At 54.3% G+C, this 57,671-nt stretch carries 51 protein-coding genes, 1 pseudogene and 1 other annotated feature (2 of these 53 only partly in view); of the genes and pseudogenes, 49 read left to right on the top strand and 3 right to left on the bottom strand.

The features are described from left to right. From KI215_RS10120 to ftsZ, 23 genes are all read left to right on the top strand, one after another. Positions 1-356: the end of a hydroxymethylglutaryl-CoA lyase gene (locus tag KI215_RS10120; protein ID WP_212772622.1), read on the top strand. It extends 577 nt beyond the left edge of the window; only the last 356 of its 933 coding nucleotides appear in the window; the start codon falls outside the window, past its left edge; the stop codon is at positions 354-356. Beyond that, complete coding sequence (locus tag KI215_RS10115) at positions 356-1,132, top strand: enoyl-CoA hydratase (protein WP_212772621.1); 777 nt, start codon at positions 356-358, stop codon at positions 1,130-1,132. The genes KI215_RS10120 and KI215_RS10115 overlap by 1 nt, the downstream gene beginning before the upstream one ends. Positions 1,133-1,162: 30 nt before the next feature. Next, a complete protein-coding gene (locus tag KI215_RS10110; protein ID WP_212772620.1) occupies positions 1,163-2,698 on the top strand; it encodes an acyl-CoA carboxylase subunit beta in 1,536 nt (511 codons plus the stop codon). 332 nt (positions 2,699-3,030) lie between these two features. After that, positions 3,031-3,963: a ketopantoate reductase family protein gene (locus KI215_RS10105; protein ID WP_212772619.1), complete on the top strand. Its 933-nt coding sequence runs from the start codon at positions 3,031-3,033 to the stop codon at positions 3,961-3,963. A 232-nt stretch (positions 3,964-4,195) separates the two neighbouring features. After that, a complete protein-coding gene (locus tag KI215_RS10100; RefSeq protein ID WP_212772618.1) occupies positions 4,196-5,572 on the top strand; it encodes an MFS transporter in 1,377 nt (458 codons plus the stop codon). 83 nt (positions 5,573-5,655) lie between these two features. Then, entirely contained in the window at positions 5,656-7,290 is a 1,635-nt protein-coding gene (bshC, locus tag KI215_RS10095; protein ID WP_212772617.1) for a bacillithiol biosynthesis cysteine-adding enzyme BshC, read from the top strand. 494 nt (positions 7,291-7,784) lie between these two features. Continuing rightward, complete coding sequence (locus tag KI215_RS10090) at positions 7,785-9,044, top strand: adenosylhomocysteinase (protein ID WP_212772616.1); 1,260 nt, start codon at positions 7,785-7,787, stop codon at positions 9,042-9,044. Positions 9,045-9,185: 141 nt separating this feature from the next. After that, positions 9,186-9,623 (top strand): division/cell wall cluster transcriptional repressor MraZ, encoded by a 438-nt coding sequence (mraZ, locus tag KI215_RS10085; protein WP_212772615.1) that lies wholly within the window; start codon positions 9,186-9,188, stop codon positions 9,621-9,623. A gap of 19 nt (positions 9,624-9,642) precedes the next feature. After that, positions 9,643-10,575 (top strand): 16S rRNA (cytosine(1402)-N(4))-methyltransferase RsmH, encoded by a 933-nt coding sequence (gene rsmH, locus KI215_RS10080; RefSeq protein WP_212772614.1) that lies wholly within the window; start codon positions 9,643-9,645, stop codon positions 10,573-10,575. Between the two features lie 11 nt (positions 10,576-10,586). Beyond that, a complete protein-coding gene (gene ftsL, locus KI215_RS10075; RefSeq protein WP_212772613.1) occupies positions 10,587-11,000 on the top strand; it encodes a cell division protein FtsL in 414 nt (137 codons plus the stop codon). Beyond that, positions 10,997-12,760, top strand: a complete 1,764-nt coding sequence (locus KI215_RS10070; RefSeq protein WP_212772612.1) for a peptidoglycan D,D-transpeptidase FtsI family protein — start codon at positions 10,997-10,999, stop codon at positions 12,758-12,760. Before ftsL ends, KI215_RS10070 begins: the two co-directional genes overlap by 4 nt. Before the next feature lie 154 nt (positions 12,761-12,914). Further along, on the top strand, positions 12,915-14,843 hold the full coding sequence (locus tag KI215_RS10065) for a stage V sporulation protein D (RefSeq protein ID WP_212772611.1): 1,929 nt from the start codon (positions 12,915-12,917) through the stop codon (positions 14,841-14,843). 114 nt (positions 14,844-14,957) lie between these two features. After that, the gene (locus KI215_RS10060; RefSeq protein ID WP_212772610.1) at positions 14,958-16,430 is read left to right on the top strand and encodes a UDP-N-acetylmuramoyl-L-alanyl-D-glutamate--2,6-diaminopimelate ligase; all 1,473 of its coding nucleotides are present in this window, start codon (positions 14,958-14,960) and stop codon (positions 16,428-16,430) included. A gap of 17 nt (positions 16,431-16,447) precedes the next feature. Then, positions 16,448-17,842: a UDP-N-acetylmuramoyl-tripeptide--D-alanyl-D-alanine ligase gene (locus KI215_RS10055; protein WP_212772609.1), complete on the top strand. Its 1,395-nt coding sequence runs from the start codon at positions 16,448-16,450 to the stop codon at positions 17,840-17,842. A gap of 10 nt (positions 17,843-17,852) precedes the next feature. After that, on the top strand, positions 17,853-18,875 hold the full coding sequence (gene mraY, locus KI215_RS10050) for a phospho-N-acetylmuramoyl-pentapeptide-transferase (protein WP_212775157.1): 1,023 nt from the start codon (positions 17,853-17,855) through the stop codon (positions 18,873-18,875). Next, positions 18,872-20,242 (top strand): UDP-N-acetylmuramoyl-L-alanine--D-glutamate ligase, encoded by a 1,371-nt coding sequence (murD, locus tag KI215_RS10045; protein ID WP_212772608.1) that lies wholly within the window; start codon positions 18,872-18,874, stop codon positions 20,240-20,242. Before mraY ends, murD begins: the two co-directional genes overlap by 4 nt. 42 nt (positions 20,243-20,284) lie before the next feature. Then, positions 20,285-21,382: a stage V sporulation protein E gene (spoVE, locus tag KI215_RS10040; RefSeq protein ID WP_212772607.1), complete on the top strand. Its 1,098-nt coding sequence runs from the start codon at positions 20,285-20,287 to the stop codon at positions 21,380-21,382. A 27-nt stretch (positions 21,383-21,409) separates the two neighbouring features. Further along, complete coding sequence (gene murG / locus KI215_RS10035) at positions 21,410-22,525, top strand: undecaprenyldiphospho-muramoylpentapeptide beta-N-acetylglucosaminyltransferase (RefSeq protein ID WP_338048295.1); 1,116 nt, start codon at positions 21,410-21,412, stop codon at positions 22,523-22,525. Between the two features lie 108 nt (positions 22,526-22,633). Then, positions 22,634-23,542 carry a UDP-N-acetylmuramate dehydrogenase gene (gene murB, locus KI215_RS10030; RefSeq protein WP_212772605.1) on the top strand — a complete coding sequence of 303 codons (909 nt, stop codon included), beginning with the start codon at positions 22,634-22,636 and terminating at the stop codon, positions 23,540-23,542. Positions 23,543-23,556: 14 nt separating this feature from the next. Next, complete coding sequence (gene murA, locus KI215_RS10025) at positions 23,557-24,843, top strand: UDP-N-acetylglucosamine 1-carboxyvinyltransferase (RefSeq protein WP_212772604.1); 1,287 nt, start codon at positions 23,557-23,559, stop codon at positions 24,841-24,843. A gap of 166 nt (positions 24,844-25,009) precedes the next feature. Further along, complete coding sequence (locus KI215_RS10020; RefSeq protein ID WP_212772603.1) at positions 25,010-25,729, top strand: cell division protein FtsQ/DivIB; 720 nt, start codon at positions 25,010-25,012, stop codon at positions 25,727-25,729. 233 nt (positions 25,730-25,962) lie between these two features. Beyond that, positions 25,963-27,201, top strand: a complete 1,239-nt coding sequence (gene ftsA, locus KI215_RS10015) for a cell division protein FtsA (protein ID WP_212772602.1) — start codon at positions 25,963-25,965, stop codon at positions 27,199-27,201. A 46-nt stretch (positions 27,202-27,247) separates the two neighbouring features. Then, positions 27,248-28,342 carry a cell division protein FtsZ gene (ftsZ, locus tag KI215_RS10010; protein ID WP_212772601.1) on the top strand — a complete coding sequence of 365 codons (1,095 nt, stop codon included), beginning with the start codon at positions 27,248-27,250 and terminating at the stop codon, positions 28,340-28,342. Between the two features lie 125 nt (positions 28,343-28,467). Here ftsZ and KI215_RS16350 read toward each other — a convergent pair. After that, positions 28,468-28,599, bottom strand: a pseudogene (locus KI215_RS16350) (SDR family oxidoreductase); the annotation flags it as partial. A 304-nt stretch (positions 28,600-28,903) separates the two neighbouring features. Between KI215_RS16350 and spoIIGA the strand changes: the two are divergent. From spoIIGA to pyrE, 23 genes are all read left to right on the top strand, one after another. Beyond that, entirely contained in the window at positions 28,904-29,812 is a 909-nt protein-coding gene (spoIIGA, locus tag KI215_RS10000) for a sigma-E processing peptidase SpoIIGA (RefSeq protein WP_212772600.1), read from the top strand. Between the two features lie 64 nt (positions 29,813-29,876). Continuing rightward, positions 29,877-30,599: an RNA polymerase sporulation sigma factor SigE gene (gene sigE / locus KI215_RS09995; RefSeq protein WP_212775155.1), complete on the top strand. Its 723-nt coding sequence runs from the start codon at positions 29,877-29,879 to the stop codon at positions 30,597-30,599. A gap of 82 nt (positions 30,600-30,681) precedes the next feature. Then, positions 30,682-31,458: an RNA polymerase sporulation sigma factor SigG gene (sigG, locus tag KI215_RS09990; RefSeq protein ID WP_212772599.1), complete on the top strand. Its 777-nt coding sequence runs from the start codon at positions 30,682-30,684 to the stop codon at positions 31,456-31,458. Between the two features lie 166 nt (positions 31,459-31,624). Then, positions 31,625-31,936: a YlmC/YmxH family sporulation protein gene (locus tag KI215_RS09985; RefSeq protein WP_212772598.1), complete on the top strand. Its 312-nt coding sequence runs from the start codon at positions 31,625-31,627 to the stop codon at positions 31,934-31,936. 62 nt (positions 31,937-31,998) lie between these two features. Continuing rightward, positions 31,999-32,811 (top strand): peptidoglycan editing factor PgeF, encoded by an 813-nt coding sequence (gene pgeF / locus KI215_RS09980; protein WP_212772597.1) that lies wholly within the window; start codon positions 31,999-32,001, stop codon positions 32,809-32,811. Continuing rightward, complete coding sequence (locus KI215_RS09975; RefSeq protein WP_246512080.1) at positions 32,778-33,503, top strand: YggS family pyridoxal phosphate-dependent enzyme; 726 nt, start codon at positions 32,778-32,780, stop codon at positions 33,501-33,503. Before pgeF ends, KI215_RS09975 begins: the two co-directional genes overlap by 34 nt. A gap of 26 nt (positions 33,504-33,529) precedes the next feature. After that, complete coding sequence (locus tag KI215_RS09970; protein WP_212772596.1) at positions 33,530-33,943, top strand: cell division protein SepF; 414 nt, start codon at positions 33,530-33,532, stop codon at positions 33,941-33,943. A 13-nt stretch (positions 33,944-33,956) separates the two neighbouring features. Next, positions 33,957-34,223, top strand: coding sequence for a YggT family protein (locus KI215_RS09965; RefSeq protein ID WP_212775153.1), 267 nt, complete (start codon positions 33,957-33,959; stop codon positions 34,221-34,223). Next, positions 34,220-34,999: a YlmH family RNA-binding protein gene (locus KI215_RS09960; RefSeq protein WP_212772595.1), complete on the top strand. Its 780-nt coding sequence runs from the start codon at positions 34,220-34,222 to the stop codon at positions 34,997-34,999. The genes KI215_RS09965 and KI215_RS09960 overlap by 4 nt, the downstream gene beginning before the upstream one ends. Before the next feature lie 133 nt (positions 35,000-35,132). Continuing rightward, entirely contained in the window at positions 35,133-35,942 is an 810-nt protein-coding gene (locus KI215_RS09955) for a DivIVA domain-containing protein (RefSeq protein WP_212772594.1), read from the top strand. Positions 35,943-36,060: 118 nt separating this feature from the next. Next, positions 36,061-36,297: a binding site (T-box leader), on the top strand. 46 nt (positions 36,298-36,343) lie between these two features. Further along, positions 36,344-39,121: an isoleucine--tRNA ligase gene (ileS, locus tag KI215_RS09950; protein ID WP_212772593.1), complete on the top strand. Its 2,778-nt coding sequence runs from the start codon at positions 36,344-36,346 to the stop codon at positions 39,119-39,121. A gap of 405 nt (positions 39,122-39,526) precedes the next feature. Then, the gene (locus KI215_RS09945) at positions 39,527-39,850 is read left to right on the top strand and encodes a DUF5665 domain-containing protein (RefSeq protein ID WP_246512078.1); all 324 of its coding nucleotides are present in this window, start codon (positions 39,527-39,529) and stop codon (positions 39,848-39,850) included. 15 nt (positions 39,851-39,865) lie between these two features. Further along, the gene (locus tag KI215_RS09940) at positions 39,866-40,564 is read left to right on the top strand and encodes a TraR/DksA C4-type zinc finger protein (protein WP_212772591.1); all 699 of its coding nucleotides are present in this window, start codon (positions 39,866-39,868) and stop codon (positions 40,562-40,564) included. Between the two features lie 177 nt (positions 40,565-40,741). Beyond that, positions 40,742-41,230, top strand: a complete 489-nt coding sequence (gene lspA / locus KI215_RS09935; protein WP_246512077.1) for a signal peptidase II — start codon at positions 40,742-40,744, stop codon at positions 41,228-41,230. Further along, entirely contained in the window at positions 41,223-42,155 is a 933-nt protein-coding gene (locus KI215_RS09930; protein ID WP_212775152.1) for an RluA family pseudouridine synthase, read from the top strand. The genes lspA and KI215_RS09930 overlap by 8 nt, the downstream gene beginning before the upstream one ends. A gap of 171 nt (positions 42,156-42,326) precedes the next feature. Continuing rightward, a complete protein-coding gene (pyrR, locus tag KI215_RS09925) occupies positions 42,327-42,905 on the top strand; it encodes a bifunctional pyr operon transcriptional regulator/uracil phosphoribosyltransferase PyrR (RefSeq protein ID WP_420830112.1) in 579 nt (192 codons plus the stop codon). A gap of 150 nt (positions 42,906-43,055) precedes the next feature. Further along, positions 43,056-44,456: a uracil permease gene (gene uraA, locus KI215_RS09920; RefSeq protein ID WP_212772588.1), complete on the top strand. Its 1,401-nt coding sequence runs from the start codon at positions 43,056-43,058 to the stop codon at positions 44,454-44,456. Between the two features lie 150 nt (positions 44,457-44,606). Then, a complete protein-coding gene (locus tag KI215_RS09915; RefSeq protein WP_212772587.1) occupies positions 44,607-45,536 on the top strand; it encodes an aspartate carbamoyltransferase catalytic subunit in 930 nt (309 codons plus the stop codon). Then, entirely contained in the window at positions 45,533-46,843 is a 1,311-nt protein-coding gene (locus KI215_RS09910) for a dihydroorotase (RefSeq protein ID WP_212772586.1), read from the top strand. The genes KI215_RS09915 and KI215_RS09910 overlap by 4 nt, the downstream gene beginning before the upstream one ends. Positions 46,844-46,860: 17 nt before the next feature. Further along, positions 46,861-47,961, top strand: coding sequence for a carbamoyl phosphate synthase small subunit (locus KI215_RS09905; RefSeq protein WP_212772585.1), 1,101 nt, complete (start codon positions 46,861-46,863; stop codon positions 47,959-47,961). Next, on the top strand, positions 47,954-51,178 hold the full coding sequence (carB, locus tag KI215_RS09900) for a carbamoyl-phosphate synthase large subunit (RefSeq protein ID WP_212772584.1): 3,225 nt from the start codon (positions 47,954-47,956) through the stop codon (positions 51,176-51,178). The genes KI215_RS09905 and carB overlap by 8 nt, the downstream gene beginning before the upstream one ends. Before the next feature lie 156 nt (positions 51,179-51,334). Continuing rightward, positions 51,335-52,078, top strand: coding sequence for an orotidine-5'-phosphate decarboxylase (pyrF, locus tag KI215_RS09895; RefSeq protein ID WP_212772583.1), 744 nt, complete (start codon positions 51,335-51,337; stop codon positions 52,076-52,078). 1 nt (position 52,079) lies between these two features. After that, the gene (gene pyrE, locus KI215_RS09890) at positions 52,080-52,655 is read left to right on the top strand and encodes an orotate phosphoribosyltransferase (protein WP_212772582.1); all 576 of its coding nucleotides are present in this window, start codon (positions 52,080-52,082) and stop codon (positions 52,653-52,655) included. 196 nt (positions 52,656-52,851) lie between these two features. Here the strand turns inward: pyrE and KI215_RS09885 are convergent, their stop codons facing one another. Next, entirely contained in the window at positions 52,852-54,033 is a 1,182-nt protein-coding gene (locus tag KI215_RS09885; protein WP_212772581.1) for a ZIP family metal transporter, read from the bottom strand. A 14-nt stretch (positions 54,034-54,047) separates the two neighbouring features. Beyond that, positions 54,048-55,079: a multicopper oxidase domain-containing protein gene (locus tag KI215_RS09880; protein ID WP_212772580.1), complete on the bottom strand. Its 1,032-nt coding sequence runs from the start codon at positions 55,077-55,079 to the stop codon at positions 54,048-54,050. Positions 55,080-55,382: 303 nt separating this feature from the next. Here KI215_RS09880 and KI215_RS09875 point away from each other — a divergent pair, with 303 nt between their 5' ends. From KI215_RS09875 to fdhF, 3 genes are all read left to right on the top strand, one after another. Then, a complete protein-coding gene (locus KI215_RS09875) occupies positions 55,383-55,643 on the top strand; it encodes a hypothetical protein (RefSeq protein WP_212772579.1) in 261 nt (86 codons plus the stop codon). Between the two features lie 115 nt (positions 55,644-55,758). Then, entirely contained in the window at positions 55,759-56,538 is a 780-nt protein-coding gene (locus KI215_RS09870; RefSeq protein ID WP_275956697.1) for an SDR family oxidoreductase, read from the top strand. Between the two features lie 28 nt (positions 56,539-56,566). Beyond that, positions 56,567-57,671, top strand: partial view of a formate dehydrogenase subunit alpha gene (gene fdhF, locus KI215_RS09865; protein ID WP_212775151.1) — the 5' portion only. The gene runs 1,877 nt beyond the window's last position; only the first 1,105 of its 2,982 coding nucleotides appear in the window; it begins with the start codon at positions 56,567-56,569; its stop codon lies beyond the right edge, outside the window.

Below are 57,671 nucleotides of genomic sequence, written 5' to 3'. Positions count from 1 at the left end.
CGCTGGAAGTGCTGCTCCGTCACATTCCGGCGGAACGCTTGGCGGGTCATTTTCACGATACGAGAGGAACGGCACTGGTCAATGCGTACGTGTCGCTCGAAATGGGGATCCGCACCTTAGACGGTGCGTTCGGCGGTCTGGGCGGCTGCCCGTATGCACCGGGTGCGTCGGGCAATGTGGCGACTGAAGATTTGGTTTATTTTTTGGAACAAGAAGGGATTGAGACGGGCATCGACCTGGAAACACTCTGCCGGGTCAGCGTGGAAGTTCAAAAGGAAATTGGTCGACCGTTGTCTTCCAAGGTGCTGCAAAGCGTGATCGCAACGTGGTCGTCGGTAGGGAAGGGGGAATCGTGATGGGTCTGGTTGAATGGGAACGAAGAGAAGGCATCTCCGTATTGACGCTGAATCGACCCGAAGTGTACAACGCGCTGAACTATCCGACTTTGCAGGAGCTGAACCGTATTCTCCAGGAGTTGCATCATTCCAAAGCCACCAGAGTGGTGGTGATTACCGGAGCGGGTGAGAAGGCCTTCTGTTCCGGAGCGGATCTGAAGGAACGGCGCACGATGTCGGAAGATCAAGTTCGGCGTTACATCCATCTGATTCGTGAGACATTTACGATGGTGGAACGGCTGCCCAAGCCGGTGATCGCTGCAGTGAACGGAGTGGCGCTGGGCGGTGGAATGGAGTTGGCATTGGCGTGCGACCTGCGTGTGGCCGACGAGAGGGCTGTATTCGGCTTGACGGAGACCTCTCTCGGTATCATCCCGGGCGCTGGGGGCACACAGCGTCTTCCACGCATCGTGGGCAAGGCCAAAGCCAAGGAGTTAATCTTTACGGCCAACCGGATCTCGGCCGAGGAAGCCGATGCGATCGGACTCGTCAATCGTGTGGTTGAAAAAGGGAAAGTGTTGTCGGCAGCCTTGGAGATAGCCGAGAAAATCAACCAACAAGCGCCGCTGGCCTTGGCACAGGCGAAAATGGCGATTGATTACGGTTGCGAGATGGATTTAGCGTCCGGATTGGCCTTCGAAACCAAAGCGTACGAAGTGCTGATTCCAACCAAAGACCGGTTGGAGGGGTTACAGGCTTTCAAAGAAAAGAGAACACCCATCTATTTGGGAGAGTAATCTTTCACCATTGGGAGGAGGAACCATACGATGCAAACAACTAGAGTGGAAACACTGGCACAGCGTGCGGAGAAGATCAAACAGGGGGGCGCCCCCAAATATCACGAACGACTGGCTCAGCAAAACAAACTGTTTGTCCGCAAACGGCTGGAATTGCTGTTTGACGACGATTTTCAACTGGAAGACGGCTTGTTTGCCAATTGCCTGGACGAATCGCTTCCTGCCGACGGCGTGGTGACGGTCATCGGCAAGGTGAACGGTCAAAGGGTTTGCGTGATGGCCAATGATGCTACGGTGAAGGCGGGGTCATGGGGTGCCCGTACGGTGGAAAAAATCATCCGCATCCAGGAAACTGCCGAACGATTGCGCATCCCGATGATTTATCTGGTCGATTCCGCCGGCGCCCGGATCACCGATCAGATCGAGATGTTTCCGGGCAGAAGGGGAGCGGGTCGGATCTTTTACAACCAGGTGAAACTGTCAGGCAAGATTCCACAAGTCTGCGTTCTGTTTGGTCCATCTGCCGCAGGGGGAGCGTACATCCCGGCATTTTGCGACGTGGTGATCATGGTCGATCAAAATGCCAGCATGTATCTGGGCTCGCCACGGATGGCCGAAATGGTGATCGGAGAGAAAGTGACGCTGGAAGAAATGGGTGGGGCCCGTATGCACTGTACCGTCAGTGGTTGTGGAGATGTTTTGGCTGTTAACGAAGTGGAAGCCATCGCGGCGGCGCGTCGTTACCTGAGCTATTTTCCGGCCAATTATACGCAAAAGCCACCGACGGCCAATCCAAAAGCCCCTTCCGTAAAAGCACGGCCGGTTTCCGAGATCGTACCGGAAAACCAAAACACGCCGTTTGACATGATGGAGCTGATAGAAGCCATCGTGGACGAGAATTCGTTTTTCGAGATGAAAAAACTGTTCGCTCGGGAGTTGATCACCGGATTTGCCCGTATCAATGGCCGTGTCGTGGGCATCATCGCCAACCAATCAAAGGTCAAAGGCGGTGTGTTGTTCGTTGATTCGGCCGACAAAGCGGCGCGGTTCATTACATTGTGCGACGCATTTCACATCCCGCTCATCTTTTTGGCTGATGTCCCCGGTTTCATGATCGGTACACAGGTGGAACGTGCCGGTATCATCCGTCATGGAGCGAAAATGATCGCAGCGATGTCGGAAGCAACTGTGCCCAAAATTTCGATCATCGTGCGCAAAGCCTACGGTGCCGGTTTGTACGCGATGGCAGGTCCCGCTTTTGAGCCGGATTGCTGTCTGGCCCTTCCCACTGCACAGATCGCGGTGATGGGTCCGGAAGCTGCGGTCAATGCGGTGTACAGCAACAAGATCGCCGAATTGGAGGAGCCGGAGCGAACCCAATTCATCATGCAGAAACGGGAAGAGTACAAAAAAGACATTGATATCTACCGCTTGGCTTCCGAATTGATTGTCGACGGAATCATCGAACCTGACCGGTTGCGCGAGGAGCTGATTGACCGTTTGGAAGCTTACGCGGATAAAGTGATGACATTCAGCGACCGAAAGCACCCGGTTTATCCGGTATAATCCAGCCCTGCAAAGAAGCAAATCATGGCCACAGTCGCTCACTGGAAAACATGGCCCCTTAACGATGACACCAGACACACCCTGGAAGAGCGGGTCCGAATTTCCCGTCGAGTGCGAAGCGGGGGCGGGAAATCGGAGCCCGCGGATTTCGTTACATCGCCCGCAGTTCGGGCTATTTTTTTGTTGTCTCCATTACGACTGGAGAAATTAGACATTGAGTCGGATGGTCAAGCATGTTCGCTGATAGTAAAATGAAAAAATAATAATGGACGAGGATGCGGGGAAAAGGGAGAGACGGTTGTTGTTCCGTCTGATTGAAAGGAGGGGATCGCATGCGGATTGGCGTGTGGGGTGGCGGGTCGTTGGGACTTTTGTGGGCGGCGCGTTTGGCTGCGTTGTATCCGGAGACGGTGTTGGTGACGCGAACGCGGGAACAGGCCGATGCCGTCCGAAATAAAGGAATCCGCGTCATCGGACTGGACGGAAAAGTGGAGCGAATTCCGGTACAGGCGGTGGAATCGGACCAAGCGACCGCCTCGTTTGATGTCATCATGTTGATGGTGAAACAACGCGATTTCACCTCAGCATTTCATCAGGCGATATCCGCCTGCACGCCGGATGGGGTAATCGTCTGCTGGCAGAATGGAGTGGGACATGACGCCGTTGTAAAGGAAACCAATCATACTCAAGCAGTATATGGAGCGGTCACCACCGAAGGGGCTTGGCGAGAGAGTATGACAGCCGTCCGTCATACCGGCGCCGGGAAGACGTGGATGGGCCCGCTTCTTGAAAAGAGAGAGGATCATCCGTCTTCGTTGCAATCGCTCATTGTACAGGTGGATCGGCAGTGGTGTCCGGTTGCGTTAGTGGATGATATCCAACCTCGGATATGGAAGAAAGTGATCATCAACAGTGTGATCAATCCCTTGACAGCTTTGTTGGAAGTAAAAAACGGCGAACTGCTTCGTCTGAAGGGCACCGGAGCGTTGATCCGGTCAGCGCTGGAGGAGGGAGTCGCGGTTGTGCGGGCGAAAGGGTTTCGGTGGGAGGTTGACGATATTTTCCATGAAGTGGAAGAGGTTTGTGGAAAGACGGCCTCCAACCGGTCCTCGATGTATCAGGATGTGATGCGAGGGCATGTGACGGAGATAGACTGGATCAACGGAGGAATCGTCAAGGAAGGATGCGCCCACGGGATCCCCACACCTATACATGAAACCCTGATGCGATTGATCCATGCCAAAGAAGAAAGAAACCGTCGTTAGGGGCATTTGATATCATTTTTTTCATTTCCATTCACCGTATGATATCATAAGAAATGGATAATGCAGTCAAAATACCTCTATTCACCAAGATTGCGGAGCCGGGTGCAGTAGCAACGATCCCATAAGACTGGACAACAAATCTGGTATAATCAAGTCAGCAAATGAGAGCTAATCATCGTTTCAATATGGAAGTCAAGGATCGGCAGGGGCAACACAGGGGGCGATCTTCACCATGCCGACAGCGAAAACGCGCATCGTGGATACATATGTGATCGCGATCTTTCTCAGTACCCTTGATATTGAGATTGTGACGCCTGTACTTTCGACCATCGCGGCCGACTTTGATCTGACACCTCGGTGGGCCGTATGGATGGTCGCTGTATATTTGGCGGTGTTTTCCATTGCTTTGCCGGTGATGGAACTGTGGCCTGTTCGTCAAACGCGGCAGCGTCTGTGGCTGTTGGCTTTGTTTTTGTACGCAGTCGGTTCGTTCGTGGTGAGCATAAGTTCTTCTTGGTCCTTGCTCTTGATAGGACGTATGCTGCAAGCACTGGGTTCTGGTGGAATGGTCCCTCTGTTTGCCGTTGCGATTCGTCGGTGGATACAAACAAGTCGTCCGTATATCCGCATCGGACTCACTTTGTTGTTGGCGGGTGTGCTGGTTGTCCTGCCCCTGCTCTCCGGGTGGACGGCCAGCATTTTTCACTGGCGGTGGCTGTTTATTCTGCCCATTCCGTTGGTGATCACATTGTTTTGGGTGGCTCCGCGAGCAACAACAGGATACGGTCGACGTTCGCAACCGTTGGATATCATAGGTGTCAGCTTTTTCGGATTGATGCTGTTTTTTGCGATGGCAGCCATGGCGATGATGAACCCCGATGATGGATGGCGAGCGGTCATCGCACCTCAAGTGTTGCCACTGTGGATCATGGCATTGGGGATGGTGGTCCCGCTGTTTATGGTGGAGAAACAGGCAGGGGCACCGTTTTTTACACCCATGATCTGGCAGGATCGCCGATTGCTGCTGTTTCATGTGTTCGTCTTTCTCACGGGCTTCAGTTGGTCATCCGTTGTGCTGATTCCGGGATGGACAGGTTTTTTGTTGCCGGAAATCGGGAATGCAGAAGGGTGGAGCTTAGCACTGATCGCAGCCTCCGCCAGCGCATCCGTGCCGTTGTCACGCAGGTTGGCCTCCCGTAAAGGGTGCTATGTCAATTTTACGTTGGGATTTGTGCTCTTGTATATCGCTGATTGGTTACTGGCTCGAATCCTGGTGCCCTGGACGGTATGGGTCGCGCTGGTATTGTGGGGGGTGGGTTTGGGGTTCACTCTAAGTGCGCCGCTTCACCTGTTGTTGTTGCAATGGCTTCCCTCGCGGCAGGTCCGGGTTGGATTGGTCGCCGCCGGCATGTCGCGCGCGGCGGGTGGGGCACTGGGATTGATTGCGCTGGCCTATGTGTTGGGACCAGTGGATCCGGACATCTGGTACCGTCATATCGGATCGTTGTATCCGCACTATCCGCGTGCAATGGAGTTGGCGGCAGGCGTTTCGGCGATCGGTTTTTTGTCCACCTTTCTTTTGCCCCGAAAGTCGGAAGAGCGTAATTGACCGGTTGACTACGAATGGTTGTTCCCGGCAGCAGTATTCGTGTTATACTTGGAAGCAGTCAGAGGAGAGAAAAGGGGTATCGAATGAGAACGCAAGGCATCCAGTTCAAGCCGGCCCACCCAATGGTGGCAGATTATATGAAATGTTCTCCTTCCGTTCGCCCTTTCTATGGATATGATCCGTACAAGGAATCATCATTTCGCGTGCGGGCAGAACGGATATTGAGCCGTTCGCGGTCAGTTTCACGGCAAGCGTTGGTCGATGTCCTGCGGGCGTATCATCGGGATGAGGAGACCCACCCGGCTGTGGAACGAAACTGGAAGCGGTTGACCGATCCTGACAGCCTGGTGGTGATCGGTGGCCAGCAGGCCGGCCTGTTGACAGGACCGTTATATACGATTTACAAGGCGGTCACGTTGATTCAACTGGCCCGACGGGAGGAAGCACGTCTGGGACGACCCGTGATTCCTGTTTTTTGGATAGCCGGAGAAGATCACGACCTGAATGAAGTGGATCACATTACCCTCCCTTCGGGGGATCAGCACCATCCTATCCACAGACATCGGTTGCACGTCTCTGTCGAAGGGCGGCCGTCCGTCGGACGGATCGAAATCGAGGGCACCATACTGCAGGAATGGTTGGACCAACTGTCCCGCATGCTTCCCGATACCGAGCACAAACGGGAGGTGTTGTCCCGTTTGCGTCAGCTGGGCGGTAACCGGGTCAACTGGAGCCGGTATTTTGCCCGGTTGATGCATGAACTGTTCGGGCGGTGGGGATTGTTGCTCGTCGATTCAGCCGACCCCGGGCTCCGGCGATTGGAAGTGCCACTTTTTGAAGAGTTGATTCGGGACCGGGAGGGATTGGCAGTCACTGCTTGGCGGCAAAGGGAGGCCGTTGAAGCAGCCGGTTATCCGTCGCAAGTGGATGTCAATAGCAATCAAGCTCATCTGTTTTTGAACTTGGACGGAAACCGGGAGGCTCTCTATCTGGAAAACGGGCAATTTGTCACCAAGGATGGTACCCATCGATGGACAGCAGAGGCGTTGTTGGACATCGCCTGTACGCAACCGGAACGATTGAGCAATAATGTGATTACCCGCCCATTGATGCAGGAGTTTTTGTTCCCCACTTTGGCTGTGGTGCTCGGACCAGGTGAGATCGCTTATTGGGGATTGCTCAAACCGCTGTTTGAGCGTTACGGGATGGAGATGCCGCCGTTGGTGCCCAGGAGGCACTATACGTTGGTGGACCGGGCGTCGGCCAAATATCTGTCCCGATTCTCCCTGACGTGGGACGATGTCGTCGATCATCTGGAGGAGAAAAAACGGACATGGTTGCTCGCGCAACAGACAGTGGATGTGGAGTCGCTGTTTGCTCAGGCGCAATCGGCCATCGACCGGATTTACGAGCCTTTGATCGCGGAAATTGGTTCCGTGGAAAAGGGTTTGGTTGCTCTGGGAGAGAAAAACAGAGAAAAAGTGCACGAACAGATCCAGTACCTGAAGAAGAAATCAATCCGGGCGATTGAGCGGCGGCATGCCGTCGACCTGCGTCAGTGGGATCATTTAGGGAGGATGTTGCTCCCAGGGGGCAAATGGCAGGAACGGGTGTATAACATCGTCTACTTCTGGAATCAATACGGTTTGGAATGGTTGGAGTGGCTGGTGGAACAGCCTCTCCCTTCAGCGGATCGTCATTGGTTGGTATACTTATGAGAAATAATACAGAGCAAGCACGATGTTGACGAACAGCTGTGATAAGCCATAGCCATCTTCCGGCTGAGCGATTCTGAACGGTGTCTGGTGAAATCGTAAGGGAGCAAATGCTTTCCCAGATATGCGAAGAATTAAGCCCGGCCGAGCGAAGATCCGGAAAGCGCAGGAATGAAATCGCGGGCAACTTCCTCTAATCGAAGCATACTTTGCCCGCGCCATGCGCTCCGGGGCGGAACGGGCATAACCTGCTTCCTTACAGGACACAGGTGGAGTGAACCGGGAAAGCAATTGGACAGTGTTCATCAGACAGCTCCACGTGAGGATATGAAGCGGCAGGAGGGAGACGGGCGATTCACGGCATCTTTATTATCAGTCTCAGCTAAAGGGTTTTCACCGTCTTGTTACCATGCGGCGGACTGGAAGTCGGTCAATGGGGGGCGGGACGGCTGAATGACACATATATCCATATCGAATGATGTAAGGAGGACTGTTTCATGAATGTACGAGAAACCAGTATCGTGAAAGATTTGAGCTTGGCACCACAAGGTCGCCTCAAAATCGATTGGGCACGTGAACACATGCCGGTGTTGAACCGGATTCGTGAGAAATTCATCGCTGAAAAACCGCTGGCTGGTCAAAAAGTGGCGATCTCGCTTCATTTGGAAGCGAAGACGGCCAACCTGGCGGAAGTGATCCGGGACGCTGGTGCAGAAGTGACGATCACTGGGAGCAACCCCTTGTCGACGCAAGACGACGTGTGTGCGGCATTGGTGGAATCGGGCATTCAAGTGTTCGCGAAATACAACCCGACACCGGAAGAGTACAAGGAGCATCTGATTCGCACTTTGGAAACCCGTCCGGATCTGATCATTGACGACGGTGGTGATCTGGTAGGGATCCTGCACGCAGAACGGCCGGATTTGATGGAGCAAATCAAGGGAGGATGCGAAGAGACGACGACCGGTATCCTGCGCTTGCGTGCATTGGAAAAATCGGGTGAGTTGAAATTCCCGATGGTGGCGGTCAACGACGCTTACTCCAAATTCCTGTTCGACAACCGGTACGGTACCGGACAATCCGTGTGGGACGGCATCATGCGCACAACCAACCTCGTTGTAGCCGGCAAAACGGTAGTCGTCGTGGGGTACGGCTGGTGCGGCCGCGGGGTGGCCATGCGTGCCAAAGGTTTGGGTGCCCGTGTGATCGTCACCGAGGTGGATGCGATCAAAGCGACTGAAGCGCATATGGACGGTTTCACCGTGATGCCGATGATGGAAGCTGCCAAATACGGCGACATTTTCGTGACGGTAACCGGTAACCGCGCTGTGATCACTGGTGATCATTATCCGCTGATGAAAAACGGAGCCATCTTGGCCAATGCGGGTCACTTCGATGTTGAGATAGACAAAGTCTCGCTGGAAGAGCAAGCGGTAAGCAAGCGTATTGTGCGGAAGGACATCGAGGAATTCGTGATGCAAGACGGGCGGAAGATCTACCTGCTTGGAGAAGGCCGGTTGGTCAACCTGGTAGCAGGCGACGGACATCCGGCGGAGATCATGGATATGACCTTTGCCCTGCAAGCCCTGTGCCTGCTTTACGTCCATGACAACCATGAAAAAATCGGTCGTCACGTCATCGATGTCCCGTATCACCTGGATGAACAGGTGGCCCGTTACAAACTGGAGTCCTTGGGTGTGCATATCGACGATTTGACCGAAGACCAAGAAGAGTACCTTGCCAGCTGGAAAGTGTAAGGGTTGACAAAAAATTGAATTGCTATCAAAAAATCCTGCGCCGAGGCGCAGGATTTTTTAGTATGCTCGTGGTATAATTTACAATGTGGTGGAAAGTGGGGGGAAGTGGAGGGAAGGGGGTAGCGAGGGGAGGGCAGTACCATGTTCATGGGTGAATACCGGCATGCCATCGACGACAAAGGTCGTTTGATCATCCCGTCGAAATTTCGCGAAGAGCTGGGCGCGCCGTTCGTGATCACCCGTGGCTTGGACAACTGTCTGTTTGCATACCCTCGGACGGAGTGGAAACAACTAGAAGAGAAACTGAAATCGTTGCCGTTTACCCGTGCGGATGCTCGCGCGTTTACCCGCTTTTTCTTCTCCGGCGCGATAGAAGCCGAGTTGGACAAGCAGGGGCGGGTAACCCTTCCTGCCAATCTTCGTCAGTATGCCAAACTGGAAAAAGAGTGTGTCATCATCGGCGTTTCCAACCGAGTGGAAATCTGGAGTGGAGAATCGTGGGAAGCTTACTACGCGGCCTCTGAGGATTCGTTCAACGAAATTGCGGAAAAGCTCGTAGACTTCAACCTGGAACTGTAGGAGAAAAGGATGAACAAATGTGTTTCAACATGAGACCGTGCTCAAACATGAAGCGGTGGAGGGGCTGAATGTTCGGCCGGACGGCGTGTATGTCGACTGTACGCTGGGGGGAGCGGGTCATACACGCCTGATTGCGGAACATCTTGGCCCTGCCGGTACCGTGATTGGCATTGATCAGGATGATGTCGCTTTGCAAGCGGCGCATGAACGACTGCGCGACGTGGGATGCAGGGTCCACTTGATCAAAAGCAATTTCCGTCGCCTGAAGGAAATATTGGCATCGATAGGTTTGGAACGAGTGGACGGTGTATTGTTCGACCTCGGTGTTTCTTCGCCGCAGTTGGACGAAGGAGAACGAGGATTCAGCTACCACCGGGACGCGCCGTTGGACATGCGGATGGACCCCGAAGCGCCTCTGACCGCCCGGGAAGTGGTTAACACTTGGCCCGAAGCGGAATTGGCGCGCATTTTGTCTCAATATGGAGAGGAGCGGTTTGCCCGGCGGATTGCCCGGATGATCGTCAACCGTCGGAGAGTTTCCCCGATCGAGACGACGGGAGAGTTGGCGGAGATCATCAAGGAAGCCATTCCCGCACCCGCACGTCGAACAGGCCCGCACCCGGCACGTCGTTCGTTTCAGGCGATTCGCATCGCGGTCAATGACGAGTTGAACGCGTTTCAATCTGCATTGGAGCAGGCGATTGACGGCTTGAACCCGGGGGGGAGGGTGGCCGTGATCACCTTTCATTCATTGGAAGACCGGATATGTAAACGCACGTTTCAGGAGAAGGAAAAACAGTGCGTTTGTCCGCCGGAGTTTCCAGTGTGCGTCTGCGATCAACAACCGGTTTTGCGTGTGATCACCAAAAAACCTATCCTTCCGTCGGAAGAAGAGATCAGAGAAAATCCGCGAGCCCGATCAGCCAAATTGCGCATCGCGGAGAAATTATAGGAGGGTCAGCGATGAAAAAATACCGGGGAAACGTCGCGATGGCTGTTGTGGAGGAGCGCCGGCAGGGCACCCGGCAATCCAAACGGCCCCGAACGGAGCGGGCGCACGGATTGACCACCGGCGAGAAGCTCCTCTATTTGTTGAGTGTGGTAGTTTGCGTCGCACTTGCCTCTGTTATCCTCTCCAAATACGCCGAACTGACGGCGCTCAATCTCTCCGCTCAACAGATGGACCGCCAGATCCGGGAGTTGCAGGAGACGAATCAACAGCTGGAAATTCAACAGAAAAAGTTGTCCAGCGACGAGCGCATCCGTGAATATGCGGAACAAAAAGGCATGAAGCGGGTGAAGTCTTACAAGACGTTGCCCGTTCCCAGTCACTCTTCCGCCGCCCAGCAACAGAAACCAGCCAACCATGAGGGGTGAAAACGAAGAAACAGATGGAAAAAAACAAAAACAGTCAGTTGCGTTCACTGGTGATCGGGCTATTCTTTATCCTTTTGTTCATGGTCATTATCGGTAGACTGCTCTGGATTCAGACCGTGGACGCATCCGATCTTCGCAGAAAGGCGGAAGCCAACTGGCGGATCAGCAAGGTGCTTGAACCTCGCCGTGGAACCATCATGGACCGCAACGGCAACGTGCTGGTTCAATCCATGCCTGCCTATGTCATTGCCGCAGACGTGAGCTTGGTGAAAGATCCCCACGCCTATGCCAAGAAGTTATCTCCACTGCTGGGTATTCCCGAGGACAAACTGGTAGCCAAACTATCTAAGAAAAAAGGTCAGGTCGAATTGCGGGACGGCAACAACTACAAAGTGTCCCCACAAACACGCGATCAGATCATGAAGTTGGGGCTGGATGGGATTTACTCGTATCCTGCAACGATGCGCGTCTATATGGAAGGTCCGTTGGCAGCCCACGTACTGGGGTTTGTCAATATGGACAATCAAGCGACCGGTGGTGTTGAACAGCGTTATGACTCATTACTTCGCGGCCAGCCCGGAACCTGGTCGTTTCAAAAAGACGCCAACGGTTGGAAGCTCTCAGGTGGAGTTGAAAAATTTCAACCGCCGCGGGACGGAAAAAATCTGATTCTCACCATCGACAATCGCTTGCAATATGAAGTGGAGCGAATTTTGGAACAAGCGATGCGACGGTATCAAGCCAAAGCGGCGACCGCTGTCGTGGCTAATCCTGACACCGGCGAGATTCTGGCAATGGCCAATCGCCCCACATTTGATCCGAGTCGTTATGCCAAAACGTGGAAGCCGGGGATCAACACGACCAATCTGGCAGTCAGCAGCCAATTCGAACCCGGTTCCACGTTTAAAATTGTGACGCTGGCGGCTGCCATCGAGGAAGGCTTGTTTCATCCGGACGACACGTTTTCCTCGGGTGCGATCCGGGTAAAGGACCGGGAGATTCACGATTGGAACGAGACAGGCTGGGGGGAAATCTCTTTCCGTCAAGGGGTGTACCTATCGAGTAACGTGGCGTTTGTCATGTTGGGTCAGGCATTGGGAGCCGATCGGTTGGAGACTTATATTGACAAGTTCGGGTTTGGCCGCATCACCGCTCAGAAAGGCCGGAAAACGGGGATCGACCTCCCGGCGGAAGAGCGCGGCTATTTTTACGGCCGGTCGTTGTATCCGTCGGAATTGGCCGCTACCGCTTTCGGACAGGGAATCTCAGTGACGCCAATTCAACAAGTGGCGGCGGTATCGGCGATTGCCAACGGCGGAAAATGGGTCCAACCACATGTGGTCAGGGCGATCCAGGATCCCGGCCGACACGGAAAGATGCAAATGATTCGACCGCGGTCCCGAAAAGTTATCTCCGACAGGACTGCCGCAGAAGTAAGGCAACTGTTGCGCGGAGTGGTGATGTACGGCACCGGCAAAGAAGCGGATCTGCCCGGCTACGACATCGCCGGGAAAACGGGAACGGCTCAGAAACCGTCTCCCCGTGGCGGTTACATTCCGGGAGAATACCACGTCTCCTTTATCGGATTTGCACCGGCTGATCATCCCAAAGTAGTGGTCTATGTCGCGATAGATGCTCCAACCGTTTCCGGCGGAGCCACGGGTGGCACTGTTGCCGCGCCGGTCGCCAAGGAATTGTTCCAAAAGGCGTTTCAAGTACTGCACATATTACCCCGTACAAGCACCAAAACCGCTCCTTGAAGCATCGGTGGGGGCGGTTTTTTCATCGTGCGTCATTTCCTGCAAACGAAGTAGGATATGATGTTGAAGGAGATTGACGTGGCTTCTTGTCATGTTCGCCCCTTTCCGGGAATAGGTTGTCTCATAGGACATCCTGTTCGGGGAGGGGAGCGGATTGCGCATCTCCAGCGCGATGGTTCGCCGCCGATTGTTCGCGGCATTGATCGTGGTGATCGTTTTGTTTGCGGGATTGTTGGGACGTTTGGCCTATGTACAACTCGTCAAAGGAGATTGGTTGACGGAACGAGCGGAACAGTTGTGGAACCGTAATATTCCGTTTGAGGCGAAGCGGGGGCGTATATTGGATCGGCAGGGAAAAGTGATGGCTTACAACGTCAGCACGCCGTCGGTCATGGCGATCCCGGCCCAGGTAAAGGATCCTGCGGAAACCGCTCGCTTGTTGGCGCGGATTCTGAACGCTCCTGAGGAGAGTATCTATCGGCAAATCACCAAACGTTCGCTTACCGTTTGGATTAAAGAAGGGCGCAAAATCTCAGAAGACGTGGCCCGAGACATTCAGGCTTTGCGTCTGCCAGGGATTGCCGTGACGGAAGACAGCAAACGCCATTATCCGTATGGTGCAATGGCTGCCCATGTCCTGGGATTTGCCGGTATCGACAATCAGGGTCTGTCCGGCTTGGAATTGGAATACGACAAACGTCTCAGCGGGGTGAGAGGGTACGTTTCCTTCAAGGCCAATGCACGTCATGAAAAACTGCCGGGCGGGGTCGAATCATTCACCCCACCCAAAGACGGAATGGATCTGGTCACCACAATCGATTTTTATATTCAGAATGTGTTGGAGCGGGAAATGGACCAGGCGATGGTACAATATCAACCGGAAAACGTGCTGGCCATTGCGATGGACCCCCGTACGGGAGAAGTGTTGGGCATGGCCAGCAGGCCTACATTTAATCCCGCTCATTACCGGGATGCTGATCCAATGGTCTACAACCGCAACTTACCGATCTGGAAAACATTTGAACCGGGGTCTACCTTCAAAATCATCACGCTGGCAGCAGCGTTGGAAGAGAAAAAGATCAGCTTGACGGAAGGGTTCACCGATCCCGGTTTCATCAATGTGAGCGGTGCCCGGCTGCGTTGCTGGAAGCATGGCGGGCACGGGCACCAAAGTTTTCTGGAAGTGGTGGAAAACTCCTGCAACCCTGGCTTTGTCAATATGGGTCAACGGCTGGGGGAAGAGAAGCTCTTTTCCTACATCCGCAAATTCGGATTCGGTCGGAAAACGGGTATCGACCTGAACGGGGAAGCCAGGGGCATCCTCTTCTCCCCCGAACGGGCAGGGCCGGTGGAAGTAGCGACCACCGCATTTGGCCAAGGTGTATCGGTGACACCGATACAGCAGGTGGCAGCTGTTTCGGCGGCGATCAACGGTGGATACCGGGTAGTGCCCCATTTGGCCAAGGCATGGTTGGACCCGGAGACGAGCCAAGTGGTAGAACGGGAGGATCCCGGGAAGAAAGAACGCATCATCTCCGAAGAAACCTCGCGCAAAGTGAGAGAGGCACTGGAATATGTCGTTGCCAAAGGAACGGGGAGAAAAGCGTTCGTTGACGGCTACCGTGTCGGCGGGAAGACGGGAACAGCGCAAAAGGTGGGACCGGACGGGCGATATCTGCAAAACAATCACGTCGTCTCGTTCATCGGTTTTGCCCCGGCCGACGATCCCCGATTGGTTGTTTATGTGGCGGTGGACAATCCGAAAGGCATCCAGTTCGGCGGGGTGGTCGCTGCACCAATCGTGGGGCGCATTTTGGATGATGGTTTAAGATATATGGGCGTTCCCAAACGGAAAAACCAAGTTCCTCCTGAAAATACGGCTACTTCGGTTCCCTATGTGGAAGTCCCCGATTTGATCGGGGAAAACGTGAGCCAGATCCGCAACAGTTTGTATTCTTTCCCCCTTCTGGCGACTGGGCGCGGATCGTATGTGATGGATCAACTCCCGCAACCGGGGCAGCGGGTCAAAAAGGGAACGCCGATTCGTATCTACTTGGGTGACAAATCGGGAAAAGGGGATTAAAATAGGAATGTGCAAAAATCATCATGCCAGGAACCTACCTGGCATTTCTCGTGTCTTTTTCTTTTTTCAGGGTGGTTTCATTTCATCTGGAAAAATCGGAGGAGGAGCGGCTTGATGAAATTAAAAGAGTTGCTCCGGCCGCTCGTCATCGCGAAAGTGGTCGGAAATGCCGACATCGAGATTATGGGGATTGAGACGGACTCCCGCAGGGTACGCCCTGGTCACCTGTTTGTGGCTTTGCGCGGGTTTACCGTGGACGGTCATCGCTTTGTTCGCCAAGCGGTGGAACAGGGCGCCGTCGCCGTGTTGGTAGAGGAAGATGTCGACGTACCTGTTACGGTGGTACGCGTACCGGATACCCGACGGGCGATGGCTGTACTGGCGGCCACGTTTTACCGTCACCCGACTCGAGAGCTGAAATTGATCGGGGTGACTGGTACCAACGGAAAAACAACCACCGTGCACCTGATTCAGCGTATTTTGAACGATTTCGGCACACCGGCCGGCATGATTGGCACCATCCACATGCAGATCGGCGATCGCACCTACCCGGTTCAAAACACAACGCCGGATGTCGTCGAACTGCAAAAAGGATTCCGCATGATGCGGGACGCCGGATGTGCCTACGCGGTGATCGAAGCATCGTCTCATGCATTGGATTTGGGAAGAACCCGGGGATGCGAATTTCATTCCGCCGTGTTCACCAACCTGACACAGGATCATTTGGACTATCACAAAACGATGGAAGAGTACCGAGCGGCCAAAGGCTTGTTGTTTAGCCAGCTGGGCAACCGTTACGAAGACGATCCGGCCGACAACCGGTACGCGATTTTGAACGCGGATGACGAAGCTTCCGCTTATTTTGCCCGCATTACTCCGGCGCAGGTGATTACATACGGCATCGAACAGAATGCCGACGTACGGGCCGAACAGATCCGCCAGGGTGCGGATGGTACGCGTTTCGTGTTGCGCACGTTCCGGGGTGATGTCGATCTTCACTTGCAATTGGTGGGTAAATTCAATGTCTACAACGCGCTTGCCGCTACGGCAACCGCATTGGCCGAGGGGATTCCGCTCGAACACATCAAGCGGAGTCTGGAATCCGTTTCCGGTGTCAATGGCCGGTTTGAAAAAGTGGACGAAGGTCAACCGTTCACCGTGCTGGTGGATTATGCACACACACCGGATAGTTTGGAAAATGTGCTGAAAACGATTCGCGAATTTGCCGAAGGCACCATATACTGCGTGGTGGGATGTGGCGGTGACCGCGATCGGACCAAGCGTCCCATCATGGCGAAGATTGCTGCAACTTACGCGGATGTCGCTTTGTTTACATCGGACAACCCCCGCACCGAAGATCCGGAGGCGATACTCGCGGACATGGTGGAGGGCGTGAAAGAGGTGCCAAAAGACCGGTATGATGTAATCGTCGACCGCCGGGAGGCCATTTTCGAAGCGATCCGTCGGGCGCGTCCGGGTGATGTGGTATTGATTGCGGGGAAAGGGCACGAAACGTATCAAGAGATCAACGGCGTGCGCCATGATTTTGATGATCGGGAAGTAGCCAGAGAAGCGCTGCGTTCGTGAGAGCGGGAGGAACGAGCATGATCGAACAAACGTGTGAATGGGCGTCCAAAGTGACGAACGGTCGTCTGCTGGGAACCGTGTCCGACCGCAGGCTCGTGTTCAAGGGGGTGTCGACCGACACCCGCACACTACAGCCGAATCAGTTGTACGTGCCGCTGGTGGGAGAGCGGTTTGATGGACACGATTTTTGGCGGGATGCGGTGGACAAGGGAGCGGCCGCCTGTTTGTGGCAACAGGACCGGCCTGTACCCGAGACGGCGGATGTGCCGTTCATTCTGGTGGAGGATACCCTGGAGGCGTTGCAGGCGATGGCATCGGCCTATCGCGATACGTGGTCGATTCCGGTCATCGCCGTGACGGGAAGTAACGGGAAGACGACCACCAAAGATCTGATTGCATCGGTATTGTCGGTACGCCATCGTGTACACAAAACACAGGGTAATCTGAACAACCACATCGGCGTGCCTTTGACTCTGTTGTCCCTGCCAAGGGAGGCGAAAGCGGCCGTCGTGGAAATGGGCATGAACCACAAGGGGGAAATAGCGCTCTTGTCGCGGATTGCCAAACCGGATGTGGCCGTGATCACCAACATCGGTGAGTCGCACCTGGAACACCTGGGCAGTCGTGCCGCCATCGCCGATGCCAAATGCGAGATTGGCGAGGGATTGGCTCCGAATGGCACCTGGGTGATTCACGGCGACGAACCGTTATTGTTGGAGCGAGTGAGGCAGGAATCGCGCCGAGTGGTGAAAATCGGTTGGGGGGGCGATAATGACGATCGTCCTGAATCGATCAGCCTGAACGGGCTGTCCGGTATTTCTTTTGTTTCCGCACAGACGGGGGCTCGCTTTTCCATTCCGCTCCTGGGAAGACACAATGCTGTCAATGCGCTGATGGCGGCTGCCGTCGGCCGGTTGTTGGGCTTGAGTGAAGAAGAAATTCGCCGAGGTTTGTCTGAAGCACAATTGACAGGGATGCGTTTGGAGCTACGAAAGACGGCGAAGGGTATGCTGATCATCGATGACACTTACAATGCCAGCCCCACTTCCATGAGGGCAGCCATTGACCTGCTGATGGAGCTGGATGAGGGCAAAGAGAAGTGGGTGCTCCTGGGCGACATGATGGAAATCGGTGCCCAGGAAGCGGCGTATCACCGTGAAATCGGGCGTTATGCTGCAGAAAAAGGTGTATCCCGCGTTTATACGTTGGGAGAGAAAGCCGGGTGGATCGGTGAAGGGGTGACATCAGCCAATCCCACCATTCCGGTTCGCCATTTCGGGACACGAACAGAAGCGGCCCAAACCTTGCAGGAACAGGGTGGACCGCAGGTGATCCTGTTGGCGAAAGCATCCCGGGCTGTTAAACTGGATGAGGTTGTGAAAGATTTAACAAAAGGGGAGAAATCAGACTAAAATGGATACGATGGACATTCGCCTCTTTTTGATTCCGCTGGCAGTGGCGCTAGGGATCACAGTCCTGCTCGGACCGATGGTGATTCCGGTTTTGCGGCGGTTGAAATTCGGTCAGAGCATCCGCGAGGAAGGACCGCAGGCACACTTGAAAAAAGCGGGAACGCCCACAATGGGCGGTGTCATGTTTTTGACGGCAATCGTTCTGACAGCTATTCCGTTCAGTGCAGCACTCCCGTTCGGCAACAACATCGTGGAAAATGTGATCAATCCGGACTTGTTTTTCCTTGTATTTGCCACGTTGGGGTACGGGATTCTCGGATTTCTGGATGACTACATCAAGGTCGTGATGAAACGAAACCTGGGGCTGACAGCCAAACAGAAGCTGTTGGGACAGTTGTTCATCGGCTTGGTTCTCTTTTGGGTGTTGCTGGAGGTTCGTGTGTATCACGAAGGAACAATCGGCTACATCTTCTCCGTTCACATTCCAGGAACGGGTCTGGAATGGCACCTGAACTGGCTGTATCTCCCGTTGCTGCTGTTCATCATGATCGGTACATCCAACGCGGTCAACCTGACTGACGGCCTGGACGGCTTGGTGGCGGGAACAGCGGCGATCGCCTACGGCGCTTTTGCCGTTATCGGTTGGATGCAAAGCAACATCACCGTGACCATTTTCTCCATGGCTGTAGTGGGGTCTTTGCTGGGATTCCTGGTGTTCAATGCGCATCCTGCCAAGGTGTTCATGGGCGATACCGGATCATTGGCATTGGGAGGCGGTTTGGCGGCACTCTCCGTCATCACGAAGACGGAATTGCTGTTGCCTGTCATCGGGGCCGTATTCGCCGCGGAAACGTTGTCTGTGATGTTGCAGGTGGCGTCGTTTAAGCTTCGCGGCAAACGGATTTTCCGTATGAGTCCGCTTCACCACCATTTTGAGTTGTCCGGTTGGTCGGAATGGCGCGTGGTCACTACCTTCTGGTTTGCCGGGTTCATCTTTGCGCTCTTGGGCATCTATCTGGAGGTGTTCCTATGATATTGCGCGACGCCGAAGAATGGGCCGGCCGATCCGTTGTTGTACTCGGTCTGGCCAAAAGCGGTGGGGCAGTGGCCAAGCTGCTCCACCGGTTGGGCGCGCAAGTGGTGGTGAATGACAAAAAGCCACGGGAAGCATGTCCCGAGGCAGATGAGCTGGAAGCGCTCGGGATTCAGGTGATTTGTGGTCACCATCCTGACGATTTGCTGACGAATGGTGTGGACGTACTCGTCAAAAACCCGGGGATTCCCTATTCTGCTGCCCCGGTTCGCCAGGCGCAGGAGATGGGAATTCCCGTCATCACGGAAGTGGAGGTGGCGGGCGGGTTAACTGCCTCCCGTTTGGTCGGCATCACCGGCTCCAACGGGAAAACGACCACCACTTCCTTAGTGGGACAGATGCTCTCAACGGGAGGAATTCCATCCCGGGTCGCCGGCAACATCGGCATGGCGTTATCGGAAGTAGTGCAGGAAACTCGGCCTGATGAATGGTTGGTGGTGGAGCTGAGCAGTTTCCAGCTCAAAGGAACAAAACATTTCCACCCGAAAGTGGCCTCCTTGCTCAACATTGTGCCGGCTCATCTGGATTATCACGGGACGATGGAAGACTACATCGCCTCCAAACAGCGTCTGTTCCGAAATCAGACGTCGGAGGACGCGGCCGTGTTTAACTGGGATAATCCGGTATGCAGGGAAACGGCGGCGTCGGTGAAAAGCCGAGTGTGGTGGTTCAGTCGTCGGGAGCCTGTTCCGCGCGGTGCGATGGTCGAAGACGGGTGGATTCGTCTGCGGACGGATGAAGGGGAAGTTCCGTTGCTTCCGGTAAAAGAGGTGGCACTGCCGGGAGCGCACCACCTGGAAAACGCACTCGCTGCTGCCGTGATCGCCCATCTTTGCGGGTGTCCGACCGATGCGATCGCAAATGTACTCCGCACCTTCCGCGGTGTGGAGCACCGGTTGGAATATGTGGGGACAGTGGACGGTGTCGCGTATTATAATGACTCCAAAGCTACCAATGCACAAGCCGCGATCCGGGCATTGGAATCCTTTGATCAGCCGATCGTGTGGATAGGGGGCGGTTTGGATCGCGGAGTAGATTTTCACGAGTTGGTTCCGGTATTTGCTCAACGAGTGAAGGCAGTGGTGGCGTACGGTCAGTCGGCCCCCATCTTGCTCGCACGTGCTGAAGAGGCCGGGGTGCCCATTCGTCTGGGCGTCAAGGATGTGGCGGAAGCAGTCGCGGAAGCGAGCAAAGCTGCACAACCGGGCGACGTGGTACTGTTGTCGCCGGCATGTGCCAGCTGGGACATGTACACTTCGTTTGAGGAGCGGGGAAGCATTTTTAAACAAGCCGTGCATAGGCTGTAGAGAGGGCTTGCCCCAATCCGACGAACGAGGTGAATAACGCCCATGTCCAAAATGCGAACCAACCCGGATTACGTGATCGTCACGGCAATTCTGTTACTGCTGGCCATCGGGGTCATCATGGTCTATAGCGCCAGTGCCGCCTATTCGTATCATCGGTACGACGACGCGTTTTTCTATGCGAAACGGCAGTTGTTGTTCGCAGGCTTGGGCGTGTTTCTGATGTTTGTGATTTCCAATTTGGACCCCCGGCGTTTTGCTGAGTGGGCGAGGCTCGGAATCATTCTGTGTTTTTTCCTTCTGATCGTGGTATTGATCCCCGGAGTGGGCCTATTACGTGGCGGTGCTCGCAGTTGGTTAGGGATCGGCGCGTTCAGCATTCAGCCGTCGGAGTTTATGAAACTGGCGATGATTGCGTTTTTGGCGCGCTATCTGTCTGAGCACGCCGACGGAATGCACCGCTTCACGACGGGGCTTCTCCCGCCTTTGGCCATTGTGGGTGCGGCATTTGCCCTGATCATGATGCAGCCTGACTTGGGTACAGGAACCGTATTGGTAGGGACGGGGATTGCCATGATCTATGCCGCGGGAGCCCGTCTTTCCCACCTGGGCGGTTTGGGATTGCTGGGTGTGGGTGGGTTCGCTGCGTTGGTGTTGGCGGCACCCTACCGAATTAAGCGCATCACGGCGTTTCTCAATCCGTGGCAAGATCCGCTGGGTGCCGGATATCATCTCATCCAATCGCTCTATGCGATCGGTCCCGGCGGATTGATGGGTTTGGGTCTTGGCATGAGCCGGCAAAAACATCTTTATTTGCCGGAACCGCATACGGACTTCATCTTCTCGATCTTGGCGGAAGAGTTGGGTTTTATCGGTGCAGGCACGGTGATTATGTTGTTTTCGATACTGGTGTGGCGGGGGATTCGTGTGGCTATTATGGCTCCCAATTTGTTCAGCAGTTTGCTGGCTACGGGGGTGACGGCGATGATCACCATTCAGGCCGTCATTAATATCGGCGTCGTCACCGGAGCGTTTCCCGTCACCGGGATTACGTTGCCCTTTTTAAGCTACGGCGGCTCCTCCCTGACACTGACGCTTGCTGCTGTGGGCATTTTGCTCAATCTGTCCCGCTACACCAGGTAAAGACACCAACGAATGCGGGGGATGAACATGAAACGGATTTTGCTTTCCGGCGGTGGTACAGGTGGACATATTTATCCGGCTTTGGCGGTGATGCGGGAAGTACGCAAACGTTATCCCGACGTGGAAGTGGGATATATCGGTACGGAAAACGGATTGGAGTCCCGCATTGTTACCAAGGAGGAGAATATCCGCTTCTTTACGGTGGAAATCCAGGGATTCCGTCGGAAACTGACGTGGGAAAACGTGCAGACCATTTCCAAATTTATCCGCGCCGTCAGAAAATCGAAAGAATACATAAAGGAGTTTCAACCCGACGTGGTGGTGGGTACAGGAGGTTATGTGTGTGGTCCAGCCGTTTATGCCGCCCATCAGTTGGGCATTCCAACCTTGATCCATGAACAAAACGTCATCGTGGGTTTGACGATTCGGTTTCTGTCCCGTTTTGCCGACACGGTGGCGATCAGTTTTGAAGGAACGGAACAATATCTCCATAGCGCCAAACGGGTGATTCATGCCGGAAACCCCCGCGCGACGGAGGTGGTACACGCGGACCCTGCGGCCGGCAGGGAGTCGCTCGGTCTCTCAGGTTCGGACAAGCCGATCGTTCTGTTCGTTGGCGGCAGTCGGGGTGCCCGTCCGATCAACGAGGCGGTGATGCAGATGGTAACGTTGATGGCATCGGCTCCCGACATCCAATTCGTTTATGTCACGGGGGAAGCTCACTATGATGACGTCGTGGCCAAAGTGGGCCAGCAGGCGAGCGAGAACTTGATTATTCGACCGTTTTTGTATAACATGCCAGATGTCTTGGCTGCCACGTCCCTGTTCGTGGGTCGGGCCGGAGCTTCCACATTGGCGGAGTTGACCGCTCTGGGACTGCCGTCGATCCTGATTCCGTCGCCTTACGTCACCAACAACCATCAGGAAGCCAACGCCCGACTGCTGGAGAAAAAGGGCGCTGCCCGGGTCTTGTTGGAAAAAGAGTGCAGCGGTGAAACCCTGTTTGCCATGATCAGGGAGATTCTCGGAGATCGGGAGCGGCATCAATCGATGAGCACGGCGGCCCGTCAACTGGGGCGACCGGATGCAGCGGAGGTGCTGGTGGATGAACTGGAACAATTGGTACGCAATCACAAAAATTAGACCGATCCCCATTAGGCGGTCGTCACATCAAACGGAGGCGGGCATAAGATATCGTATATCACGCTCCGCTCACGCTTTGTTCAAGGTTGGTCGAGGGGGGAAGCAGGTATGAAGGAAGTTGTACGCGATCTGGAACTGGCCGGAGTCCAAAATGTGACATTGAACGAACCTTTATCCCGTCACACGACATGGAAAGTGGGCGGGCCGGCGGACATCTTCATTTCTCCCCGCAACAAGGCGGAATTGGAGCGGACGATGGCTGTTGTGAGGAAACACGGTCTGCCGTGGCGCGTGATCGGACGTGGGTCCAACTTGCTAGTCAGAGATGGTGGTATTCGCGGTGCGGTGATCAAACTGGGGGCCGGATTTGATGATTTGAAAGTGGAGGGCACCCGTGTGATCGTTGGTGGAGGTTATTCCGTCATCCGGTTGACATCAATGGTCGCCAAACATGGATTGACCGGATTGGAATTTGCAGGCGGCATTCCGGGTAACGTGGGGGGCGCCGTCTACATGAACGCGGGGGCGCACGGCTCGGAAATTTCGCGAGTGTTGGAGTCGGCCGAGGTGTTATTGGAAACAGGCGAATGGATCACGTTGACCAATGAGCAACTGGAATTTCAATACCGCACATCATCCTTGCAAACCAAGTACCGGGGCATCGTAACCGAAGCCGTTTTCCAACTGCAATATGGCGACCGGAAGGAGATTGCCTCCATCCTGGCCCGCAACAAAGACCGACGTCGGAAAACCCAACCTCTGCAATATCCGTGTGCGGGTAGTGTGTTTCGCAACCCGCCGGGAGACCATGCCGGACGATTGATTGAAGCGTCCGGATTAAAGGGATATCGCGTGGGCGACGCGGAAGTCTCCACCTTGCATGCGAACTTTATCATCAACCGGGGCCAAGCCACGGCGAAAGATGTTCTCACCCTAATTCATCACATCATCCGGACGGTGGAAGAGAAATTCGGAACTACCTTGGAGCCGGAAGTTCAGGTGGTGGGCGAGGGGTAAACGGAGGTGGAACATTGGAGCATTTTCTCATCGAGGGTGGAAAGCCTCTGTGCGGAACCGTTCGCATCCAAGGTGCCAAAAATGCGGCTCTTCCCATCTTGGCCGCCACTGTGCTGGCCGACGGCGTCCATGAATTGTACGATGTTCCCCGCTTGTCGGACATCGATGTGATGGGCTGCATCTTAGAAGCACTCGGCGCGAAGGTTACACGGTTTGGTAACCGTGTTGTGGTGGATACGACCACACTTCGAACCTCCCATATCCCCGACACCTTGATGCGGCGGATGCGTTCGTCCATCTTTTTGATGGGCCCGTTGTTATCCCGTTTTCAGGAAGTGAGTGTTACACGGCCCGGCGGCTGTGCGATCGGCGCCCGTCCCATCGACTTGCATTTGAAAGGGTTGCAGATGTTGGGGGCGCAAATAGAAGAAACAGGTGACCTGATCCGTTGTACTGCCAAGCGCTTGGTCGGCACCACGATCCGTCTGGATCTGCCCAGTGTAGGTGCGACCGAAAACGTGATGATGGCGGCGGTGTTGGCGGATGGTACCACCGTGATCGAAAATGCCGCACGTGAGCCTGAGATTGTGGATTTACAACGCTATCTGAATCAAATGGGCGCCGACATTGAAGGCGCAGGAACGAATACGATCATCATCCGCGGGGTGAAGCGGTTGCGGCCGGTTCCCTACGAAATCATCCCGGACCGAATCGTGACAGGAACGCTGGTCGCAGCGGCCGTGGCCACATCCGGCGAAGTCACCCTCACCCACACCATTCCCGAACATTTGAACTGCATGTTGTTGATGCTCCGACAAGCGGGTGCCGAGATCCAAACGGATGGAGACACGTTGTGGGTCCGTGGCGGAAGAGAACTGAAAGCCGTGGGTGAAATCCAAACAGAGCCATATCCTGGCTTTCCGACCGACTTGCAACCTCAGATGATGTCACTCCTGACGCTGGCTGAAGGAATCAGCGTCATCAAAGAGAGGATCTTCGATGCACGGTTGAAACATGTTGACGCACTGCGGAAAATGGGAGCGGATCTTGACGTCGTGGACAATTCGGTACGAATCCGCGGGGTGAGTGCGCTCAGCGGCACACAGGTGAAAGCCACCGACCTACGCGCCGGTGCGGCATTGGTCATAGCAGGTCTTGCCGCTCATGGTACGACCAGTGTGTACGGTGTGGAACATATCGAACGAGGATACGATAGGCTGGACCAGATGTTTCAGCGGTTGGGAGGCAGGATTCAACGGGTTCCAGACCAATTTCCTTCGATGGAAAGCGGCACTTTCTGATGTGCCGCTGTTTTTGTGAAACATCATCGAAAAGGGAGCATGTGGAACTTTTTTCATTTTTGAGGGCAGGGATCACGGGTTTTTTGTGGTAACATAGATAAATGACACCACCTCCAAAGAGCCATGCGGTTCAAAAGGGTCCCAACCGGGAAAGGAGATACTTTGGATGGAACAGCGGATCCCGCCTTTCCGCCTGCCGCACCGCTCCGATCGTCCGTCTACCCGATGGGCGAATTGGGTCATATTGGGATTTTTCACTGGGATATTGGTGATCTTGTTTTTGCAATCACCACTTGGAAAAGTGGAACGCATTCAAGTCGAGGGGAACCGGTGGTGGTCCGAAAAGGACTTGGTGAAACAATCGGGATTAAAGCAGGGTATGTCCTTTTTCGGATGGAGCAGCGACAAGGTTGAAATGCGGTTGCGTTTGATCCAGGCGGTTCGCTCTGTGAAGGTCTCCAAGCGTTTTCCAGGAACGATACATATTCGTGTAACGGAATATCCACAAGTGGCTTGGTGGGACACGGGCCGAACGCGGTTTCCCGTGTTGTCCAACGGTGCGGTCCTTCATCGGTCCCATGCCCCGGCAACAGGGGAGCATCATCCGGTATTGACCGGATGGCGTGATGATCGGGCAGCGGCAACGCTAGCCAAAGCGTTGGTCGGTTTGTCTCCGGACATTCATCAGGACATTATTTCGGTGAAACCTGTCGAGCATCCGACCTATTCTGATGTGGTTGGCGTTGTCACGCGAGAAGGCCATTTGATCAAAGTGAGATTGTCGGATTTTCGGGAGAAGATGGCCTTATACCCCGCTTTTCGCGATAAGCCCCGAGGCACCTTGTACCTGATGGATACCACATGGTTCATCCCTTCCCATCCGTAACCGTCGTTCCACCGATGAGTAAAAGGTAAAATGAGTTGTTATTTACTAACTTCTGTAACTCTTTTTTATCTAATCATGGTGAACAGAAAAAATTAGGAAGGAAAAAGGGGAAAGCATGGTGGGTGTTGAATTATTGGAGTAATGTTTTTCCCTTCACTCCCCCCTGTTTGAAATAAGTACCAATGCTTTTCCACCACACAGAGATCGATTCCCGGGCAAGGAGGTGCCCAAGATTGAGCAACGGAGGATACATCGTCACCTTAGATATTGGAACATCCAGGGTCCGATTGATCGTCGCCGAAGTGCATGAGAACGGAAACATCCATATTGTCGGCGTCGGTTCGGCGGTCTCGAGGGGGATGAAGAAGGGAGCCATCATCGATATTGACCATGCCGTGCAGTCCATTCGGGAAGCGGTGGATGACGCGGAGCGAATGGTGGGAATAGAGGTTTCGGAAGTGTTTGTGGGGATTTCCGGCAACCACGTTTCGTTACAGCCCAGCCACGGGGTTGTAGCGGTTTCCAGCGAAGATCGGGAAATCGGTTCTCAGGATATCGAACGAGTACTGCAAGCGGCCAGAGTGATCGCATTGCCGCCGGAGCGGGAAATCATTGAAGTGATGCCGAAACAATTCATCGTGGACGGGTTGGATGAAATCCGCGATCCGCACGGGATGATCGGCGTTCGTCTGGAAGTGGATGCCTTAATCGTCACCGGGGCCAAGACGGTGATCCACAACGTGTTGCGGTGTGTGGAAAGAGCGGAGTTGAGCGTGGCCGGCATGCTGCTGTTACCGATGGCGACGAGCGAACTGTGTTTATCAGCGGACGAGAAAAACCTGGGCGTCGTCATGGCGGATCTGGGTGGAGGAACCACCACGATCTCCGTCTTCCAACACGGACATTTGGCGGCTACCGCGGTCATCCCGGTCGGTGGGGACAACATAACGAACGACATCGCCATCGGTTTGCAGACGGATACGGAGACAGCCGAAAAGATCAAGCGGCAGTATGGTGTCGCATCTGTGAAGGAAGCTTCCAAAGAGGTTACGTTTCAGATCCGGACCATCGGTAGCCAGCGGGAAAAGAGCGTGACCCAGTGGGAGCTCGCACAAATTATCGAACCGCGCGTCGAAGAGTTGTTTCACCTCATCCAGCAACAAGTGGAAGAGCTCGGCTTTTCCAAGAATCCGGTCGGCGGGTATGTGCTGACCGGCGGTGTGATGTCCTTGCCCCATATCTTAACCGTGGCCCAGGATCAGCTGGGTCAGGCGGTTCGTGTGGCCGTTCCTGACTATATCGGTGTACAGGACCCTTCGTATACCGCCGGCATCGGTATGGTGCATTATCTGTTGAAACGGCGGATGGTTCGCCTGGTGGAACCGGATACCGAAAGCCCGACACGTGCGAGGAAACAAAAGGGTCCATCACCGCTGGAACGGATGAAAAATTGGTTGAGCGAGTTCATTTAAGGCGCGGCAGGGATACATGAAAGAGAGAAAACGGGAGGGACAAGCCATGTTGGAGTTTGATATGGAAATTGAACAAATTGCTCAGATAAAAGTAGTTGGGGTAGGAGGCGGCGGCAGCAACGCGGTTAACCGAATGATCGAAGCCGGCGTCCAAGGTGTGGAATTTATCGCCGTCAACACCGATGCACAAGCACTGAACCGATCCAAGGCACCAGTCAAAATGCAGATCGGGGAAAAACTGACACGGGGACTGGGTGCCGGGGCCAATCCGGAGATCGGCAAAAAAGCGGCTGAGGAAAGCCGTGAGAGCTTGGAAAACGTGTTGAAAGGCGCGGACATGGTGTTCGTTACCGCAGGAATGGGTGGCGGAACCGGAACGGGAGCGGCCCCCGAAATCGCTGCCATCGCCCGTGAACTAGGTGCGTTGACCGTCGGTGTGGTCACCCGTCCGTTCACCTTTGAGGGACGCAAGCGTTCCCTGCAGGCCGATCAAGGGATTGCTGCCATGAAGGAAAAAGTGGATACGCTGATCGTCATCCCCAATGATCGTCTTCTGGAGATCGTGGATAAAAACACCCCGATGTTGGAAGCGTTTCGCGAAGCCGACAATGTGTTGCGTCAAGGGGTGCAAGGTATCTCGGATCTGATTGCGGTTCCCGGCCTGATTAACCTCGACTTTGCGGATGTGAAGACGATTATGACCGAACGCGGGTCCGCGCTCATGGGAATCGGGATGGCCACCGGTGAAGGGCGTGCGGCCGAAGCGGCCAAAAAGGCGATCTGCAGCCCGCTGTTGGAAACATCGATCGACGGGGCTCGGGGCGTGTTGATGAATATTACGGGCGGAACCAACCTGAGCCTGTACGAAGTGAACGAAGCGGCTGACATCGTGGCTTCCGCTTCCGATCCGGAAGTTAACATGATTTTCGGTGCGGTGATCAATGAAGACCTGAAGGATGAGATCATCGTGACGGTGATCGCCACCGGCTTTGATCACAAACAGCAGGAAAAAGCACCCGGAAAACCGCAATTCCGGTTGGAAGAGGAAACCGCCGCTTCCAAACTGGATATCGTGACGTTCAATTCCCAGGAGGACAATCTGGATATCCCCACCTTCCTGCGTCATCGGCGGAAAAAATAACACCGATTTGCCGGATACAAACAGTAGGTATTGAAAAGAGGGAGGCAAAAAGACGCCTCCCTCTTTTTGTTCCCGAGTAGCGGGATACGCTCAACTACGGGGAACCCGAATTTCCGACTGGCAATTCAACCGGCTGACACACCACTGTCCACTGTCATGATGTGTTCGGTGATGTAGCAAGCTTTGTCTGAGTACAACCAGATGACCGTGTGGGCAATATCGCTGGGCTTTCCGATACGCCCCTGAGGAATCCGTGACCGATAGTGTTGTTCGTTTCAGCCGGTGGAATGAAAAACCTGTTCCAGCATCGGGGTGAGAACGGCTCCAGAGCAAACGGTATTGATCGGATGTTGGATGAGGCGTAATCCAGTGCGGCGGACCCTCAATGATTCTCAAACCGACGGCGAATTCCTCCGACAGTTTTCGCGTGCCCCCATTGAATGCTCCGTGATTCTTCTCACGTTCGACGAAAAAAGTGATATCCGGGCGGCAAGTTTCAACAGACTTTGAAATAAGGATTAGTATATACTGTTTTCACATTGGACGAGAGGGGATGAAGACATGGTCATCTATGCGGACATGGTCTTCCTCCTCAACCTGTTTATCGACTTTACACTGTTGCTGTTGACTTCGGCCATCCGCAGGCAACGGGTTCCGTTCTGGAGGATGAGTTGCGGCGCCCTGCTCGGGGCGGTGTATTCCATCCTGCATTTGTGGCCGCAATTTGCTTTTACCTACACCTTTCCGGCAAAAGTGCTGTTTTCCATTTTCATGGTGGGCGTGACATTTGGTTACCCTACCCCGGTCGCGTTTGTACGAAGTTTGGGGGTTTTTTACACCACCTCGTTTGTCATTGGAGGTGGCATGTTCGCGCTTCACTATGTGATGACGGGAGAGGGAACAGTTGCCGGTGGGATTTTTCTGTCTCAATCCACCGGCTGGGGTTCGCCGGTCTCCTGGTTGTTTGTATTGTTCAGTTTTCCGTTTGTGTGGTTGTATGCACGTGTATCATTCCGCTCATTGCAACAACGGCAAGCGATCCATTCTTATCTGACACCAGTGGCAATTTGGATCGGCGAACATCGATTGGAATGCATCGGCTTAATCGACACCGGCAATCAACTGCGGGATCCGATTAGCCGTGCACCAGTGATGATGGTGGAACTGGAACGGATTCAGGAACACCTTCCCGAAGCATTGACGGTGATGGTCCGGACCAAGGCATGGCATCAACACTGGGATCGCCTGCCTGCTGAGTGGGTAACCCGGGTGCGGTTGGTGCCCTATCGCGGGATCGCGGCAAAAGGGGAAATGATGGTGACGCTGAAACCGGATCGCGTCGAAATCCGTCAACAACAGGATTGGGTTGCCGCCGGAAAAGTGTTGGTCGGACTGGACCCTGGCAGATTGTCATCCGACGGCACGTATCATGCCATCATCCATCCTTCTTGTTTGCCGCAAGCAGGGTAAGTCTTCAATCTTTCATCTTCAACAATACAAAGGAGGATGAGCCGTGACAGGGGAGCGACTTCGGGTGTGGGTCAAGTGGAAGCTGGTTGTGCAACTGTTTTGGTACCGGTTACTGATGCAGATGGGCCTGAAGGGGGAAGAAATTTATTATATCGGCGGAAGCGAAGCATTGCCACCGCCGCTTTCACGGGAAGAGGAAGAGCATTTGCTGGAGCGTCTACCAGGTGGAGATGCCGCCGTCCGCGCCATGCTGATTGAACGGAATCTCCGGTTGGTGGTTTACATCGCTCGGAAATTCGAGAACACGGGCATTCATATTGAAGATCTGGTATCCATCGGCACAATCGGATTGATCAAGGCAGTCAACACATTCGATCCGGGAAAAAAGATCAAATTGGCTACCTATGCTTCACGATGCATTGAGAATGAGATTCTCATGTTTTTGCGGCGTAACAACAAGATCCGTTCGGAAGTATCCTTCGACGAACCTTTGAATACGGACTGGGACGGCAATGAGTTGCTGTTGTCTGATGTGATGGGAACGGAAAATGACACGATCTACCGAAACATTGAGGAACAAGTGGACCGAAAAATTCTGCGGGCCGCCTTGGCCAAGTTGTCCGAACGGGAACGGACGATCATGGAACTCCGCTTTGGACTCAATGGGGGAGAGGAGAAAACACAAAAGGACGTGGCTGATCTACTGGGTATTTCGCAATCTTACATCTCACGGCTGGAAAAGCGGATCATCAAGCGGCTGCGAAAGGAATTTAATAAAATGATTTGAAATATATGCCAAAGATGGACGGATTATAAAAAACCTTCCTCAGGAGATACTGTTCATACATGCTTCCTGAGGAGGGAACCCCATGGCTCGGAACAAGGTAGAAATTTGCGGAGTGGATACATCCAAACTACCGGTATTAACCAACCAGGAGATGCGTGTACTGTTTCGGCAGTTACAGGCTGGGGATCGATCCGCCAGGGAGAAGTTGGTGAACGGCAATCTCCGTTTGGTACTCAGTGTGATCCAACGATTTAACAACCGGGGAGAAAATGTGGATGATCTGTTTCAGGTTGGTTGCATCGGCATGATGAAGGCTATTGACAATTTCGATCTCGGACAGAACGTCAAATTTTCCACGTACGCCGTTCCGATGATCATCGGTGAAATCCGTCGCTATTTGCGAGACAACAATCCCATCCGCGTATCACGCTCTCTCCGAGATATTGCGTTCAAAGCGCTGCAGGTGCGGGATACGCTCACCAACCGACATTCCCGTGAACCTACTGTCCAGGAGATAGCGGAAGAGCTGAACGTACCCAAGGAAGATGTGGTATTTGCGCTCGATGCGATTCAGGATCCGGTGTCATTATTTGAACCCATTTATCAGGACGGCGGAGACCCAATCTATGTGATGGATCAACTGAGCGACGACAAGGAAAAGGATTTTAAATGGGTGGAAGAGATCGCCCTCCGCGAAGCGATGAACAAATTAAATGAACGGGAAAAATTGATTTTGTCCATGCGTTTTTTTGAGGGGAAAACCCAGATGGAAGTGGCCGATGAAATCGGAATTTCCCAAGCACAGGTTTCTCGGTTGGAAAAAGCCGCCATTCATCAGATGCAAAAATTTGTCCAGTGAAACGGGAAATTCAACCCCGGGGATTTGTCAACAACATCACCGCCCTTTTCGGGCGGTTTTTTGTGGCGCCAGAAGGTGTCAAATCAGACACACCTCTGTACATTTTGCCTCTTTGTCTCATATACATAAAGTAACGTTGATCTTTGCGATGAAGGGGGATTACCCCGTGATCAAAATCTCTGATTTGCAGGCCAAAGATGTGGTGAATGTTCAGGATGGACAAAAACTGGGGCAAATCCACGATGTGGAAATCGATTTGAAGATGGGTCAGATCAAGGCGATTGTGGTGCCGGCGGAAAGTAAACTGTTCGGTCTTATTTCCGGGGGAAAAGAGTGGGTCATTCCATGGCGGCAAATCGTCAAAATCGGAACGGACGTCATCTTGGTACGATTACATTCCACTACGTCACCTCACGAATATTACGACAACCTCTCTTCTACACAGCCGCCGTTTTTACCTCCGTCGCCTGAGGATTGACAGATAAGTGTCTCTTTGTCTCTTCACCGAAATGTGGTAATATGATGGGAGGAGGGGAGCGAATGGAACCATTTCAGTTTCATGATGGCGCTGGCGTTCCCTACTTTTTCCTTTACAAGTGGGAAAAGGAATTTCCTCACCTGTCGGTAGGGATGAGCGCCAGGGGAAGCGGGAAAAATTATGCTCTCCACGTGGGGGATGATCCTGATCGTGTCATCGCCAACCGAAAAGCGTTGGCAAATGCGTTGAATCTTCCGTTTGCATGGTGGACCTGCGGCGAACAGGTCCATGGTGTGGCCATCCAGGAAGTTCGTGGGGAGGATCGGGGACGTGGGAGCGATTCCCGCCAAACGGCCTTCGCTGATACAGATGGCTTGGTGACCAAGGCGTCGGGTGTTTGGTTGACTTCTTTTTACGCCGATTGTGTACCACTGATTTTCTACAGCCCCGATGCGGACGTGATCGGCATCGCCCATGCGGGATGGCGCGGTACAGTGGGCGGAATCGGTCCACGGATGGTACGTCGCATGGTGCAGATGGGAGCCGATGTCGGCCGCATCCGCGCAGCGATTGCGCCATCAATCGGTGGATGTTGTTACGAAGTGGACGATCGGGTGGCCAACGCTTTGCAGGATGTTCTGCCATCGGTGTCTAAAGAAATCTTGAAGCCGACCCAACCCGGAAAATGGAAGTTGGATTTACGATTGGCCAATCGGGAAATGTTACTTTTGGAAGGAATTCTTCCGGAGCATGTGGAATTGACGCATTGGTGCACCAGCTGTCATCCCGAATATTTTTTTTCGCACCGGCGTGATAAAGGAAAAACAGGACGTATGGTGGCATGGATCGTGAAACGGGACGGGAGAGATGGCTGATGGACGAGTTGCGGCAACGTTGGGAACAGATCAGGGAAAACATTGCTACCGCTTGCGCCCGGGTCGGCCGTGACCCCAACGAAGTGCGTGTCGTCGCGGTCACAAAATATGTGGATTTGGACACCACCCGCGCCGTATTGGATGCGGGAATCGAAGATATCGGCGAAAGCCGGGCGCAGGAAGCCGTACCCAAATTTGAAGCGCTTAAAGGACGGGGAGTGTGGCATTTCATCGGTCACTTGCAACGGAACAAGGTGAAGGACGTCATCAATCGATTTACATATATTCATTCGCTCGACCGATATTCGCTGGCGAAGGAGATCCAGTCCCGAGCGGAAAAAGCGGACAAGCAGGTGAAGTGCTTCATCCAGGTCAACGTGTCCGGCGAAGAGAGCAAGCATGGTATCGCGCCGGAGGAGTTGACGGATTTCGCCCGCGAAGTGGTGGAGACATGTCCTCGAATTCAAGTTGTGGGATTGATGACGATGGCGCCCAAAACGGATCAACCGGAGGAGGTTCGTCCGTTTTTCCGGCGATTGAAACAGTTGCAGGCCGAATTGCAAAAACTCGGTGACACCCGATTGCAGGTTCCGCATTTGTCCATGGGCATGTCGCAGGACTATCCCATCGCCGTCGAAGAAGGCGCTACATTCCTGCGTCTGGGATCGGTGTTGGTGGGGCGGCAAAAGTAAGACGGCCGGTGAGGAGGCGATTTTGATTGAGTTTCATCCAAAGGGTGATGAACTTTTTCGGGATCACAGAGGATGATGTGGTGGAATACCATGAGGAGGACGCCGAGTCGGTATCGACCAGGGAACGTGTCGGGCATGTGGTATCGTTGCACACCCAGAAAAACATCCGTGTGATGCTGATCGAACCCCGCACCTACGAAGATGCTCAAGAAATCGCCGACAATATCAAAAGCCATCGCCCGGTCGTCGTCAACTTGCAGCGCGTGGGCAAGGATCAAGCTGTTCGGATTGTGGACTTTTTGAGCGGAACGGTGTATGCGCTGGGCGGAAACATTCAAAAATTGGGTCCCAACATCTTTATGTGCACACCGGCTAATGTAGACGTGCAAGGAACCATATCGGATTTGGTGTCTGATGACGCCAAAGAGCTGCTGAGGTGAACGAATGAACGTAGTGTATGAGTTGGTTCATTGGGGTTTTTACCTCTACTATATCCTGATTATCATTTATATTTTGCTCTCGTGGGTTCCCCAAGCGAGAGAGACGCCGATCGCTTATTTTTTGGCGCGGTTGGTGGAGCCGTACCTGTCCATTTTCAGGAATTTGATCCCTCCCTTCGGCATGTTGGACATCTCCCCGATTGTGGCCCTGATTGCGCTCCATTTTATGGAGTACGGGGTTCTCTACATCCTGGGCTTGGTGATCGGCTGGCTGGCATGAAGAACGACGCGTTGTTCGCTCATTTCCGACCGGAGGAACGACCGTTCGCGGAGAGGGTCCTGGATTGGGTTTACCGGGCTGCGGAGAAGTATCAACCCGTGCAGACGCCGTTTTTGGACCCTCGCCAGCAGTTTATCGTCCGGTCCTTGGCCAATCGGGAGCCGGATATCGGGGTGTGGTCCGACGGAGGGTATGAAGGAGCGGAACGGTGTCGCATGTGGGTGCTTCCCGCTCATTTCCCACCGGACGAATTGCCGTCCGGTTTGGCTTTTCTTGCCATTCGTCCGCATTCGGGTAGAGAGCTGAAGCATCCCGACGTATTGGGTTCCTTGTTGGGATTGGGGATCAAGCGTGAGAAGTTGGGGGATCTGCTTCTTCATCCGGAAGGCTGTCAAGCGATAGTGGCCGATGAATTGGCAGATTATATCCGATTACAATTAAGCCGGGTCGGCAGGGAGACGGTATCCGTCGAGGAGATCGGTCGGGAGGATCTGGTGATCCCGGAACGCGAAGCGATCGCTCAGTCCATTACGGTAGCATCGCTTCGTGTGGATGCCGTGTGCGCCGAAGGTTTTCGTCTCTCTCGCTCTAAAGCTGCACAATCGATTAAGGGTGGCAAATGCAAAGTAAATTGGAAGGTCGTTGATAACCCTGCCCAGACGGTCGCCGAACAGGACATGATCTCGCTTCGGGGCTTCGGTCGTTTGCTTGTGGGAAAGATAGATGGGAGGACAAAAAAAGGGAGGTACTGGGTCGAAGTCCTGAAAATGAGATAATACGTATGCAAACAATCCCATTATTAGCAATAAACTTTTCTTCGATGTGACAAGTAGAGGTAGCTTTCCGGAAGGATTTTTGTTAGTATTGTCGAATAGAGAGGAGAAGCAATCTATTGAGGAGGTGCGGGATATGCCGCTTACGCCTTATGATATACACAATAAGGAATTTAGTCGATCTTTCCGTGGTTACGATGTCGACGAAGTGAACGATTTTTTGGATCAGATCATTAAAGACTTTGAATTCCTGATCCGCGAAAAGCAGCAACTGGAAGAACAAGTGGAAGAATTGCAGGCAGAACTGGAGCGATTGATGGAACAACAATCCATGTCTCCGGTACAAGCTCCTCAGCCGCAATCTCCGCAACCGCCGCAACCGCGTTATCAACCTGAACCGATGTACCAACAGCCGTCCGCAGCCGCGTTGACCTCAATGGAACAAAGTATCCACAAATCGATCCGCGTGGCCCAGGAAGTTGCGGAAGAAGTGCGGTTGAACGCGAAGAAAGAAGCGGAGCTGATCGTGCAGGAAGCGGAGAAAAATGCCGACCGCATCATCAACGAAGCGTTGCAAAAAGCGCGCGCCATTCACAGCGAGTTGGTCGGCCTGAAGCAAAAAGCGACGATTTACCGTGCCCGTTTCCGTACATTGGTGCAATCTCATTTGGATATTCTGGAGAATAGCGATTGGGAGTCCCTCGAGGAGCTGGAAGAAGGGCTGGAGGAAACCGGCAAACAACTGGAACAGTTGGCCCAACCGTCTGAACCGGAAATGGATGAGGAGCTCGACCACGATTTCGATGATTATCATCATGACCATCATGATGAGTACCAAGATCCGATGGATCAACCGGAACCCTCATATCAGATCGAAGAAGAGGACGAACCGCGTCGCGAATTGCGTCGTACGTCGCGTAAGCTGAAGAAGAAAGCGATGTTTTAATCGTCAGGAAGCAAGACATCATAGGTCATGGTGAATACAGGAAGTACATATGCCTTCCTAATGGCTGCGATGATGTGTTGCTTCGTGAGGAGAATTTTTCTAGAATAAACGAACATTGTCAACGGCGAAGAACGGGAAGAGTAGGCGGATGTGTCCGTGTGACAGCGAATTAGGGATGGTGCGAGCCTAATCCGGGCCTCCGTTCCGAAAATCCCCCGGGAGCCGTCGCCCGAAATCACGAGTGATGAGAGTAGGGTGTACCGGGTCATTCCCGTTAACGAATGAGAGAGTGGGCCGTATTTGGCGACAAATCGGCTCATTAGGGTGGTACCACGGGAGCCTTCTCGTCCCTAGCGGATGAAGAAGGTTTTTTATTTTAGGAGCAGAGTGAGGTGACCTGTATGGATTACAGCAAAACGCTACATCTGCCGAAGACAGATTTTCCCATGCGGGCCAATTTGCCCAAACGGGAACCGGATTGGCAAAAATGGTGGGACGAAATCGATCTGTACCGCAAAACGCGTGAAAAGCGCAAAGGACGTCCGAAATTCATCCTGCATGACGGACCGCCGTACGCCAACGGCGATATCCATATCGGCCATGCGTTGAACAAAATCTTGAAGGACATCATTGTCCGGTTTAAAAACCTGCAAGGATATGATGCCCCGTATGTGCCTGGATGGGATACGCACGGACTGCCCATCGAACACGCCATCATCACCAAAAAAGGGGTCAACCGCAAAGAGGTGGATCCTGTCACTTTCCGCGAGTTGTGCAAGGAATACGCCTTGTCATTTGTGGAAAAACAAAAAGCCCAATTCAAACGGCTGGGTGTACTGGGAGACTGGGAAAACCCGTACATTACCCTGAAACCGGAATATGAAGCGGAACAGGTGCGCGTTTTCGGTGAAATGGTCCGCAAAGGCTATATCTATCGCGGGCTGAAGGCGGTATATTGGTCTCCTTCTTCCGAAACGGCTTTGGCGGAAGCGGAGATCGAATACAAGGATAAGCGCTCGCCTTCCATCTACGTGGCGTTCCCGGTGCAGGACGGAAATGGTGTGTTGCCGGAAGACAATACGGCGGTCGTCATCTGGACCACCACCCCGTGGACGATCCCGGCCAACTTGGGGATTGCCATTCATCCCGATTTCCAGTACACCCTGGTCAAGGCGGGAGACCGGCAGTTGCTGATGGCGGAGGAATTGGTGGATCAAGTGATGAAGACATGCGGCATCTCCGAATACGAACGGGTGGGGTCATGGAAGGGAAGCGAACTGGAAGGCGTCGTATGCCGTCATCCGTTCTACGACCGAAAATCCCCTGTGGTCCTGGGCGATCACGTGACGTTGGATGCGGGTACCGGTTGCGTACACACAGCCCCTGGCCACGGGGAAGAGGACTTCCTCCTCGGGCAAAAATACAATTTGGGCGTATTGTGTCCCGTGGATGAAAAAGGCCGGATGACGGCGGAAGCTCCCGGTTTTGAAGGACTGTTTTACGACGATGCCAACAAGGCCGTGACGAAGAAGCTGGAAGAAGTGGGTGCCTTGTTGAAATTGTCGTTTATCACCCACCAATACCCGCATGATTGGCGGACGAAAAAACCGGTGATCTTCCGGGCGACCCATCAATGGTTCGCTTCGATCGACGGATTCCGCGAACAGATGCTGGAAGCGATTCGGAAAGTGAAATGGACGCCTGCCTGGGGGGAAACCCGTTTGCACAACATGATCGCCGATCGCGGTGATTGGTGCATTTCCCGTCAGCGGGTCTGGGGCGTTCCGCTGCCCATTTTCTATTGCGAACAATGCGGAGAACCTTACATCACCGAAGAGTCGATTGAGCACATCGCCGCCCTGTTTGCACGGGAAGGCTCTTCCGCTTGGTATGCCAAAGATGTCGCCGAACTGTTGCCGGATCAAGCGGCTTGTGAATCCTGCGGCCACACTTCATTCCGCAAGGAAACAGATACGATGGATGTGTGGTTCGATTCGGGTTCAAGCCACCGGGCTGTGTTGAAACAACGGGAAGAACTCCAGTGGCCGGCCGACATGTATTTGGAAGGATCGGACCAGTACCGTGGCTGGTTTAACTCGTCGCTGTCGACGGCAGTGGCCACGACCGGGCAAGCGCCATACCGGGAGGTGTTAAGCCACGGGTTCACGTTGGATGGCGAAGGGCGTAAAATGTCCAAGTCACTCGGCAATACGATTGAGCCGCAAAAAGTGATCCAACAATACGGTGCGGACATTCTGCGTCTGTGGGTGGCGTCGGTCGATTATCAAGCCGATGTGCGTGTATCCGATGAGATTTTGAAGCAAATCGCGGAGGCGTACCGCAAAATCCGCAATACATTCCGCTTCCTGCTGGGGAACCTGGCAGATTTCGATCCGGCGAAAGACAGCGTTCCTGTTGAAAAATGGCCGGAGTTGGATCGATTCGCCTACATCCAGCTCCAACGGCTGATCGAGCGAGTCACACGGGCTTATGAGGCGTACGAGTTCCATCAAGTGTACTATGCGATCCATCATTTCTGCACCGTGTTTTTGAGCCAGTTCTATCTGGATGTGTTGAAGGATCGTCTGTACACGTTGCCTGCCGATGCCGAGACACGACGGGCTTCGCAAACCGTGCTGTATCGCATCTTGACCACCCTCAACCCGCTGATCAGCCCGATCCTGCCGCATACGGCGGAAGAAGTATGGCAACACACACCGGGCAAAACGGAAGAAAGCGTCCATCTGACGGATCTGCCGCAAGTAGATCGCAGTGTTTTGGACGAAACATTGGAGAAAAAGTGGAATGCCTTCCTCGAGGTGCGTGACGTCGTGCTGAAAGCGTTGGAGGAAGCGCGGCAAAACAAAGTGATCGGCAATTCGCTCGGTGCATCCGTACACCTGTATCCGGACGAAGGCACGCATCGGTTGTTGTTGGAGATCGAAGATCTGTCCGCCTTGTTCATCGTTTCCCACACGGAACTGTATGCACCCGGTACCGAACCGGCAGAGGGTGCCGTGGTCGGGAAAGGAATCGCGGTCAAGGTGGAAGTGGCACCGGGCGAAAAATGCGAGCGTTGTTGGGTGGTAACCCCGACAGTAGGGCAGGATCCGGATCATCCGACAATTTGTGCCCGTTGTGCGGAAGTCGTGCGTAAGCTGGATACCGGCACAGCGTGATCCGTAGCGAAAAAATCAATGGTCATTTCCGTAAGGGAGCAATGTCGATCTTCCAGCATGGCGACATTCTCAGGCTGTTCTCGCCAAGCGGGAAACAGCCAGCTTATTGACAAAATCCACGGGCTCCGAATTCCCGTCTTTGCTCAGCACGCGACGGGGGATGCGGGCCCGTTCCTTTAACAGAGGGTGGCCGTTTTCCCACGAGCGACCTTTGAGCTTGCGAAACAGGAGTGAGAGGGAAAACGGCGCACCTGGAATCGCAAGAGGTTCAACACTTTTGTCAGCAGTCTCGCTGTTTCCTGTCCAACAGGAAACAGCTTTTTTATTTTGGAATCGCCATTTTTTTGTATGTAACAACGTTCGACGTCATGGAGAAGCTATTGGAAAAGGTTCGGAGGGATGGATGTGGGGGAAGGCGTACAGGGAAACCGCCGTTGGTTCGAGCGGATCGACAAACAGCTGAAAAACCTGTCCCGTCGGCTGGAGGCGAGTGAGATCGCGGAATATGTACAGTTATTAAATCATCCGTTCCGTTTGATCGTCATTAACATCGTCACCGGCATTGCACGCGGCATCGGGATTGCGATCGGATTTACCCTGTTCGCTTCCTTCATCGTGTATGCCCTGCAAAGAATCGGGGCACTCAACCTCCCTGTCATCGGTAATTTTGTCGCGGAAATAGCCAAGATCGTCCAGGCAGAATTGGATTTAAACCGGCCCACATATTGAAAAGGAGGCAACCCCATGACGGAAGCACAACAGTCCGCTTTGCGGGCGCAATTGCTGGAGGAAAAACGGCGCTTAGAAGAACGTCTGGCAGGAAATGATCATTTCGGGATGGCGCGTGGGATGAACGATTCCCTCGGTGAGTTGTCAGGCTATGACAATCATCCCGCCGATATCGGTACTGAGCTGTACGAACGGGGAAAGGATCTGGCGTTGAATGAAGCCGCCGAACACCAGCTGGAGGAGATTGAGCTGGCATTATTGCGCATGGAAGACGGTACGTATGGTCAATGCGTTGTATGCGGGAAACCCATTCCCTACGAGCGATTGGAAGCGGTACCCGCCACCGCCTATTGCAAGGAACACCAACCGGGTGGACATGTCTCTCAACGCCGGCCGGTAGAAGAACAAGTGATTCACCCACCATTCGGTGAGCATTTTAACGACGGGGATGAGGAACGAACCGCTTATGATGCCGAGGACGCATGGCAGGAAGTGGAACAATACGGTACATCCAACCCTCCGGACTATTTCCGGGAAGGGAAGAACTACAATGAGTTGACGATCGATCACGATGAGAAACGGGGTTATATAGACGACTTCGAAGGGTTTACGATTACGGATGCACACGGCAATACCGAAGCGATTACGGACATCACACACAATGAAGCGTATGACCGCGCAGAAGAGTCATGGGAAATACGGCGGAATAAATGACATTCATCATGATCAGACACCTGTTCATTTGAAGTTCTTCTATGTGATGATTTGGTTTTTCGGCTTGCCGCTATGTGCTCGTTCAAATCCCTGTCATTGTGTCCGCCCATTCCACTGTGCTACAATCAATGGAAGATGCAGGCATGGACGTGCGAAGGGACAGGAGGAAAACAGTCGGTGTTACGGTACTACGTGATCGCGATAATCGTGTTAGTGATCGACCAACTGACCAAATGGTTGGTTGCGACCAAAATGTCGCTATATGAATCCATTCCCCTGATTCAAGGAGTATTTTACATCACATCTCATCGTAACCGCGGAGCGGCGTTCGGCATTCTGCAAAACCAGCAGTGGTTGTTTATCAGTGTCACGTTGGTTGTCATCGCTTTTTTGCTGGTGTATTTGCACCGCTTGGGTAGGGAACGATCCGGAGCTGCGTGGTCGTTCGCCCTCATTCTGGGGGGAGCGGCCGGCAACTTGTTGGATCGGGTACGACTCGGGGAAGTCGTCGACTTTTTTGATTTTCGGTTGATCCATTATCCCATTTTCAATGTGGCTGATTCCGCCATCGTCATCGGTGTCATCCTGTTGATGATCGATACATTCCGTCAGCCGGGGCATGAGTCGGAAGAACCGGCGGCGAAAGCGAGTGCGGCCGATGATTGAGGAAGAAACCCGCATCGTATGGCGGGCGGATGAATCAGCTGAAGGGGAGCGGATCGACAAGGCGGTTACTTCATTGGATGATGACTGGTCGCGCTCTGCGGTACAAGCATGGATCAAAGAAGGTCGGGTCACGGTCAACGGTCGAACAGTAAAAGCCAATTACCGATTGGAGGCGGGGGACGAGGTGATCGTCTCCGTCCCGCCAGTAGAGGAGTTGGCGGTAGAACCGGAACCGATTCCACTTGACGTGCGGTATGAGGATGAAGATGTCATCGTCGTGAACAAACCGCGGGGCATGGTGGTTCACCCGGCGCCGGGCAACACCTCGGGTACACTGGTGAACGCATTGCTGGCCCATTGTCGGGACCTGTCCGGGATTGGAGGCGTGGCGCGTCCGGGCATCGTTCACCGCATCGACAAAGATACGTCGGGTCTTTTGATGGTGGCCAAGAACGACTTGGCCCATCAATCGCTGGCGGCGCAGTTGAAGGCGCACAGTGTGGACCGCATTTATCTCGCCATTGTGCACGGGAACATACCACACAACCGAGGAACGGTTGACGCTCCGATCGGACGGGATCCGCATGACCGCAAAAAAATGGCGATCAACCACAAAAACGGCAAACCGGCCGTCACCCATTTTGCCGTGTTGGAGCACTGGCAACAAGCGTCTTTGATCGAATGCAAGCTGGAGACGGGACGTACCCATCAAATTCGGGTACATATGGCTTCTATTGGCCACCCGTTGATCGGTGATCCAGTTTACGGGCCGAAAAAAAACCGGTATCCGATTCAAGGACAGGCCCTGCACGCCAAAGTACTGGGCTTCGACCATCCCCGTACCGGTAAGCGAATTCGTTTGGAAGCGGAGCTGCCGAAGGATATGGAAAAATTAATCAGTTACATTCGCGCGGAAAATCATTAAAACGGGATTGACATTCTGTACATGATCGTTCATAATACGAGAGAAACTAATAAGGCCTTTTAAATCCAGTCCCGTGAGGCTGGCAAGGGCGCGGCAACCAATTAACGGATTCATGACCCCCTTTTAAACGATCGAATGATTTCCGCCGACGACGCTTCTTGCCCGGCCTGGGTGAGAAGCTTTTTTTGTGCCAAGGAGGGATTCGTCATCGAAGCGAAAACCATTTTGGATGAAGCGGCGATTCGGCGGGCATTGACCCGAATCGCACATGAGATTCTGGAACGGAACAAAGGCGTGGAAAATACGGTGCTGGTTGGAATCCGGACGCGAGGCATCTTTTTGGCTCAGCGTCTAAGTGAACGGATTCGGCAGATCGAAGGGGTCAGCGTTCCCGTGGGGGAACTGGACATCACCCTGTACCGGGATGATTTGACTGAAAAAGCAGAGCAGCCGGAAGTGCGTGGTTCCGAGATCCCGGTGGAGATACACGGCAAAAAGGTGATTCTCGTCGATGACGTTCTCTACACCGGGCGGACGGTCCGCGCGGCGATGGACGCCCTGATCGACATGGGACGGCCGCGTATGATCCAACTGGCCGTCTTGATCGACCGCGGCCACCGCGAATTGCCGATCCGGCCGGATTATGTCGGCAAAAACGTTCCCACTTCCCAAAGTGAATTGGTAGCGGTTCTGCTTCAGGAATCAGACGGAATCGACGCAGTGGAAATCCGAAAACAACAGGAAAAATAGAGAGTCGGAACAAAAACAGACCACCCTTTAAAGACGGTCCCGTGAGGCCGGCAAGGGGAGGTAGTGCCATTCGTGTGCGCATGGGGCGCGAAACCTCTTTGCCGGCTTGGGCAAAGAGGTTTTTTTATCGGGAAAAAGGAGGAGAAATGGATGAAACGGAATATGGTGTTGGATGTACACGAACGTCCCCAGGCACTCAAATGGCTGGCGCTTAGTTTGCAACACTTGTTTGCGATGTTCGGCGCGACCATTCTCGTGCCTTTGTTGACGGGGCTGGAACCGTCCGTGGCACTACTGTCGAGCGGGATTGGGACGATCGCTTATCTCATCGTTACAAAAGGAAAAATCCCCGCCTATCTCGGCTCTTCCTTCGCTTTCATCGTTCCGATCATCACCGTGTCCAAAGCTGAGGGCGTGGAAGCGGCATTGTTCGGATGCTTTCTGTCTGGCCTGGTGTATGGTGTGGTCGCGTTGGCTGTCTATAAATACGGGGTAGGCTGGTTGGATCGCTTACTGCCCCCGGTTGTGATCGGTTCGATCATCATCGTGATCGGGTTGGCCCTGGCCGGTGTGGCCGTCGATATGGCCAGCACAACGAAAGTGGTTCAGGAAGTGCCCAAAACTGCACAGGCATTGTCCACCCTGCCGGGGAAAGTGGAAAGTGTGGATCCGCAGGCGGGTACGGTGACACTGAAAGTGTACTCGCTCAAACACTTCGGTGTGGCACTGGCGACGCTGGCGATCGCGATTCTGGCCAGCTTGGTGTTCCGGGGGTTCCTCAATCTGATCCCAGTGCTGGTGGGGATTATTGGCGGCTATATCGTAGCGTATTTCGCCGGACTGGTTGACTTGACCCCCGTCAAACAAGCAAGTTGGTTCGCGCTGCCGGATTTCCGCACCCCGACAGTCTCGTGGAAGGCGGCGTTTGTGATCGTGCCGGTCACGCTGGTTACCCTGACCGAGCATATCGGGCACCTGATGGTGACCTCCAGCATTATGGACCGGGATTTGGCGAAAAATCCGGGATTGCACCGATCCCTGCTGGGTGACGGCGTAGCCACTTCAATCGCCGCAATGATCGGCGGGCCTCCAAGCACCACATACGGGGAAAACATCGGGGTGATGGCGATCACGCGCATCTTCAGCGTATGGGTGATCGGTGGTGCGGCCGTGTTTGCGATGGCATTCGCCTTCATCGGCAAACTGTCCGCGCTGATTTCCACCATTCCGCCCGCGGTGATGGGCGGCGTCTCGATCCTCCTGTTCGGCATCATCTCTTCGGCTGGTTTGCGGATGCTGGTGGAAAACGGTGTTGACTTCAATGATCGGCGCAACCTGGTGATCGCGTCGGTGGTTCTGGTGATCGGAGTAGGCGGTGCCGCACTGAAACTGGTGGGCATCCATCTGGAGATCGAAGGAATGGCGTTGGCGACGCTGGTCGGGATGTTTCTCAATCTGGTGCTGCCAAAGAGCGGCGAGCGAACGGAAGTATCGGATGAATCTCAAGGTGAACCGGCAGTCAACCGATCGGTTTCCGGACAAATCGGATAAAAAAGATAAAAAGGTTCCTTTAATCCAGTCCCGTGAGGCTGGGAAGGAGCGGCATAGCCGAGCTGCACCCTTTTGGCGGGTTGCGGGTTTGGTGGGCTCCTCCCATCCGTTTGGGAGGAGCTTTTTTACATAACACCGGGAGGGAGCAGGATGAACATCGCCGTTCGATCCGACGAAACCAATCTGATCGACACCAACGGATTGTCCCGAAGCGAGTTGATGGCCATTTTGGAGCGGGCCCGTTTTTACGAAGACCAAAACGGTCTGGTACCGCCGCGTTATCTCGGGCGGTTTGTTGCCAACCTGTTTTTTGAACCGAGCACACGGACGCGGTTTTCTTTTGAGGTGGCGGAGAAACGGTTGGGCTTGGAAGTGTTGAATGTATCGGAGGACACCTCCAGCACCGTCAAGGGAGAAACGCTGGCTGACACGTTGAAAACCCTGGCCGCTATCGGAGTGGAAGTGGCGGTGATTCGTCACAGCCAGTCCGGAATTGCAGAAGAAATGGCCAAACAAAACAACGGTGTCCGATTGGTCAATGCCGGAGACGGACACAACGCTCATCCGACACAGGCGTTGCTGGATCTCTACACCCTGCACAAACACTTCGGAGACTTGAACGGACTGCGCGTGGCCATCATCGGCGACCTGCGGCACAGCCGTGTAGCACGTTCCAATCTATGGTCGTTGACCACGATGGGAGCCGAGGTGGTGTTCAGTGGCCCGGAAACGATGCGGGCGCCCGATCTGGAAGAACACGCACCATATCTGCCGATCGACGAAGCGATTGCGCAGGCCGATGCCGTGATGATGCTCCGGGTGCAACTGGAGCGGCACCGCGAACAGTTGTTTACCACTGCGGAAGCATACCATCAACATTACGGGTTGACGTTGGAGCGGTTTGCACGCATGCAAGATCATGCGGTCATCCTGCACCCCGGACCGGTCAACCGGGATGTGGAGTTGGCGGACGAGCTGGTGGAGCATCCGCGCTCCAAGGTGTTTGAGCAGATGAAGAATGGTGTATGGGTGCGTATGGCGGTGTTGGAACGCGTATTGGAAGGGGGAAAACGAGGATGAACCACATCCTGCTGAAAAACGGACGGATATTGGATGAAAAAACGGGGGAAATCGTTCCGGCGGATGTGCGGATGGAGAACGGCGTGATCGCGGCCATCGGTCGGGATCTGCCGAAGGCAGGAGCAGAAAGGATCGATGTGGCCGGACGGCTGATCGTGCCCGGATTGATCGATATGCATGTCCATTTGCGCGAACCGGGGTTCGAACATAAGGAAACGATCGCGACGGGAACCGCCGCAGCGGCCAGAGGCGGCTTTACGACGGTGGCCTGTATGCCTAATACACGGCCGGTGGTGGATACCCCTGAAGTGATCGCTCGTATCCGCGAGACGGCAGAACGGGAGGGACGGGTGCGCGTTCTGCCCATCGCCGCGATTACCAAACGGGAGCTGGGCGAGGAGTTGACTGACTTCGCCGCTTTGAAGGAAGCGGGTGCTGTCGCTTTGTCCGACGACGGTGTGGGCGTGCAGAGCGCCCGCATGATGAAACAGGCGATGGCTTGGGCGCGCGAGTTGAACTTGCCCATCGTCGCCCATTGCGAAGACAATTCACTGGCCAAAGGGGGATGCGTCCATGACGGGATCTTCGCCGCCAAACACGATCTGCCCGGCATTCCCGGATCGGCCGAAGCGGTGCATGTCGCCCGGGACATCATTTTGGCCGAGGAGACGGGGGTCCATTACCACGTGTGCCACATCAGTGCCAAAGCCTCGGTCGATCTCGTCCGGATGGCCAAACAAAAAGGGTTGCGCGTAACGGCGGAAGTGACGCCGCACCATCTGCTCCTGAGCGACGAAGACATTCCGGGGCCGGACCCGATGTACAAAATGAATCCCCCCTTGCGCTCCGCCGAAGATCGGGCTGCACTGCTGGAGGCGCTGAAAGACGGCACGATCGACATCATCGCCACTGACCACGCTCCGCATGCAGCGGAAGAAAAGGCAATGGGCATCCGGCAGGCACCGTTCGGGATCGTCGGGTTGGAAACGGCATTTCCGCTGTTGTATACCCGGCTGGTGTTAACCGGTCATCTAAGCCTGGCGCAGCTGGTGGAGAAACTGACGCGCCGACCGGCAGAATTGTTCGGTTTGCCCTGGGGACGGCTGGCTGAAGGACAAACGGCGGACATCACGGTGATCGACTTGGAAGAAGAACGGACGATCGATCCGGGCACCTTCGTATCCAAAGGGAAAAACACGCCGTTTGCCGGGTGGAGGGCCAAAGGATGGCCGGTCCTGACCTTGGTGCAGGGACAGGTGGCTTGGCGCGAGTCGGTCGGAGCGCCTACGGTTTTGTCAGCAACCTGAGAAGTGGAGGGATACCGATGAAGGCACGATTGTTGCTGGAAGATGGGACGTGGATGGAAGGGGTCTCTTTCGGCGCCACGGGCGAGACGGTGGGCGAAGTGGTGTTTACCACCGGAATGAGCGGATACCAGGAAGTGTTGACCGATCCCTCGTACTGCGGACAGATTGTGACGATGACGTTCCCGTTGATCGGCAATTATGGGATCAACCGGGATGACATGGAAACCCTGCGCCCGTTTGTCCGAGGGTTCATCGTGAGGGAACATGCGGAATACCCCAGCAACTGGCGGTGTGAAACACGGATCGACGATTGGCTGAAAGAGTGGGGCATCATCGGGATTGCCGGCGTCGATACCCGAATGCTCACCCGTAAGATTCGCGTGCACGGTACGATGAAAGGATTGATCACTACCGAGGATGAGCCGATCGAAGTGTTGAAGGAACGGCTGAATGTGCTACTCCGTCGTGATCAGGTGGCCCAGGTGAGTACCAAAAGTATCTATACGGCTCCCGGTTACGGTAAACGGGTCGTACTGATGGATTTCGGCGCGAAATACGGTATCCAGCGGGAACTGGTGCGGCGTAATTGCGACGTGATCGTGGTCCCGTGGAACACAACGGCCGAGGAAATCGACCGTTTCCACCCGGACGGCATTTTGCTCTCCAATGGTCCCGGTGACCCCAAAGATGTGCCGGAGGCGGTGGAGACCGTTCGTCGTCTCTTGGGTCGCTACCCGATCTTCGGCATTTGCCTGGGACATCAACTGTTGGCCTTAGCATGTGGTGCGGATACGGTCAAAATGAAGTTCGGCCACCGGGGTTGCAACCATCCGGTGAAGGAACTGGCCACCGGAAAAACGGTCATTACCTCGCAAAATCACGGATACACCGTACGAGCCGAATCACTGGCGGGCACCGGTCTGGAAGTGACGCACATCGCGCTGAACGACGGAACGGTGGAAGGGTTGCGCCACACGATATTCCCGGCATTCTCGGTGCAGTACCATCCGGAAGCGGCACCCGGACCGGTCGATCCCAACTACCTGTTTGACCAGTTCATCGACTTGATGGAGACACACCGCCAACACGCGAGCAAGGAGGTAAAGCAGCATGCCTAAAGATCCCAGCCTGAAAAAAATCCTCGTCATCGGTTCCGGTCCAATCGTCATCGGACAGGCGGCGGAGTTCGACTACGCAGGAACGCAAGCGTGCCGTGCGCTGAAAGAGGAAGGCCTGGAAGTGGTGTTGGTTAACTCCAATCCGGCGACGATCATGACCGACACGGAAATGGCGGACAAGGTGTACATCGAGCCGATCACACCCGAATTCCTGATCCAAGTGATTCGCAAAGAGCGTCCGGACGGACTGTTGCCGACTTTGGGCGGACAGACGGGATTGAACATGGCGGTCGAACTGGCCAAGCGGGGCGTTTTGGAAAAAGAAGGTGTTCGCCTGTTGGGAACGGAACTGCACGCGATCACGTGTGCGGAAGATCGGGAGCAATTCCGGGCATTGATGAAGGAGATCGGCGAACCGGTGCCGGAAAGTGAAATCGTTCATTCGGTGGAAGAAGCAGTCCGTTTCGCCGATGAGACCGGCTATCCGTTAATTGTGCGGGCGGCGTATACGTTGGGCGGTACGGGAGGCGGAATCGCCCATACGGAATCAGAACTGCGGGAAATTGTCGAAAACGGATTGCGCTACAGCCCCATTCAACAGTGCCTGATTGAAAAGAGTATCGCCGGCTACAAGGAGATCGAGTATGAAGTGATGCGTGACGCGTCCGACCACAGCATTGTCGTCTGCAACATGGAAAACTTCGATCCCGTCGGCGTCCACACCGGCGACAGCATCGTGTTTGCACCCACACTTACGCTGGCCGACCGTGAGGTGCAAATGTTGCGGTCGTCCGCGCTCAAAATCATTCGGGCACTGGATATTCGTGGCGGGTGCAACGTGCAGTTTGCCCTCGATCCGCACAGCTTCCAATATTACGTGATCGAAGTGAACCCGCGTGTGAGCCGCTCCAGCGCACTCGCTTCCAAAGCGACCGGATATCCGATCGCACAGATTGCGGCCAAGATCGCAATCGGCTACACGTTGGACGAGTTGAAAAACCCTGTCACCGGGCGAACATACGCCTGTTTCGAACCGGCGTTGGACTATGTGGTGTGCAAAATCCCACGTTGGCCGTTTGACAAATTCACCTCTGCCAACCGAAAACTGGGCACGCAGATGAAAGCGACGGGTGAAGTGATGGCCATCGGCCGTTCGGTGGAGGAGTCTCTGCTCAAAGCGGTCCGTTCGCTTGAAATCGGCATGGAAGATCTGGAGTTGCCTAGTGCGTCTGAGTTGACCCGCGAACAGTTGGAGGAGCGATTGGTCCAACCGGATGATGAGCGATTGTTCCTCCTGGCCGAATGGTTACGCCGCGGGTATGGTTTAGAGCAAGCGGCGGAACTGACGCACATCGATCGCTTCTTCCTGCACAAGATCGAAAACCTGGTCCGTTTCGAACGGGAGGTGCGTGAGCGTGGCTCGCTGGATGAGGCCACGTTGCGACAAGCCAAGCGAATGGGGTGGACCGATCGGACATTGGCCCGCTGGTGCGGGATGCAAGCCGAGGAAGTACGCCAACTGCGCAAAGAATGGGGCATTTTGCCGGTGTACAAGATGGTGGATACCTGTGCAGCCGAATTCACGGCCGAGACGCCGTACTACTACTCTACCTACGAGCAGGAAGACGAGGTGGTACTGAACGGCAAACGGTCGGTTTTGGTACTCGGTTCGGGACCGATCCGCATCGGGCAAGGCGTTGAGTTTGATTACGCTACGGTGCACGCGATCAAAGCATTGCGCGAAGCGGGGATTGAGGCGGTTATTTTGAACAACAACCCGGAAACAGTCTCCACCGACTTCAACATCTCCGACCGCCTGTACTTTGAACCGTTGCACATCGAAGACGTGTTACATGTCATCGAGAAAGAGCAACCGATGGGCGTCATTGTGCAATTCGGCGGACAAACGGCACTCAACCTGGCGCGTCATCTGGAAAAAGCGGGGATTCCGATCCTGGGTACGCCGTTGTCGGAGATCGACCGAGCCGAAGATAGGGAAAAGTGCGAGCAATTGCTTGCGTCGATCGGTGTGCCACAACCGCCAGGCTTTGCAGTCACCTCCACGGAGGAGGCGATGGAAAAAGCGAAAGAAATCGGCTTCCCCATGTTAGTAAGGCCCTCATATGTGCTGGGTGGTCGGGCGATGGAGATCGTGTACAGTGAAAAGGAACTCACTTCCTACATGTCGGAAGCGGTCAAAGTCAACCCGGAACACCCGGTTCTGATGGATCGCTACCTCAGAGGGAAAGAGCTGGAAGTGGACGCCATTGCCGACGGTGAAACGGTCCTGATCCCCGGTATTATGGAGCACATTGAGCGCGCGGGCGTTCATTCCGGCGACTCGATCGCCATTTATCCGGCACAATCGATCACCGCATCGCAAAAACAGCGTCTGATCAAGATGACGACCCAGATCGCCCGTGCTCTTCAGATTCGCGGACTGGTCAACATCCAGTTTGTTCTGCACAAAGACGATATTTATGTCTTGGAAGTCAACCCGCGTGCTTCACGGACGGTACCGTTCCTGAGCAAAGTGACGGGAATTCCCATGGCGCAGGTGGCCACGCGTGTCATGTTGGGTGAATCGCTGACTGATCAGGGATACCCGAGCGGATTGTGGCCGGAGACCGGAGAGGTGGCCGTCAAAGTGCCGGTCTTCTCCTTCGCCAAACTGCGTCGCGTCGATGTGACGCTGGGGCCCGAGATGAAATCGACCGGTGAAGTGATGGGACGGGATCGCGACGCGGCCCGCGCCATCTACAAGGGATTGCTGGCCGCCGGCATTTCGCTGCCACAATTCGGTACCGTTGTCGTCACCATCAGCGATAAGGACAAGGAGGAGGCACTCCCATTGATCCGCCGTTTCTCCGAACTGGGATACCGAGTGGTGGCGACGCACGGAACGGCAGACATGCTGGAGCGGGAAGGTTTACCCGTCACACGGGTGAACAAGATCAAGGAAGGTTCACCACACATCGTCGATCTCATCCGTCGAGGCGAAGCCGATTTGGTTGTCAACACGTGGACGCGAGGCAAAACCCCGCAACGTGACGGGTTTCGGATCCGTCGGGAAGCGGTGGAACACGGTATCGCCTGCCTCACATCGCTGGATACGGTAGAAGCGCTCCTGACCACACTGGAGTCGATCTACTTGACCGCCGACCCGATCGGTCAACCGGTGACGGGTCAGAAGAAAATGGGTGTGCTGGCGGGTTGAAAATGGCTGATTATTTGAAAGGATGAAGGGTGGCTGGTTTTACGCGAGCGACCTTTTGAGCAAAGCGAAAAGAGGAGCCAGAGGGAAACCAGCTCACCCGGGGCCCTGAGACAACGGATTTCCCAAACCGTCACAGATACGGAAAGGAGACATTCGATGACCAGTTCAACCGCTCAAACTGACCCCACCATCATCATCGCACTGGACTTGCCGACGCAGGATGCGGCCGAATCGTTTCTGGCAGGGTTTCCGTGGGAAAAAAGGCCGTTTCTCAAAGTGGGGATGCAGCTGTTTTACGCCACGGGTCCCACATGGGTGGCCAGCTTGAAAGAGCGGGGGTATCCGGTGTTTCTTGACCTGAAGTTGCATGATATTCCCCATACTGTCTATCATGCCGTGAAATCCGTCGCCAACCTGGGAGTGGATATGCTCACCCTTCATGCGGGGGGTGGCGTCTCCATGATGGCCGCGGCGAGGGAAGCGGCGGAGGTGGCCGGAGCGGACACCATGCGGTTGGTCGGCGTCACCCAACTCACTTCCAATGACCAGCGGACGATGAATGAAGAGATCGGCATTCCGGGGACAGTGGAGGACTGTGTCCGACGCTATGCGGGACTGGTTGCTCAAGCGGGCCTGCACGGGATCGTTTGTTCCGGTTGGGAAGTGCCGATGGTGAAACAGGCCATGCGGGAAGCGGGAACGGAAGGAATCGCAGTGGTTCCCGGCATCCGACCCCAGGGTGTAGCATCCGACGACCAAAAACGGGTGATGACGCCGGAGCAAGCAATACAGAATGGCGCCGATTATTTGGTGATGGGACGGGCCATTTTGCGGGCGGATGATCCGGTGCGCGTTTACGAACAGATCCAACAGGACATTACGAAAGTGAGGAGGATATAACATGGCGTGGGATGTACGTGAAGCCATTCAACGGACGGGCGTGTTGAAAGAGGGCCATTTCCTTCTCTCCTCCGGTCGGCACAGCGCCCAATACATGCAATGCGCACAACTGTTGCAACACCCGGTGGAGGCCGAACAGGCGGGACGGGCACTGGCAGAGCTGTTCCGGGATGAAAAGGTGGATCTGGTGATCGGCCCGGCGTTGGGCGGTGTGATCATCGCCCATGAAGTGGCGAGGGCACTTGGGGTACGGTGTCTGTTCGCCGAACGACAAAACGGGGAAATGACCTTGCGCCGCGGCTTCACGATCCAACCCGGGGAGCGCGTCCTCATCGTTGAAGATGTGGTGACCACGGGCGGATCAGTGATGGAAGTGGTACGTCTGGTTCAAGCGGCGGGCGGACGGGTGATCGGGATCGGCTCCATCGTCGACCGCAGTGGCGGACGCGTCCCGTTTGACGCGACATATCGGGCGTTGCTGCCGTATGAAATTCCCAGCTATGATCCGGCGGCATGCCCGTTGTGTAAGCAGGGTATCCCGGCGGTGAAACCGGGCAGTCGCACGGTACAAAAATAGATGCTGAATGAATATGCGGGGAGCGAAGTTTTCCGGGAGCCCTTTAGGAGACCGGCAAAGCGGAGGTACGGACCACGAGGAGAAACGAGGGCGTTATGTTTGACCGATAGAGAGTTTTGCCTGCGCCCGTGGTCCGTTTCGAAGCGGACACATTTTTTTCTTGAAGGGACTGGCGGAATATACGGCTTGATCGATATCACGCGGAGACGAAAACGGCTGTCACCAGCATCACCAGAATACCGGTCAACAATCCGGCGGCACCGTGCAGGGAGAAAAGAGTCTCTTCCCGTTCCGAGCGAGCCAGTTTCATTACTTCCACTACCACTTGAAAGATGGCTCCGGCACCAATGCCCAAAAACACCAGAGACCATATTTGGGAGTACAGGAAGCCGCCGATCCAGGTTCCCAACACTGCCGGAGAACCTCCCAGCAACCCGAGCAGGAACAAATGCCGGAGCAATCGAACGCTGCTTATTTGTTCTCGTGCAATGGGGGCGACGATCGCCAAACCTTCGGTGATGTTGTGCAGGGTAAAGCCCATGATGAGAAACGCTCCCATCGCCACTTCCCCCAGCGTAAAGGCTGCCCCGATGGCCAATCCTTCCCCCAGGTTGTGCAGACCGATCCCGAAAGCAATCAGATAAGCCACCGTCAGGCGGGGAGACCATTTTCTACCCAGCTGTTCTCGGGTTTGCGCATATTCATTGATTCCGTTCAGAATCAAGAAACTACCCAAACCTGCCAACAAGAGTAATCCGATTCCCTGGTAAGCCTCCGGCAACTCGAAGGCCAGCTCCAACGCCGCCTCCAAGGAATCAACCCCCAGAAAGAGCAGCAATCCAGCCGTTACGGCCAGGATAAAGGTATAACCCTTGCCTTGAAGACGGGCGACGAAGGGTTTCCAAATCAAACCGAGGAGGACGGGGATGACCCCGACCAACACCCCGATCAGGGCGAACAGACCGAAACTGGACGCATTCGGTTTCGGTGCTTCGGTGGCCGCTGCCACCTCCCCGGAAAACTTCGCTCCCGTCTCTGTCACCAATGTGATTTCGTACGGTTCTCCTTCCACCCAATGATAAGGAATGTTGATTTGCGCTTCTTCCAGACGGGACAATTCGGGGTCCGGCTGGATATCCGCATTCCAGATTGCCCCGTTGACCGTCACTTGGGCGATTTTAACAGGGTCCGTCCCGGTGTTGGTCACTTGTGCCTTGATGTGGTCTTTTTCCAACCAAACCCGATCAAACGTGATCTCCTCCAAAGGGATATCCGGTCGCTGGATGATCTTGTCGATCCCCATGAAAAGTCCAACGACCACCACTGCCAACAAAAGCAGCGGCAGCAATCCCAACATCCATTTTTTCTTGGAATCCATCAGATCCACCTCTCTTACTCCATGACTTCGAATACACCCATCCAGCCCAACTCGGCAAATTCACTCTGGTGGGCGTGGAACATGTAGCGACCGGGAAACTGAAACGAAAATTCCAGAATAGACCGCTCTCCTTGGCACAACATCACGGTGTCCGTCACTTCGTATTGGTCCAGGGATGTACCGGTTCGGTATAGTTTGAACATGTTCCCGTGCAAATGGAAAGAGTTGATCAGATCAAACTCGGTGACGTTGACCAAATAGACTCTTACCAGCTCATTTGCCTTCAGTGGGATGGGGCGATCCAAATACGCGTTGACGTAGCCGTTGACTGTGTAAAATTCATTCTCCTCGTCAAAGTCGGTGTCAAAGGCATTCATCACCATCACCATTTCCTTCGCCTTCGGTCTCGGTTGTCTCGGATCAATGATAAACGCCCCGTACAACCCCTTTTCCATGTGCTTTTTCAACGGCATCACGTGGCAGTGGTACAGGTGACAGCCGAAGGGTGCAGCCGTCAATTCATAAGTAAAGCTCTGACCGGGTTGAACTACCTCGAATACCCCATCCATGTTGGCGGGATGAATTCCATGAAAGTGAATGGTGTGCGGATGAGAACCGGCATTGGTGAAGCGGATCCGCAAGAGATCTCCCTCGGTGGCCCGGATTGTCGGTCCGGGTACTTGCCCGTTGAACGTCCAAGCGGGGTAAACGACACCTGGTGCCACTTCGATCTCTTTATCCGTGGCAACAATGTTATATTCCCGCAACGTGCGTCCATCGGGCAGCTTGCTCACTTTTCCGTAGTCGAAGGAAGTCAGGATTTTGTGAGCTTGATCCAATGCTTGTTTGGATGGCTTCCCCGTCATCGAATGGGACTCATGCGTTGCATGACGGTTTTGGGCATACGTCGACTTGTCCTGCTGTTGAAACATTTTGGGCAAGAGCATCGCCCCCGCCGCTCCTAACATCCCTCCTAATCCCACTTTCAGAAAGGCACGCCGGGAATAGGCTTGATTCCGCCGGTGAGATTGTTTCCCCGTGTCCATTTTGTTTCCCTCCTCCAACTTTTAATCGAAAAAATTTTTGGATTGTTTTATTTGGTTATAGGAAATAAAGTTTGATCAATACAACTCATTTTCCCGCATCTAAATTATACGTAATTACAATGGATTCGTGAACTCCTTTGTTTGGAAGAATCAATCACCAACAATACCAGTATGGTAATATATACCTTGACCGGCCCATCACCGGGGTATCACGTAAGGCACATATCCAAGCATTGAGCGCTTTTCGGGGATGCCGGGGAAATCGGTAGGGTATAACCGGGTATGAACGGGAGGGACGTGTGGATGCGAAAATGGTGGATGGGGATCGGGTTGTTGTTGGGCATCGCTTGCATGTGGAAGGCGTGCGTTCTCTTGATGATGGCGATTCATCCCGACGGGGAGGGGATCGGGGTGTATTTTCTGGGAGTGGAGATCAATGATCGGGTCAATTTGCGGGAAATTCCCTTTTATGTCACCGCTTTTTTCGGTTTGGGAATGGTGTTGTTGTTTCAAGTGTGGGTGTACTGGCAAAAGGGTATTGGGTTGAGAAGAAGTAGTGACTAAGGTGTGTTTGACATTCATGTGAAAGCGAACAGCCAGGATCATTCCGGCCTTTTGGATGAAATGGCCTTTTGATACAATCAAAATGTGAATGTTCGTAATAGGAAGGTGGGTTGACGTGTCCGATCGTTTACAGGGCAAAATTGCCGTCGTTACCGGTGCCACGCGCAAAATGGGCATCGGTGCGGCCGTGTGCCGCGCACTGGCTGAAAAGGGCACAGACGTATTTTTCACACATTGGACCCCATATGATCGCATGACGTTTCAGGAGACAACGGAGCGGGAACCGGAGGAGCTGTTGCAGGAGTTGCGCACCTTGGGTGTCCGCGCGGAAGCGCTCGCGGTCGATTTGTCCAAACCTGAAGCGCCGGCTTTGGTGATGGAGACAGTCCGGGAACGGTTGGGCGCTCCTTCTATTCTGGTCAACAACGCGGCGGTGTCGATCAACGACAGTTTTGAAACGATCACCGCGGAAGGGCTGGATGCTCATTATGCCGTCAATGTAAGGGCGACCGCATTGTTGAGCGCAGAGTTTGCACGCCGCTACAAAGGCGGACCGGGTGGGAGGATCATCAATCTGACCAGCGGGCAATCGCTGGGATCCATGCCGGGAGAGCTGTCCTATGTGGCCACAAAGGGGGCCATCGAGGCGTTTACGCGAACGTTGGCTGCGGAAGTGGCGCACAAGGGGATCACCGTCAACGCGGTTAACCCCGGACCGACGGATACCGGTTGGATGACCGAGGAGTTGAAACGGAACTTGTTGCCCAAGTTTCCGATGGGACGCGTGGGACAACCGGAGGATGCCGCCAGATTGATCGCATTTTTAGCCAGCGATGAGGCGGCGTGGATTACGGGACAGGTGATTCATTCCGAAGGCGGGTTTATCCGAAATTGAAGGGGGAGGGAACAACAGGATGAGCCGGATGGATCACGTCGTGACGGTGGTCTGCGACGGTGTGGCGAAGACGGGGCGATCGTCTCAAACAATCCTGGAACTGCTTGCTGACCGGATTCCCTATTTGTGCTACCACCCCAGTCTGGGACCAATCCAAACCTGCGACTTGTGCATGGTCGAAGTGAATGGAGAGATGGTTCGCGCCTGCGCCACGCAGCTGATCGACGGGATGAAGATCGATACGATCTCGGATCGGGTGAAACGGGCACAAAAAGAGGCGATGGACCGCATTCTGGTCAATCATGAGCTGTATTGCACCGTTTGCGACAACAATAACGGCAACTGCGATCTTCATGAGGCGGTCAAGGCGATGAAAGTGGATCATCAGTCGGAACCGTTCCGGCCGAAGCCTTATCCGGTGGATGACAGCAACCCGTTTTACCGCTACGATCCCAACCAGTGCATTTTGTGCGGGCGTTGTGTGGAAGCTTGCCAAAATCTACAGGTAAACGAAACGCTGTCCATCGATTGGGAAGCGGAGCGCCCGCGGGTGGTGTGGGACCACGGCGTGTCGATCAATGAATCGTCGTGCGTTTCGTGCGGTCATTGTGTCACCGTTTGTCCGTGCAATGCCTTGATGGAAAAATCGATGCTGGGGGAAACAGGCTTTTTGACCGGATTGAAACCGGAAACCCTGCGCGGGATGATCGACCTCACCAAGGAAGTGGAACCCGGTTACCGCCAAATCCTGGCCATCTCCGAGATGGAAGCGGCCATGCGGGAGAAAACGATTCGCAAGACTAAAACGGTCTGCACTTACTGTGGCGTGGGGTGCAGTTTCGATGTATGGACCAAGGGACGGCGCATCCTGAAGATCCAGCCACGGGAGGAGGCACCGGCCAACGGCATATCCACGTGTGTCAAAGGGAAGTTCGGTTGGGATTTCGTCAACAGCGAGGAGCGGTTGACCCGACCGCTGATCCGGCGCGGGGATGTCTTTGAAGAGGCGGACTGGGAGGAAGCGATGGCCGTGATCGGCGAGAAGCTGGGAGCGATCAGGGACCGGTACGGTCCGGATGCCATCGGGTTGATCGCTTCTTCCAAATGTACCAACGAAGAAGCCTATCTGATGC

This window comes from Polycladomyces abyssicola, assembly GCF_018326425.1.
In the GTDB taxonomy this organism is placed as follows: Bacteria; Bacillota; Bacilli; order Thermoactinomycetales; family JIR-001; genus Polycladomyces; species Polycladomyces abyssicola.
This window is presented reverse-complemented; position numbering and strand designations above follow the sequence as displayed.

Bases quoted from the DNA above. Each gene is read 5' to 3' on its own strand.
- KI215_RS10115 (WP_212772621.1), top strand. From the start codon at position 356: ATGGGTCTGGTTGAATGGGAACGAAGAGAAGGCATCTCCGTATTGACG.
- KI215_RS10110 (WP_212772620.1), top strand. From the start codon at position 1,163: ATGCAAACAACTAGAGTGGAAACACTGGCACAGCGTGCGGAGAAGATC.
- KI215_RS10105 (WP_212772619.1), top strand. From the start codon at position 3,031: ATGCGGATTGGCGTGTGGGGTGGCGGGTCGTTGGGACTTTTGTGGGCG.
- KI215_RS10100 (WP_212772618.1), top strand. From the start codon at position 4,196: ATGCCGACAGCGAAAACGCGCATCGTGGATACATATGTGATCGCGATC.
- bshC (WP_212772617.1), top strand. From the start codon at position 5,656: ATGAGAACGCAAGGCATCCAGTTCAAGCCGGCCCACCCAATGGTGGCA.
- KI215_RS10090 (WP_212772616.1), top strand. From the start codon at position 7,785: ATGAATGTACGAGAAACCAGTATCGTGAAAGATTTGAGCTTGGCACCA.
- mraZ (WP_212772615.1), top strand. From the start codon at position 9,186: ATGTTCATGGGTGAATACCGGCATGCCATCGACGACAAAGGTCGTTTG.
- ftsL (WP_212772613.1), top strand. From the start codon at position 10,587: ATGAAAAAATACCGGGGAAACGTCGCGATGGCTGTTGTGGAGGAGCGC.
- KI215_RS10060 (WP_212772610.1), top strand. From the start codon at position 14,958: ATGAAATTAAAAGAGTTGCTCCGGCCGCTCGTCATCGCGAAAGTGGTC.
- KI215_RS10055 (WP_212772609.1), top strand. From the start codon at position 16,448: ATGATCGAACAAACGTGTGAATGGGCGTCCAAAGTGACGAACGGTCGT.
- mraY (WP_212775157.1), top strand. From the start codon at position 17,853: ATGGACATTCGCCTCTTTTTGATTCCGCTGGCAGTGGCGCTAGGGATC.
- murD (WP_212772608.1), top strand. From the start codon at position 18,872: ATGATATTGCGCGACGCCGAAGAATGGGCCGGCCGATCCGTTGTTGTA.
- spoVE (WP_212772607.1), top strand. From the start codon at position 20,285: ATGTCCAAAATGCGAACCAACCCGGATTACGTGATCGTCACGGCAATT.
- murG (WP_338048295.1), top strand. From the start codon at position 21,410: ATGAAACGGATTTTGCTTTCCGGCGGTGGTACAGGTGGACATATTTAT.
- murB (WP_212772605.1), top strand. From the start codon at position 22,634: ATGAAGGAAGTTGTACGCGATCTGGAACTGGCCGGAGTCCAAAATGTG.
- KI215_RS10020 (WP_212772603.1), top strand. From the start codon at position 25,010: ATGGAACAGCGGATCCCGCCTTTCCGCCTGCCGCACCGCTCCGATCGT.
- ftsZ (WP_212772601.1), top strand. From the start codon at position 27,248: ATGTTGGAGTTTGATATGGAAATTGAACAAATTGCTCAGATAAAAGTA.
- spoIIGA (WP_212772600.1), top strand. From the start codon at position 28,904: ATGGTCATCTATGCGGACATGGTCTTCCTCCTCAACCTGTTTATCGAC.
- sigG (WP_212772599.1), top strand. From the start codon at position 30,682: ATGGCTCGGAACAAGGTAGAAATTTGCGGAGTGGATACATCCAAACTA.
- pgeF (WP_212772597.1), top strand. From the start codon at position 31,999: ATGGAACCATTTCAGTTTCATGATGGCGCTGGCGTTCCCTACTTTTTC.
- KI215_RS09975 (WP_246512080.1), top strand. From the start codon at position 32,778: ATGGATCGTGAAACGGGACGGGAGAGATGGCTGATGGACGAGTTGCGG.
- KI215_RS09960 (WP_212772595.1), top strand. From the start codon at position 34,220: ATGAAGAACGACGCGTTGTTCGCTCATTTCCGACCGGAGGAACGACCG.
- KI215_RS09955 (WP_212772594.1), top strand. From the start codon at position 35,133: ATGCCGCTTACGCCTTATGATATACACAATAAGGAATTTAGTCGATCT.
- ileS (WP_212772593.1), top strand. From the start codon at position 36,344: ATGGATTACAGCAAAACGCTACATCTGCCGAAGACAGATTTTCCCATG.
- KI215_RS09940 (WP_212772591.1), top strand. From the start codon at position 39,866: ATGACGGAAGCACAACAGTCCGCTTTGCGGGCGCAATTGCTGGAGGAA.
- KI215_RS09930 (WP_212775152.1), top strand. From the start codon at position 41,223: ATGATTGAGGAAGAAACCCGCATCGTATGGCGGGCGGATGAATCAGCT.
- uraA (WP_212772588.1), top strand. From the start codon at position 43,056: ATGAAACGGAATATGGTGTTGGATGTACACGAACGTCCCCAGGCACTC.
- KI215_RS09915 (WP_212772587.1), top strand. From the start codon at position 44,607: ATGAACATCGCCGTTCGATCCGACGAAACCAATCTGATCGACACCAAC.
- KI215_RS09910 (WP_212772586.1), top strand. From the start codon at position 45,533: ATGAACCACATCCTGCTGAAAAACGGACGGATATTGGATGAAAAAACG.
- KI215_RS09905 (WP_212772585.1), top strand. From the start codon at position 46,861: ATGAAGGCACGATTGTTGCTGGAAGATGGGACGTGGATGGAAGGGGTC.
- carB (WP_212772584.1), top strand. From the start codon at position 47,954: ATGCCTAAAGATCCCAGCCTGAAAAAAATCCTCGTCATCGGTTCCGGT.
- pyrF (WP_212772583.1), top strand. From the start codon at position 51,335: ATGACCAGTTCAACCGCTCAAACTGACCCCACCATCATCATCGCACTG.
- pyrE (WP_212772582.1), top strand. From the start codon at position 52,080: ATGGCGTGGGATGTACGTGAAGCCATTCAACGGACGGGCGTGTTGAAA.
- KI215_RS09885 (WP_212772581.1), bottom strand. From the start codon at position 54,033: ATGGATTCCAAGAAAAAATGGATGTTGGGATTGCTGCCGCTGCTTTTG.
- KI215_RS09880 (WP_212772580.1), bottom strand. From the start codon at position 55,079: ATGGACACGGGGAAACAATCTCACCGGCGGAATCAAGCCTATTCCCGG.
- KI215_RS09875 (WP_212772579.1), top strand. From the start codon at position 55,383: ATGCGAAAATGGTGGATGGGGATCGGGTTGTTGTTGGGCATCGCTTGC.